Annotated in this window: 51 protein-coding genes and 4 pseudogenes (1 of these 55 only partly in view); 23 read left to right on the top strand and 32 right to left on the bottom strand. The window is 67.5% G+C overall.

The window, feature by feature from the left end:
* A protein-coding gene (locus ABEA43_RS60455; protein ID WP_345577398.1) for an oxidoreductase crosses the window boundary here: on the bottom strand, positions 1-179 show its beginning. 595 nt of this gene lie to the left of the window's left edge; only the first 179 of its 774 coding nucleotides appear in the window; the start codon lies at positions 177-179; its stop codon lies off the left edge, out of view.
* A 416-nt stretch (positions 180-595) separates the two neighbouring features.
* Positions 596-1669 (bottom strand): tyrosine-type recombinase/integrase, encoded by a 1074-nt coding sequence (locus ABEA43_RS60450; RefSeq protein WP_345577395.1) that lies wholly within the window; start codon positions 1667-1669, stop codon positions 596-598.
* A gap of 973 nt (positions 1670-2642) precedes the next feature.
* Between ABEA43_RS60450 and ABEA43_RS60445 the strand changes: the two genes are divergently transcribed.
* Both ABEA43_RS60445 and ABEA43_RS60440 read left to right on the top strand, forming a co-directional pair.
* Positions 2643-3416: a hypothetical protein gene (locus tag ABEA43_RS60445; RefSeq protein WP_345577392.1), complete on the top strand. Its 774-nt coding sequence runs from the start codon at positions 2643-2645 to the stop codon at positions 3414-3416.
* Positions 3417-3459: 43 nt separating this feature from the next.
* Positions 3460-3831, top strand: a complete 372-nt coding sequence (locus ABEA43_RS60440) for a hypothetical protein (RefSeq protein ID WP_345577389.1) — start codon at positions 3460-3462, stop codon at positions 3829-3831.
* A 146-nt stretch (positions 3832-3977) separates the two neighbouring features.
* Here the strand turns inward: ABEA43_RS60440 and ABEA43_RS60435 are convergent, their stop codons facing one another.
* Positions 3978-5186 carry a plasmid pRiA4b ORF-3 family protein gene (locus ABEA43_RS60435; protein ID WP_345577386.1) on the bottom strand — a complete coding sequence of 403 codons (1209 nt, stop codon included), beginning with the start codon at positions 5184-5186 and terminating at the stop codon, positions 3978-3980.
* An 83-nt stretch (positions 5187-5269) separates the two neighbouring features.
* Between ABEA43_RS60435 and ABEA43_RS60430 the strand changes: the two genes are divergently transcribed.
* Positions 5270-6568 (top strand): hypothetical protein, encoded by a 1299-nt coding sequence (locus tag ABEA43_RS60430; protein WP_345577383.1) that lies wholly within the window; start codon positions 5270-5272, stop codon positions 6566-6568.
* A gap of 177 nt (positions 6569-6745) precedes the next feature.
* Here ABEA43_RS60430 and ABEA43_RS60425 read toward each other — a convergent pair whose 3' ends face one another.
* Positions 6746-7480 carry an NUDIX hydrolase gene (locus ABEA43_RS60425; protein ID WP_345577380.1) on the bottom strand — a complete coding sequence of 245 codons (735 nt, stop codon included), beginning with the start codon at positions 7478-7480 and terminating at the stop codon, positions 6746-6748.
* 86 nt (positions 7481-7566) lie between these two features.
* On the opposite strand from ABEA43_RS60425, the gene ABEA43_RS60420 reads away from it, so the two are divergent.
* The 4 genes from ABEA43_RS60420 (at position 7567) to ABEA43_RS60405 (ending at position 12945) form a co-directional block, all read left to right on the top strand.
* On the top strand, positions 7567-9330 hold the full coding sequence (locus tag ABEA43_RS60420; protein WP_345577377.1) for a hypothetical protein: 1764 nt from the start codon (positions 7567-7569) through the stop codon (positions 9328-9330).
* On the top strand, positions 9327-10208 hold the full coding sequence (locus tag ABEA43_RS60415) for a 5'-methylthioadenosine/S-adenosylhomocysteine nucleosidase (RefSeq protein ID WP_345577374.1): 882 nt from the start codon (positions 9327-9329) through the stop codon (positions 10206-10208). Before ABEA43_RS60420 ends, ABEA43_RS60415 begins: the two co-directional genes overlap by 4 nt.
* Positions 10205-10882 (top strand): hypothetical protein, encoded by a 678-nt coding sequence (locus ABEA43_RS60410; RefSeq protein ID WP_345577371.1) that lies wholly within the window; start codon positions 10205-10207, stop codon positions 10880-10882. Before ABEA43_RS60415 ends, ABEA43_RS60410 begins: the two co-directional genes overlap by 4 nt.
* A gap of 104 nt (positions 10883-10986) precedes the next feature.
* Positions 10987-12945, top strand: coding sequence for a 5'-methylthioadenosine/S-adenosylhomocysteine nucleosidase family protein (locus tag ABEA43_RS60405; protein WP_345577368.1), 1959 nt, complete (start codon positions 10987-10989; stop codon positions 12943-12945).
* A 366-nt stretch (positions 12946-13311) separates the two neighbouring features.
* Here ABEA43_RS60405 and ABEA43_RS60400 read toward each other — a convergent pair whose 3' ends face one another.
* Positions 13312-14253: an integrase core domain-containing protein gene (locus ABEA43_RS60400; RefSeq protein WP_345577365.1), complete on the bottom strand. Its 942-nt coding sequence runs from the start codon at positions 14251-14253 to the stop codon at positions 13312-13314.
* Between the two features lie 261 nt (positions 14254-14514).
* Here ABEA43_RS60400 and ABEA43_RS60395 point away from each other — a divergent pair, with 261 nt between their 5' ends.
* Positions 14515-14781 carry an integrase core domain-containing protein gene (locus tag ABEA43_RS60395; RefSeq protein WP_345577362.1) on the top strand — a complete coding sequence of 89 codons (267 nt, stop codon included), beginning with the start codon at positions 14515-14517 and terminating at the stop codon, positions 14779-14781.
* Positions 14782-14791: 10 nt separating this feature from the next.
* Here ABEA43_RS60395 and ABEA43_RS60390 read toward each other — a convergent pair whose 3' ends face one another.
* Both ABEA43_RS60390 and ABEA43_RS60385 read right to left on the bottom strand, forming a co-directional pair.
* On the bottom strand, positions 14792-14944 hold the full coding sequence (locus tag ABEA43_RS60390; RefSeq protein WP_345577359.1) for a hypothetical protein: 153 nt from the start codon (positions 14942-14944) through the stop codon (positions 14792-14794).
* The gene (locus ABEA43_RS60385) at positions 14941-15798 is read right to left on the bottom strand and encodes a hypothetical protein (RefSeq protein ID WP_345577356.1); all 858 of its coding nucleotides are present in this window, start codon (positions 15796-15798) and stop codon (positions 14941-14943) included. Before ABEA43_RS60385 ends, ABEA43_RS60390 begins: the two co-directional genes overlap by 4 nt.
* 181 nt (positions 15799-15979) lie before the next feature.
* Between ABEA43_RS60385 and ABEA43_RS60380 the strand changes: the two genes are divergently transcribed.
* Positions 15980-18868 carry an AfsR/SARP family transcriptional regulator gene (locus tag ABEA43_RS60380; protein WP_345577353.1) on the top strand — a complete coding sequence of 963 codons (2889 nt, stop codon included), beginning with the start codon at positions 15980-15982 and terminating at the stop codon, positions 18866-18868.
* On the opposite strand, the gene ABEA43_RS60375 is transcribed toward ABEA43_RS60380, so the two are convergent.
* From ABEA43_RS60375 to ABEA43_RS60365, 3 genes are all read right to left on the bottom strand, one after another.
* A complete protein-coding gene (locus tag ABEA43_RS60375) occupies positions 18785-20017 on the bottom strand; it encodes a glycosyltransferase (RefSeq protein WP_345577350.1) in 1233 nt (410 codons plus the stop codon). The genes ABEA43_RS60380 and ABEA43_RS60375 overlap by 84 nt on opposite strands.
* Positions 20018-20314: 297 nt before the next feature.
* On the bottom strand, positions 20315-20698 hold the full coding sequence (locus ABEA43_RS60370; protein WP_345577347.1) for a hypothetical protein: 384 nt from the start codon (positions 20696-20698) through the stop codon (positions 20315-20317).
* A 93-nt stretch (positions 20699-20791) separates the two neighbouring features.
* Entirely contained in the window at positions 20792-21172 is a 381-nt protein-coding gene (locus tag ABEA43_RS60365; RefSeq protein ID WP_345577345.1) for a hypothetical protein, read from the bottom strand.
* Between the two features lie 664 nt (positions 21173-21836).
* Here ABEA43_RS60365 and ABEA43_RS60360 point away from each other — a divergent pair.
* A complete protein-coding gene (locus ABEA43_RS60360) occupies positions 21837-22553 on the top strand; it encodes an isochorismatase family protein (RefSeq protein WP_345577342.1) in 717 nt (238 codons plus the stop codon).
* A 484-nt stretch (positions 22554-23037) separates the two neighbouring features.
* Complete coding sequence (locus ABEA43_RS60355; protein WP_345577339.1) at positions 23038-23391, top strand: hypothetical protein; 354 nt, start codon at positions 23038-23040, stop codon at positions 23389-23391.
* A 279-nt stretch (positions 23392-23670) separates the two neighbouring features.
* Here ABEA43_RS60355 and ABEA43_RS60350 read toward each other — a convergent pair whose 3' ends face one another.
* The 5 genes from ABEA43_RS60350 to ABEA43_RS60330 form a co-directional block, all read right to left on the bottom strand.
* The gene (locus ABEA43_RS60350) at positions 23671-23955 is read right to left on the bottom strand and encodes a hypothetical protein (RefSeq protein ID WP_345577336.1); all 285 of its coding nucleotides are present in this window, start codon (positions 23953-23955) and stop codon (positions 23671-23673) included.
* 21 nt (positions 23956-23976) lie between these two features.
* A complete protein-coding gene (locus ABEA43_RS60345) occupies positions 23977-25425 on the bottom strand; it encodes an MFS transporter (RefSeq protein ID WP_345577333.1) in 1449 nt (482 codons plus the stop codon).
* 418 nt (positions 25426-25843) lie between these two features.
* Complete coding sequence (locus tag ABEA43_RS60340; protein ID WP_425570655.1) at positions 25844-26161, bottom strand: hypothetical protein; 318 nt, start codon at positions 26159-26161, stop codon at positions 25844-25846.
* Between the two features lie 464 nt (positions 26162-26625).
* Positions 26626-29460: an AfsR/SARP family transcriptional regulator gene (locus ABEA43_RS60335; protein WP_345577330.1), complete on the bottom strand. Its 2835-nt coding sequence runs from the start codon at positions 29458-29460 to the stop codon at positions 26626-26628.
* Between the two features lie 279 nt (positions 29461-29739).
* Positions 29740-30000 (bottom strand): GlsB/YeaQ/YmgE family stress response membrane protein, encoded by a 261-nt coding sequence (locus tag ABEA43_RS60330; RefSeq protein WP_345577327.1) that lies wholly within the window; start codon positions 29998-30000, stop codon positions 29740-29742.
* Between the two features lie 362 nt (positions 30001-30362).
* Between ABEA43_RS60330 and ABEA43_RS60325 the strand changes: the two genes are divergently transcribed.
* The gene (locus tag ABEA43_RS60325) at positions 30363-32237 is read left to right on the top strand and encodes an AfsR/SARP family transcriptional regulator (RefSeq protein WP_345577324.1); all 1875 of its coding nucleotides are present in this window, start codon (positions 30363-30365) and stop codon (positions 32235-32237) included.
* A 244-nt stretch (positions 32238-32481) separates the two neighbouring features.
* Positions 32482-32673, top strand: a complete 192-nt coding sequence (locus ABEA43_RS60320) for a hypothetical protein (RefSeq protein WP_345577321.1) — start codon at positions 32482-32484, stop codon at positions 32671-32673.
* Between the two features lie 21 nt (positions 32674-32694).
* Here ABEA43_RS60320 and ABEA43_RS60315 read toward each other — a convergent pair whose 3' ends face one another.
* The 6 genes and pseudogenes from ABEA43_RS60315 to ABEA43_RS68490 form a co-directional block, all read right to left on the bottom strand.
* Positions 32695-32955, bottom strand: coding sequence for an integrase core domain-containing protein (locus ABEA43_RS60315; RefSeq protein WP_345577318.1), 261 nt, complete (start codon positions 32953-32955; stop codon positions 32695-32697).
* Positions 32952-33812, bottom strand: coding sequence for a hypothetical protein (locus ABEA43_RS60310; RefSeq protein ID WP_425570654.1), 861 nt, complete (start codon positions 33810-33812; stop codon positions 32952-32954). Before ABEA43_RS60310 ends, ABEA43_RS60315 begins: the two co-directional genes overlap by 4 nt.
* A 41-nt stretch (positions 33813-33853) precedes the next feature.
* A pseudogene (locus ABEA43_RS68500) lies at positions 33854-34039 on the bottom strand (IS701 family transposase); the annotation flags it as partial.
* A 191-nt stretch (positions 34040-34230) separates the two neighbouring features.
* Positions 34231-34629: a DUF2750 domain-containing protein gene (locus tag ABEA43_RS68495; protein ID WP_425570658.1), complete on the bottom strand. Its 399-nt coding sequence runs from the start codon at positions 34627-34629 to the stop codon at positions 34231-34233.
* A 66-nt stretch (positions 34630-34695) separates the two neighbouring features.
* Complete coding sequence (locus ABEA43_RS60300; RefSeq protein WP_345577310.1) at positions 34696-35748, bottom strand: integrase core domain-containing protein; 1053 nt, start codon at positions 35746-35748, stop codon at positions 34696-34698.
* Between the two features lie 181 nt (positions 35749-35929).
* Positions 35930-36283, bottom strand: coding sequence for an integrase core domain-containing protein (locus ABEA43_RS68490; RefSeq protein ID WP_425570653.1), 354 nt, complete (start codon positions 36281-36283; stop codon positions 35930-35932).
* Between ABEA43_RS68490 and ABEA43_RS68485 the strand changes: the two genes are divergently transcribed.
* Complete coding sequence (locus ABEA43_RS68485; protein WP_425570657.1) at positions 36168-36767, top strand: SRPBCC family protein; 600 nt, start codon at positions 36168-36170, stop codon at positions 36765-36767. The two genes, ABEA43_RS68490 and ABEA43_RS68485, sit on opposite strands and share 116 nt — an antisense overlap.
* Here ABEA43_RS68485 and ABEA43_RS68480 read toward each other — a convergent pair.
* Positions 36729-36863, bottom strand: a pseudogene (locus ABEA43_RS68480) (helix-turn-helix domain-containing protein); the annotation flags it as partial. The gene ABEA43_RS68485 and the pseudogene ABEA43_RS68480 overlap by 39 nt on opposite strands.
* 393 nt (positions 36864-37256) lie before the next feature.
* Here ABEA43_RS68480 and ABEA43_RS60290 point away from each other — a divergent pair.
* A pseudogene (locus tag ABEA43_RS60290) lies at positions 37257-37457 on the top strand (IS630 family transposase); the annotation flags it as partial.
* 205 nt (positions 37458-37662) lie between these two features.
* On the opposite strand, the gene ABEA43_RS60285 reads toward ABEA43_RS60290, so the two are convergent.
* From ABEA43_RS60285 to ABEA43_RS60275, 3 genes are all read right to left on the bottom strand, one after another.
* On the bottom strand, positions 37663-38697 hold the full coding sequence (locus ABEA43_RS60285; RefSeq protein ID WP_345577304.1) for a hypothetical protein: 1035 nt from the start codon (positions 38695-38697) through the stop codon (positions 37663-37665).
* A 75-nt stretch (positions 38698-38772) separates the two neighbouring features.
* Entirely contained in the window at positions 38773-39384 is a 612-nt protein-coding gene (locus ABEA43_RS60280; protein WP_345577301.1) for a NucA/NucB deoxyribonuclease domain-containing protein, read from the bottom strand.
* A 440-nt stretch (positions 39385-39824) separates the two neighbouring features.
* The gene (locus ABEA43_RS60275; RefSeq protein WP_345577298.1) at positions 39825-40004 is read right to left on the bottom strand and encodes a hypothetical protein; all 180 of its coding nucleotides are present in this window, start codon (positions 40002-40004) and stop codon (positions 39825-39827) included.
* 55 nt (positions 40005-40059) lie between these two features.
* Between ABEA43_RS60275 and ABEA43_RS60270 the strand changes: the two genes are divergently transcribed.
* The 3 genes from ABEA43_RS60270 to ABEA43_RS60260 all read left to right on the top strand — a co-directional run bounded on the left by ABEA43_RS60270 (position 40060) and on the right by ABEA43_RS60260 (position 42767).
* Positions 40060-40254: a hypothetical protein gene (locus ABEA43_RS60270; RefSeq protein ID WP_345577296.1), complete on the top strand. Its 195-nt coding sequence runs from the start codon at positions 40060-40062 to the stop codon at positions 40252-40254.
* Between the two features lie 114 nt (positions 40255-40368).
* On the top strand, positions 40369-41346 hold the full coding sequence (locus ABEA43_RS60265) for a DUF418 domain-containing protein (RefSeq protein WP_345577293.1): 978 nt from the start codon (positions 40369-40371) through the stop codon (positions 41344-41346).
* Between the two features lie 497 nt (positions 41347-41843).
* Entirely contained in the window at positions 41844-42767 is a 924-nt protein-coding gene (locus ABEA43_RS60260; protein WP_345577290.1) for a tyrosine-type recombinase/integrase, read from the top strand.
* 147 nt (positions 42768-42914) lie between these two features.
* Here the strand turns inward: ABEA43_RS60260 and ABEA43_RS60255 are convergent, their stop codons facing one another.
* The 4 genes and pseudogenes from ABEA43_RS60255 to ABEA43_RS60240 all read right to left on the bottom strand — a co-directional run bounded on the left by ABEA43_RS60255 (position 42915) and on the right by ABEA43_RS60240 (position 48682).
* On the bottom strand, positions 42915-45347 hold the full coding sequence (locus ABEA43_RS60255) for an ABC transporter permease (protein ID WP_345577287.1): 2433 nt from the start codon (positions 45345-45347) through the stop codon (positions 42915-42917).
* Positions 45348-45364: 17 nt separating this feature from the next.
* Positions 45365-46108, bottom strand: coding sequence for an ABC transporter ATP-binding protein (locus ABEA43_RS60250; RefSeq protein ID WP_345577284.1), 744 nt, complete (start codon positions 46106-46108; stop codon positions 45365-45367).
* Between the two features lie 184 nt (positions 46109-46292).
* Positions 46293-47526 (bottom strand): annotated as a pseudogene (locus tag ABEA43_RS60245) (transposase).
* 199 nt (positions 47527-47725) lie between these two features.
* Positions 47726-48682 (bottom strand): hypothetical protein, encoded by a 957-nt coding sequence (locus ABEA43_RS60240; protein WP_345577281.1) that lies wholly within the window; start codon positions 48680-48682, stop codon positions 47726-47728.
* 181 nt (positions 48683-48863) lie between these two features.
* On the opposite strand from ABEA43_RS60240, the gene ABEA43_RS60235 reads away from it, so the two are divergent.
* Both ABEA43_RS60235 and ABEA43_RS60230 read left to right on the top strand, forming a co-directional pair.
* Positions 48864-49415 carry an RNA polymerase sigma factor gene (locus ABEA43_RS60235; RefSeq protein ID WP_345577278.1) on the top strand — a complete coding sequence of 184 codons (552 nt, stop codon included), beginning with the start codon at positions 48864-48866 and terminating at the stop codon, positions 49413-49415.
* A complete protein-coding gene (locus ABEA43_RS60230; RefSeq protein WP_345577275.1) occupies positions 49412-50224 on the top strand; it encodes a hypothetical protein in 813 nt (270 codons plus the stop codon). Before ABEA43_RS60235 ends, ABEA43_RS60230 begins: the two co-directional genes overlap by 4 nt.
* 148 nt (positions 50225-50372) lie before the next feature.
* On the opposite strand, the gene ABEA43_RS60225 is transcribed toward ABEA43_RS60230, so the two are convergent.
* Complete coding sequence (locus ABEA43_RS60225; RefSeq protein WP_345577272.1) at positions 50373-51014, bottom strand: tyrosine-type recombinase/integrase; 642 nt, start codon at positions 51012-51014, stop codon at positions 50373-50375.
* 165 nt (positions 51015-51179) lie between these two features.
* Between ABEA43_RS60225 and ABEA43_RS60220 the strand changes: the two genes are divergently transcribed.
* On the top strand, positions 51180-52025 hold the full coding sequence (locus tag ABEA43_RS60220; RefSeq protein WP_345577269.1) for a hypothetical protein: 846 nt from the start codon (positions 51180-51182) through the stop codon (positions 52023-52025).
* Positions 52026-52502: 477 nt separating this feature from the next.
* Here ABEA43_RS60220 and ABEA43_RS60215 read toward each other — a convergent pair whose 3' ends face one another.
* The gene (locus tag ABEA43_RS60215) at positions 52503-53609 is read right to left on the bottom strand and encodes a helix-turn-helix domain-containing protein (RefSeq protein ID WP_345577265.1); all 1107 of its coding nucleotides are present in this window, start codon (positions 53607-53609) and stop codon (positions 52503-52505) included.
* A 195-nt stretch (positions 53610-53804) separates the two neighbouring features.
* On the opposite strand from ABEA43_RS60215, the gene ABEA43_RS60210 reads away from it, so the two are divergent.
* Complete coding sequence (locus tag ABEA43_RS60210) at positions 53805-54350, top strand: hypothetical protein (protein WP_345577262.1); 546 nt, start codon at positions 53805-53807, stop codon at positions 54348-54350.
* Positions 54351-54481: 131 nt separating this feature from the next.
* Here ABEA43_RS60210 and ABEA43_RS60205 read toward each other — a convergent pair whose 3' ends face one another.
* Positions 54482-55030, bottom strand: coding sequence for a hypothetical protein (locus tag ABEA43_RS60205; RefSeq protein ID WP_345577259.1), 549 nt, complete (start codon positions 55028-55030; stop codon positions 54482-54484).
* 135 nt (positions 55031-55165) lie between these two features.
* Here ABEA43_RS60205 and ABEA43_RS60200 point away from each other — a divergent pair, with 135 nt between their 5' ends.
* Positions 55166-56083: a hypothetical protein gene (locus ABEA43_RS60200; protein WP_345577256.1), complete on the top strand. Its 918-nt coding sequence runs from the start codon at positions 55166-55168 to the stop codon at positions 56081-56083.
* The last annotated feature ends 1079 nt before the right edge of the window (positions 56084-57162 follow it).

Genomic DNA, 57162 nt, shown 5'->3' with positions numbered 1-57162 from the left:
ACGAAGGCGGCTCCCTCCGGCGCCGTGTACGTGGTCGACCTGGCGGTGGCCAAGACCTCGGCGCCCGCGTCCAGGAGTTGGCGCACGACAGCCGCTCCGATTCCGCGGGAACCACCTGTGACCAGGGCTCGCTTTCCTTTGAGCTCTCGCGGCTCAGCTCCGTTCTCGACCGTGGTCATGCTGCCATTCCTTTCGATTGTTTGCTCATTCGCTCGGCGCGGGCACAGCAGCGAATCTTTCGAGCAATCGCGGTGTGCACCTCGTCGACCCGATTCACGGTACGTCGGGAAAAGAACGAGAGGCAAAGATGAAATATCAGCAGCTGCTATAGGGAATTCCTATGGGCGTCGCGACTGCCGATGCCGAGAGGCCTGCTGTCGTCACGGTGTTCGTCCCGCCTGGGCCGGGCTGCCCGGGTGGTGACGTCGGCGGCTTGGCCGCATGCTGCACGCTCTGACGCGATGCGTGGTATTCGGGCAAATTCTAATCCGACGGTCGCAGTTCGAATCCTGCAGGGCGCGCTTCTCCACCTGCGGAAACTCCAGCCGCGGTCGTGACCCGTGGCGGCATGGGGCAAATATGAGGCAAAGCTGAGTCAGTCGCCGAGCGGCCGCCCCAGCGCGGACGCGGCGTTCAGCACAAGCCGGGCCGTTTCCCGGGCGGCTTGGTGGGCGACCTCCGGCAGTACCGAGACGTAGGTGTCGTCGGTCAGCACGATGCTGGCGTGCCCCAGCATGGCCTGCACCACCTTCAGATCGGTGTGCGCGGCCGGCGCCAGGGTGGCGGCGCCGTGCCGCAGGTCGTGCAGCCGGATCGGCGGCAGCCCGGAGGCCGCTACCAGCCGGCGGAACCGGCCGGTGAGGTAGTCTGGCCGCAGCGGCGCACCCGTCGCGGTGGTGAACATGTATCCCGAGTCCTGCCAGCGGGTGCCCGCCGTCACACTCAGCTCCTCTTGGCGCTCGCGGTGCCGGGTCAGCACCCGTATGGTCTCCGCGTCCAGAACCACCACTCGGCAGCTGGCGGTGCTCTTCGGCGGCCCGGCCACGACCTGACCGTCGGCGTGCACCCGCTGCTGCGTCACCGTTAGCTCCGCGGCCTGCAGGTCGACGTCCGTCCAGCGCAGCCCGGCCAGCTCACCGCGGCGCAGGCCGCGCAGCGCGGCCAGCCACCAGGCGGCGTACAGGTCGTCCTGCACGACGCCGACCAGGAAAGCCGCGAGCTGTTGTTCGGTCCAGACCGCCACCGCCGGACGTTCTCCTGCTTGCTGCCACCGGGTCGTCCGCCCGGCGGTCCAGACGACCGGATGCGGCCGCCGGGGATGTGGGAGTTCGGCGCCGTTGGCCGGGTTGACCGGGATCAGTCGGGCACGGACCGCTGCGTTCAGCGCGGTCCGCAAGGTGGCGTGGATCCGCACCACGGTAGCGGGCGACAACCGGCGACCGGTCGGCGAGGGACGGGACGCGAGTGCCGCGAGGAGTCCGTTGACGTCGCGCGAGGTGAGCTGGTGGAGCAGGATTCGTCCCAGCTGCGGGATGAGGTAGAGGCGGATGTGCGTGGCGTAGCCCTGCCGGGTCGACGGACGCAGAGCGTCCTTGGTAGCCAGCCAGAGTGCCAGCCACTCACCGACGGTGCATCCGGCTCCTGCGCAGTCGCGGTCGGCAGTGGCCAAAGCCCGGCCTGCCGCCTGCGCTTCCTCGGGATCGGCGTAACCACCTTGGCGGACAGGCCGCGTACCTGCACCGCGAAGTACCAGCTGCCGTGATCGTCATCTACTGGCAGCCGCGGACACGCCACTCCTCGCTGACGTCCCGTCGCCGTGTCCACGCATCCGCATCGCCTGCTGACCTGCACACGAGTCTTTGCCATCGGTCCCACCTCCACCCCCACGGTGTGCGACGACAGCCGCGTCAGCTAGGGCTCGCACTCGATCGGGGATGGCCTCGAGACAAGTGTCCGGAGTGCCGGGGGGAAAGCTCAGGTTGAGTCGGGTCAGCTCGCCGTACAGGTCGACGGCCTGCTAGACAGCTTTAAAGCGTTCTGGCGCTGGTCGGCGTTGCGTGGGCAGCTCGCCTGAGCAAGATGAAGCGCGGCTCGTCGCGCCGGGTGTTGAGCGGCGGCCAGGCGGTGGGAGACCAGCCGAGTGGGCAGGGCGATGCCCCGAAGCGAGGGCGATGCGCCGATCGGACGGCAGGCTTCGATTGATGTACTCGAGTCCTTGAGCCTCACATCCGTTCCAGGCCAACCGAATGGCTCTCACTGGGAATCGGTCGGCAACCTCATATCCGGTGCCGGAGGCGATCCGGGCGTGCCAGAGTGCTCCACATGATCCCCGCACCCGTCCCCGACGAGCCACCGCTTACCTACGCCGACAGCTTCGACGTACCGGTCCTTTTTCGTGACCGGCCTGCGAGGAAGCCCAGGAGGCAGTGGCGGACGGCCAAGCTCAAGCCGTGGGCGGGGTCGGGCGGGTTCCCGGCGACTGACGGCTGGTACGTCTCGACCACCACCTGGCGGGAGATCATCAAGGCCGCCGTTGAGGTGGGCCGCGACGTCACCCCGCACTTGCAGAATCAGCCGCGGTATGCACACGGGGAGCTTGTCGCCGGGTTTCCCCGCTGTACGCCTATCTTGGCACGCATTCCGTGCAGGGCACCAAGGGTCGGCGCCTGACCCTGAACCCGGTGTACGCATACAACACCGAGCGCAGCGCGAAGAACGCAGCCTCCTACCGGCTGGGTATGACGATGGCCGAGTGGGCCTGCCGCTCACTGCTGGGCCTCGGTCAGACGGAGCACCTCGAACTTGGTGGCCCGATCAACGCTCTGCGCGACACGTTCAAGAATCCGAAGCTGACGCTGCCCGACCTATGGGGGCAGAATCAGGCAGAGAGCCTGTACTGGCTGATCGAGGCCAAGGGCGGCGACGTGGGCCTCAGCACGCTCCGCAAGGGATGGGCGCAACTGGCCGCCGGCAGCAAGATCCTCGGCTTGTACGCCCACCGTACCGTCCTGGTTGGAGCGTCCGTGCGGCCCGGAGACGACCTCTTCCTCACCATCGACCATGACCTGCACCCCGGGCGGCCGCCGTTCACCCCGGCCGGATTTGACATCGGCGACGAGTCAGGGGTCGGCCCGGGTAATCTCGAAGACCGGCTCGGCGACAGCGACGACGCGCTCATCGGCGCGGCCCGCGCCCAAATGCTCGCCTATCTGGCGCTGCGCTCCGCTCCCGCCGCCCGGCTACGCACCGTACTCGTTCCCGCCGACCGCGCGTCCCGTCGTCGGCGCTCCGGGCTAACCACGCCCTTGGAAGGCGACGACCTCACCCGCGACATGCGGGCCGCAGCCCGCGGAGTAGCGCCTTACACCGAGCGGCACACCCTGCGCACCAGAATCCGTTCCATGGGGCCTCGATGACTTCCTCACCTGCCGCATCCCAGGTACCGAAGTTCACCTCGGCATGTCCCGGAAGCTGTACGCCGCCTGCGAGCGCCTCCACGAGGAAGACCTCGCCATCGCCCAGAGCACTCCGGGGCTGCGCGCCGAGGACCAGTCGGCCGATGACCAGGAACTCAGCGACGACGCTCAGGAACAACAGCGACTCACCCAGCGGCGAATCTTGCGCGAGCAACAGGAGGAAGCCCGCCCTCGGCTCCGCCCCCGGCTCCGCGACGCTTACGAGCGAGGAGCGACAAGAGACTGGAGTAATCTGCTGCGCCGTCCCCAGGAGCCAGAGCTCGAACTGGAAAGCGACGATGGGCTCCTCGAAGCGGCGACGCCGGAGACGTATCTGGCCGTCAGCCGCTACGTTCTGCCCCCAGCACGCGCCTAGCTTCTAGGGCGCGCATTCGAACGGGGACGACCTCGAGGCATGTGTTCGGAGTACAGGGATGCTCCGGGATGAGGCGGTCGGCCCTGCCGTGATGAGTGACGACTGGAGGAATGAGCAGGGGCCGTTGACGTGCAAGGCGCATCTGATCATCTACCCGAGGCCAGCGCTCGGCGTGCGGCTGCAACGGCAAACCGGGCCGGGTCGAACTCCTGCGCGCTCTCCAGACCGGCCCAGCGGACATAGTCGTCGTGCTCGTCGTGCTCGGGATTGGCCAACACGAGACGGAAGTATGCGTAGCCTCCAACGCCGCCGACGTCCTCTGGCGGGCAAGCGCCCATTCCGTCCACCAGCACCGGATAACGGACTCCTTCCTCCGCGGTGAGAATCTCCTCCAGCACTATGTCGTGCCGCCAGCTGTCGCCCAGGTCGTATTCGTATTCGATGGCTGCCCCGGCCTGCGGCAGCACCTCCGTTAGCGAGGTCCTTCTCTCGTCCACAACGTTCAGATCCCACTCGGCTGACGGTTTGCCGTACAGGACACCGCCCGCTGTGAACAGGTGGAGATGACAGTCTTCCCAGCCCATGGCCGCTGCCAGGATGTGGTGCAGCCTGTCGATCGTGATCCCGGGTGAGATGAGCAGGCGCCGCCAGATCACCGGATCCGCACTTTCCTGGAGCGTCACCCGGATCTGGTAGATGGGCTCTCCTGGTGCGGCCTCACCCCGGCTGCGCCGTACGGCGTTCACCGCCACCGGCGTCAGAATCGCCGTCTCCTCCGTGAGTTCCACCGCGCCGAGTCGGACCAGGACGGTCAGCAGTCGGTCGATGTCGTGGTCGGTCATCCGCCGTTGCGCTTGCGGGTCGTGCATCTCGTAGTACGGCGACGCGATCTCCCACGCCAGCTCCCGCAGATCCGAGACGGGCACCGGCCCGCCGTACAACCTGCGCAGCAGCGCCGGCCAGATGAGCGCGAACTCCTCGCCGACCAGCGACGCGTACCAGTAGTTCCTGGGGAAGAGCGCCTCGCCCATCTTCTCCAGCGCCGTGAACGCCGCCTCCCACAGCCGCTCCGGATCCTTCAGCAGCGGCGCCGCCTTCTTCACCGGCAGCAGTCGCCCCTTGACCACCCGGACCAGCCCGGCCGCCTTGGCCCATTCCACGATCAGGTTCAGTTCGGGCAGTTCGGTGCTGCTCTTCGTCCGGAACCCCCGGTCGCCGATCTTCGGGTCTATCTCGTCGCCGGTTTGCAGCAGCGCCACCAGCGCCCGCGCGTCCGACAGCGTCAGGTTCCCCGTCTGGGTCAGCTTCCTGCCCGCGCCCACCCACTCGGTGAACGCCCGCAACTCCTCCCGCATAGCGTTCAGAGTACGGGCCTCAGCCGCACGTGCCGCGCGAACGAGCCCTTCCCGGCGTATGTGACGCCGTAGGATCGGGTGCCGTGGCGAACAAGCGTAAGGCGAAGGTCAATCCCACGCGGGGAGTCAGCGGCCATCCTGCCCGGCGGGCGCTGCAGCTCGCCGCCCGTCAGCCTTCGCCGGATGCTGGTTCTGTGCTGTTCGAGTCGCTGCTGGGGACTGCTGGGGATGAGTGGTGGCCGGATTCCCAGAGTGCGATCGTCGAGCGCCTCGCCGACCTGCCCGCCCACTCGCCGCTGCGGCTGGAGAACGCCGTCGTCGACCTGGTGGGTGAGGAGATGTGGACGCGCACCCAGAGCGAGACCATGGGTTTCCACTGGGACCAGTACCTGGCCTCGCTGGCCGACCTCGTCCGCGACGAGATCCAGAGCGCCGCACGCACCAGCGGGCAGATGGATGACCTGTGGCGGCTGCTGCACGGGCTCGCCGCGATGACCCCGCCGTCCAGTGGGGAGATGCTGCGCCGCGACCCCGGCCTCGCCGTTCGCGAAACCATCGAGGACACCACGACGGTCCTGGCCGAGGCCGGCATCGCCGCCGGGTGGCCGAGTGAGATTCTCCGGGCCGCTCCGGCTGGACAGCCCTTGCTGCTGGCCGACGAGTACGGTTCGCGGTACGCGCTCCTGGCCCCCTTTGCCTGGGGCGAGGAGGATCCGCACTGGTACTGCTGGGACATCGACCGCTGCACCGGAGACCGGGTCGTACACGCAGGCGTTTTCGCCTGCCCGGAGGAGGCGTTCGCCGAGTGGCGAGCCGCCGTGGGGGCGCGCGTGGCGCCCACCTCCACCGAACCGGCTCCGTGCGACCAGGCCACCGCCCGCGAACTGCTGGATCCGCTGTGCCATTCCGACCTCCTGGGCGCCCTGCTGATCGGCAGCGAGTCGCGGCAGCTCATCGCCGAACACTTCCGGCTGCGCCAGCGAGCCAGAGCCCTCTGCGAGTCGTTCACCGTCGCTCGCGAGCCCAAGCCCGAGCAGGACCTCAACCGGATCATCGACGGCTTCGCCGCCTGGCTACGCGATCGAGACGGCCACACGCCTGAACGAGACGACATCGCCACACTCGCCGACACCTGGTCCCGCCTCTCCGGGCCCGCCTACTACGCCTGCTCCCCGCATCGGATCGAGCACACCGTGATCCTTGTCGCAGACGGATACATCGAGAAGTACGCCGAGGCCGTACTCGATCTGCTACCTCAGTGGGTCGAATGGTGCATCGAACGCACCGGGCTGACCGGCGAGCCGGCTGAGCGAGCTCGCCAAGCGGCCGCGAACAACCGGTGGGACGGATCCGACGGCGTGGACCTTCGCCGCATCGAATAGTTGAACCGCTCCCGAATGGCCGGGCTACGTGCCCCCGGGCCGTCCAAGGCGACGACCGATGTCTGCGCCTGCCGATCTGCTGAAACGGCGGCACGCCCATGCATCGTGCCTGGGGCTGTGCAGGTGGATCGGCGGCAGGGAGGAGGCGGTGGGGGAGATGGTCGGCGGGTCACGTCCTTAGCGGAGGGCAGGTGTGGTCGTGTGGAGGCGGGCAAGGTGCCCCTCGCGTAGCAGTGGCGGGTGCAGAAGGTGGGCGGGGCCGCGGCGGTAGAGGGGAGCGGGACGGCCCGGCTCCGTGAGCCGCCGTTCCCCTGTGGCTTCCAGAAACCGGTCGGCGCGGGTGACCTTGCGACGGAAGTTGCTTGGATCGAGCTTGAGTCTCCACACGGTCTCGTAAACCTTGCGCAGGTCGGAGATGGTGAACGGTTCGGGGCAGAACGCGGTGGCCACCGTTGTGTACTCCAGTTGCGACCGGGCGCGCTCCAGCGCGTCACGCAGGATGGTCAGGTGGTCGAAGGCCAGCAGACCAGGCTCGGCCAAAATCGACGGTACCGGCACCCACGCGGCGTCGGAGGCGTCTGTGCCGGCCGTGGGGATGGGCAGATCGGGGCCGAGAGCGAGAAAGGCCACAGTGATCACGCGCCCGCGGGGGTCGCGGTTCGGCTCGCTATAGGCGCGGAGCTGTTCGAGGTGCAGCCGTGCCGCGTCCAGGCCCGTCTCTTCCTTCAGTTCGCGCCGGGCGGCGTGTTCCAGGGTTTCGCCTGGTCGTAGAAAGCCACCGGGGAGCGCCTGCCGGCCCCTGTACGGTTCGTTGCCGCGCTCTACAAGGAGAGCGTGGAGCTCGCTGTCCCGGATGGTGAGGATCACGAGGTCGACGGTGACGTCGATCCCCTGTTGGTGCTCGCGTGACAAGACTGTCTCCCTTTAGGTCATCTTGACCTTATCTCTAAAGAGCTTAAGGTCATAGCTACCTAAATTCGTTCTGTGGTGGAGGTGGCATGAGCGACGATGCGCATTCACCTGGCCGACAACCCGCTCATCCGCGAGGCAAGGCAGCCCGACAGTTGTGCGCGGGTGTCTACTTCGATCGTGACTTCCGAGACTCGGTGATCTGGCGGGTCCTGCTTGATCCCGCGCACCGGGTCGCCCCTTCGTACGGTTTCGATCTGGTGCCTGTGGTCGGACATGCCAAGCGCGCGCTGATGCTGGAGGTTCTCGAGCGGTTAGGGTTTCTGTCCGTATTCGTCGGGGCGTGGCTGGCTCTTCCCGCCCTGGCTATCACGGTGGTGTGCATCCTGCTGCTCTGGCTGGCGCTGCGGCGCCTGGCTCGTACGCTTCCCGCGGTTGGGCGGCGGCGGGCGCTGGAGGCCATCGACGATTTCCTGCACCGCACCCGATATCGCCGGCACAAGCGTGGGCTGGAGGAGCTGCAACGTGAAGTGAAGTTGCTCACCATGGCCTGCCTCGCGCTCTTTGTCGTACCCATTCTGGCAGCGGCGCTGCAGCATCGGCCTGCAGAGAACGTGCTTGCCATGGCGGCCTTGCTCGTTGCTGCGCTGGCCTTGTTCGCCTTCACCGGGGCCGCAAGCCGGCGGTTGAGCGCCAACCGCATGTGGGTGTCCGATTCGCTGGGAATCGGGCGGCCGAGCCGACGCATGCAGCGTATTCGCGAGCAGCAGGCGTCCGAGTACGCGATCTACCGTCGGCCCGTGCCGGAGAGCGAGGAAGACGACGAGGGCAAGGACGAGGACGACATTTCACTCCGTCTGACGAGCTACTTCGAAGATCGGCAGGACATCTTCGTCGGAGCCGGAGAACTCGTTCACAAGTGGTTGCCCCCGCTGACCGTGCCCCTGCTTCCGAAGCAGGGCACGCCGGAGAACACGGACAACGTGCGTGACTTCGAGCCGGACGAGCTGATTGACGTCTTGCACAAGGCCGTTGAGGAGGTCGGAGGCGGAGGCGAGCCGACCTCGCTGCCAGGACTCAGCATCGGGGACCGCATTTACGTTGAGGAGATGGTCCTGTCCAACGACCGGGACCGCCTGCGCCGTACGCTCGACCCGGAGGAGCGCAGGAAGATCATCAACACTCCTTACGGCCCCTTCCACCACTTCCTGGAGATCTCCACCTCTCCGACCGGAGAGGTGGTCGTCACGGTGTTTGTCCGCGTCACCATCAAGGCCAGGACGCTCTGCCTCGACTTCGCGGCCTGCGCCCTGACCCGGCTCCCACGAAACTACGAGATCCTCGATCACTACGGGGAGCGAGGATGGGTGTCCGTCGTTCGGGAGGGCCTCAAAGCGGTCCTGCGCCTGCCGGACGAGATCCTCGCCATGAGGCGAATCGCCGGTGTACCACGGCTGTTCCTGGGCTGGCTGTTGGCGCGCATCGACTGGACGGTCCTGCCGCACAGGGGGTCGGCCGTCGGGACGGCCCACCGCGTGCGTGAGGATCGCGCGACGCCATGGCAGGACGCCGAGCACGATCGCGCCGAGATCCTCGGCCTGATGAAGATCATTGAGCAGCGGCTCTTATGGGCGACGGAGAAGTTCCTGGAGGCGCATGGTGTGGACACCTCCGACTTCAAGAAGCGAGCACAAACGATCATCAGCGCGACTGTACTCAATATGGGGCGAATGGAAATCCGTGACTCGGCCATCGGTCAGAACGCCTCCCGGACCAACCAGTACCGGACCAACCAGTACCGGTCCAATCAGCAACATGAGCCCAATGACCAAGGGGACGGTGAACGATCGTGAGCCAGCAGCACGTCGACGGCATTCTGAACTACGGCGGCACCATGACCGTGCGCGACTCGGCGGTGGGCAGCAACGCCAGGGTGGTACAGGCTGCCGCGGTGCAGCGTGACGGAGCTGCGGAGCGCGCCCAGGTGGGAGTGATCACCATCCTTCCGCTCGAGACCCAGGCCGTACGGCTCGCTCTTGGCCTACGTAGTGAACGCGTCGGAGATCTGACCTTCTACCGGGCGATGGTGAACGGGGTGTCGGTGGCCGCCACCATGGCCCTCGAGCAGGGACAACGCTCCGCCATGGCCGCCTACTCCAATCTCGTCGGAGCCTTCGATCCCGAGATCACCGTGCTGGCAGGGATCGGCGGAGGCATCCACGAGTCAGTAGCTATCGGTGACGTGATCCTGGCCACTGAGATGGTCTACTACGACCTGCGTAAGATCACGCCCACTGGTACACCTCGCCGTGGTCAGAGCCGACCGGTGCCTGCGGCCATCGGACATGCGGTCAACGCCTTCATCGCCGATCTCGATCCGCCCAGCCGCCTGACGATCGTGGACCCCGAGGGAACCTCGCGATCGCCGGTTGTGCATGCAGGCCCCATCGGGTCAGGGGAAGCGGTCATCGCAGATGAGGACGCTGACGAGATCGCTTTCCTGGCCTCGTTCAACGACAAGATCCTCGCCGTGGACATGGAAGCGGGCGGGCTTGGGCAAGCCTGCCACGAACGCTCCGCCGCCTCCGGCCGGCAGCACCGGTGGATGGTCGTACGCGGCATCTCCGATCGCGCCGACCGGAACAAGTCCGACACACCTCAGCGGGTCGCGGCCTGGCACGCTGCTCAGGTTCTGCGTCTCCTTCTTCCCTATCTTGAGAACAAGCGATGAACGACTTCACGCTGGGCGTGGTCAGCTCGATGGCGGCAACAGGACTCTCCATCGCTGTGGGATGGGCACTCTCCGCCCGTGCTCGCGACTGGGCCGTCGCTGTGCTCTCCCGATACTCCGGACTGGGGGTGCGTAAGCTGCACCGCCAGCAGCGGCGGGCGGCGGACGATCTGGCCGCTGACCTGGTGAAGGCGCGGTGGGTCGGAGTGCTAGCCGGGCGTGGCAACGAGCTCACCCGAGACACCTTCGGGCCCATTTGGTCGGGCTCGGTACGGCCCCTCGATGCGGTACGGGTTCTACTACCAGACCCCCGGCCGGGCTCCTGGCTGGTCAGGCGAGAGGAGTCAATGCGACGCTTCGACCGAGGACTGCGGCCGGGCATGCTGCAGGAGCAGGTGCGCAACAATGCCGCCTACGTTCGCGAGGCCGCGCAGCACCTGGACGTCGTCGAACTGCGCTTCTACGATCTGCCGAACCTGTATCGCATCATCCTGACCGACGAGGTCGCCTACATCACCCTGTACGGAGAGACTGAACACGGCCGCAACTCGCCGTGTGTGGTCGCGCGGCCACCGGGGCTGCTCTACGGACTCGCGCTCCGCGTATTCACCAGCACCTGGGAGACCAGCGGCCCCGCTTGCACCAGCGTGTGGAATGTGGATCATGACGGCTGACCGGCTGGAGTCACGACTTGGCATCTGTCCCCCAGAGACCTTCTTCATGACACGACGGCTCAGATGTGGCCGTGACGCGTGTCCGGATGCGCCAGGGTGGGAGTGTGCCCTCTGAACTTCCGCCGGAGACCCATCCGCGGGGAACGGCGGGCTCGGATCGGCTCTTCATCTCGTTCCAGGTCGCGCGCGAGGCGGCCAGGGCCGTGCGCCGCGCCGAGCGCCGCCGGGACGTGGCCGACGTGGTCCGGCCGAAGGGAATCTTTGGTGTGCTCAGATCGCGTGCGCCCGTGGCGATCACCCTGTACGTGGCGGCGCGCGATGGCCGGCTCGTCTGGCGAAGCCCAGAGGTCTTCGCGGTACTGGAGTCTCCGCACGGCTCTCGGCTTACAGGCAGGCCTGGCATGTCGCTGCTGCGCCTGCTCGACAAGCACTGGGATGTGGTGCTGTTCCTGTTTCCTCCGGCAGTGCTGTTGATGTTGTCGGCGGTGTCGGCTCTCCTGGGAGGCGCGTCCCATTGGATTCCGGCGCTGTGGGTCGCGTCGGTACTGGCTATGGCCGTGTTGATGCATGTCTGCGTGCTGGGGACCGCGGCAGTCTGCACCATGATTGCCAGATGGATCTTGGGACTACCAGTGCGCGACCGCCGGGAACGGTCGGTGGCCGAGGAGTTGAGATTTCAGCACTGGTCGATACCGTTGTGTCATTGCGCGGACCCCGTTATGGCGCCCGGCTTGCTCGGCGAGGTTACCGAGCGGCTGCGAGGACTTGTCCGCGCCCAGATGATGGGTGCCATCGAAGACCTAAGGGTGCGCCCGCGGACGGTCGAGGTCAACGAACCACTGCTCTTTCTGCTGGACGGGGCGACGACGTACGCGATGCGAGACGTCATGCGGAAGTCGATTGGCGAGGACTCCGACGGGGTCACGTTCTTGGCGACGGGGTCACGAACGGATGCCCGGGGGCGCAAGGTCGCCATGTCCGGTTTCGATGGGCTTCTCGTTCCGATGGGGGCCGGGTTCGTGTTTTTGATCGAGGCTTATGTACTGGCTGGCTGGGAGCGGAGCGAGTGTCTGCGCGACTGCGCCGGTCGTCCGGCGACCTTCGAGGCGGCGCTGCGCTGGTTGTCCTGGCGCACGATCTTTGTCGCTCCGCCCGACCTCGCTCCACTGACCTCAAAGGCATGGGTATTGGGATGGCTCAACGCGGTCATGGCGATCGTGGTCGTGCTACTCGTGCTGGTTGTGGGCTGGCGGACGACAACGGGACGAAAGGAGCGGGTCGACAACTTCCGGAGGAGGATGGAACCGGTGCTGGGAACATCGTCGGTTGTGATCATGGTTGCCACTAACGAGGAACGCGACGCCGTCATCCGGTCTGTCACCGATGTCACGGGAGTAGAGCCGCTGCGCCGCTATCTGGAGCATCACACGGTTTTCGAGCTCGGCGTGGTAAGCCGTTCCCGGGTCCTGCTGGCGCAGACGCGGCCGGCGGCCGTGGATTCGGGAGGCTCCCAGTTGACCGCCAAGTCGCTGATCGATCAGTTGGATCCTGACTATCTCCTGCTCACCGGAATCTGCTACGGCTTACGCGAAGGCGAGCAACGGCTCGGAGACATTCTGGTGTGCACTCAACTGCGAGGCATCGATCACCAAAAAATCATCGAGCCCACACCGGGGACAGAGATCGAGATCTGCAGGGGTGAGCGTGTGGCCCCGTCGGTAACGCTGCTCGACCGGTTCCAGAGCGCCAGGTTGGGGAAGGATGGCCCGCCAGTCCATTATGGCGCGATGCTCTCCGGGAGCCTGTTGCTCAACTCGCCGACAGCACGTCAAAAGCTCATCGACGCGCATCCGGATGCGATCGGTGGCGAGATGGAGGGAATCGGCGTCTACGCTGCCGCAGCCAAGGAGAAGACGGACTGGATCGTGGTGAAATCCATCCGCGATTGGGGGATGAACAAGAACGACGATTGGCACGAGATCGCTGCCCGTAACGCGGCTGAGTTCGTCCGGGATGTGCTGCTCTCTGGCGGGCTGGACCAGCCACCATTGAGGTCAGCTTGATCTTCGAAGGCCTCGCATTGTGGTTTGAGCACGAGTCTAACGGCGAAGCCGTCGCTCCTGTGGGGGAGCTGTGATCCAATGGTTAGTCAGCGTGCCGGCCGTGCCGGGCGTGCTCGCGCGCCCTGACACGCCCCGTCATGAATCGGCACTGTTGGACCCGCAAAGTGCGCACAGGCGGTATTAACTACCACTAAACGGCACTGCAAGACATTAAAAGATCTTGCTTCTAATCCGACGGTCGCAGGTTCGAATCCTGCAGGGCACACTGCAGGGCGCGCTTGGATCATGGTCTGACCTGCGGCGATGCTGTGGGGCTCAATAATTGGATTCAGTGTCTGACCTGCCGGTTCTCGGTGGTATCAGTGGTCAGCTGGCGATTCGGTACTCGTGGATGAGGCCGCCGAGGATGGCCCTCCTGCGGACTCGGTGGTTGGCCAGGTCGATGGGGGTTGGCGGTCCGGTTTCGGCTTGCGTTGGGGACGACTGTGCGATGCCGCGGTGGGGTCGGGCCGTGTTGTAGTGCGCCAGGTAGCGGGTGAGGGTTCGGCGTAGATGGTGTTCGTTGAGGATGAGCGTGCTGTCCAGGAGTTCGCGGCGTAGGGTGCCGATGATCCTTTCGCAGTGCGCGTTCGCCTTCGGGGCCTGTGGTGGGCTCTTGATGACGCGCAGGCCGGCGTCGGCGAAGACCGCGTCGAAGGCGTCGGTGAATTGGCCGCCACGGTCGCGGATCAGGAACTTCAGCTTCGTCATGTCGGTGTCGGTGTTCATCAGGAAGTTACGAGCGGTCTGGGCGGTCCACGGGCCAGTGGGGTTGGCGGTGACGCCGAGCAGGTGGGCGCGGCGACTGCCGTGTTCGAGCATGATCAGGGCGTACAGGCGCTTGAGGTTGACTGTGTCCACATGCAGGAAGTCAATGGCGACGATGTGCTCGGCCTGAGCAGTCAGGAACTGCTTCCACGTCGGCCCGCCACGGCGCGGCGCGGGGTCGATCCCGGCCTGGTTCAAGATGTTCCACACGGTAGAAGTCGAGATCTTGTGGCCGAGGCGGGTCAGTTCGCCATGGATGCGCCGGTGGCCCCACCTCGGGTTCTCCGCGGCCATACGCAGGATGAGGGCCTTGACAACAGCTGCGGTGGGCGGCCGGCCGGGACTACAACGTTTGCTGTAGCCCCACTTGTTCGCCATGAGCTTGCGGTGCCAGGCCAGCAGGGTGGCCGGGGTAATCGGGAAGACTTTCCCCCATTGGCGGCGGGGTATCAGGTGCGAGAGCGCCGCCATCCACAGGCGATCGGCCGGTTCGTAGCGCACCCGCGGGACCTGACGGCGTAGGACGCGTTCTGATGCCGAAGCACCAGCAGTTCCGCCTCCTTGGAGACGCTCCTCCGTAGCAGCAGCCTGGGCAAAGACAACAGGCGCCGGGCGACGGCGTACACCGTAGACAAGATCACGAAACATGATCCCAGGCGACCCGGATCAGCCACTCGGCACCCCTCAACCTTTGCACCCACCGGACGAAGGGCTCTGGGCTGGAAGCGATTCGAGTTCTTGAGCCCCACACGCAATCTGCTGATGGAACTGGGCGAGCGAGCCGACAGGTTCCGGTTCCTGATCCGGGACAGGGACGGCAAGTTCGGCAGAGCATTTGACGAGGCGCTCGTCGGCGCGGGCGTGCACGTCCTGAAGATTCCGCCACGCTCTCCACGGGCGAATGCGTTCGCCGAGCGGTTCGTCGACATGCTCCGGCGGGAATGCCTCGATCACCTTCTGGTCTACGGTGAGCGGCACCTGCGGCAGATTCTGGCTGAGTGGAGCACCACTACACCGTCTGTAACCTGATCCGTGAGTATCACAGAGCCGCTTGACGACGGGCGAAACGGCAGGCCAGCGCCACGACCGCGTTTCGGGCACCGGACAAGGTCGCATGAGGCGACACAATATTCGGCACCCACAGGCAACGCGCCACCGCGAACGAGCCCGGGTGCCGGATCTCTGTCTTCATGATTTCCCCTTGGCTAGTTCGCCGCAGGTGAAGTCCTGCTCCCGCTCGGGGTCGAGTTCGATGGTCGCGAGATTGGTGGTCTCCATCGGGCGGCGGAAGGTTTCGAGCTTGTCGCAGTCGTAGAAGATGTAGGTGCCGTCGCTCTCGCCGAGCAGCATCATCCAGCGGCCGTCGTAGAGCGGCTTGTCGTTGTCGGCGCTCTTCACGACCGCCCACTGGTCTTGGAAGCCGACGTAGCTGAGCAGGTCGTTGGCCTGCCCGGTCTCCTGTACCTCAACGGCGCCCTCGATCATCGCCAGGATCAGCAGGAACCCCAGGCCCACACCGGTGAGGCCACCGGCGAGAATCTTGGTCCCGGCACGGCCGACCGGTTTGCGGCGCAGTAAGCGGAATGGGACCAGGAACGACAGCACGCCCAACCCGACAGCGATGACGACCATGACGGCGATGTCGAGGTCCCCGACGAGGTTGAACACCCCCCAGTAGGTCGCGCCGCACCACAGGGCGGCGATCAGGGCGGTTATCCAGGGCCGCTGCCGGATGCCCCCGACCAGCCTGGCGAGCGTGCCGAGCGTCAGCTTGTCGATCAGCCAGACGAACCCGAGCAGGAAGCCGAGCGTTGGAATGGCGACCAGCAGGAGGAAGACGAGGGTGCCCATCAGGCGGCCCAGCAGAACCGACTGATCGATGCCCGCCTGCTGTGGATTGATGCCGAAGACTCCGTACATCTGTTCGATGCCGGTGTACAGGACGGCGTAGAGCGCCACTCCGACCGGGACGATGACGGAGCCAATGCGCTCAAGAAGCCCGAGAATCTGGCCCTCGTTCTCGGGCTCTACGGGAGTGTCGCTCATGGCGTACTAAAGTACGGCGCGCGCATATACAGGTGATTTACAGAACGTATACACGCCCGAGAGCCGTCCGTTGATCCTGGTCGGGACTCTTTCAGCTCGATGCAATCGGATTGCATGACCCTGCCGAAACACTTCGCCATGTCTGGGAGTCAGGGCATGGTGCCGGAGAAGGGAAGCGATAGTGCCAACGGAGCAGCGGATGCGGTTCGCGGTGCTGGGGCCGGTGCGGCTCTGGCGAGGAGACACCGAGCTGAATCCCGGGCCTCCGCAGCAGCGGGCCATCCTGGCGCTGCTGCTGGTGAACGTGGGGCGGCCGGTGAGCCTCGGCGACATGGTCGATCTGCTGTGGGGCCAGGATCCGCCGGCCAGCGCGGTCAATGTGGTCCACCGGTATGTCGGAGTTCTGCGGCGGCTGCTGGAGCCGGGGCTGCCGCTCCGGACGGAGGGTGACTGGTTGGTCCGTGGCGCCGGTGGGTACCGGCTTGCGGTGGCCGACGTGGACGCGGTCGATCTGCTGCGATTCCGTCGGCTGGTCGAGCTGGCCGGACAAGCGGCGCCAGAGCACGCGGTAGAGCTGTACGCGGAGGCGCTCGCGCTGTGGCAGGCGGAGGCGGCGGCGGGGATACCGGCCGAAGCGCGAGCTCGTCCGGTGTTCGCCGCGCTGGACCAGGAGCAGATCACCGTGCTGCAGGAGGCGGCCGATGTGGCCTTGCGATGCGGCGCGGCGGCACTACTGCTGCCGACGCTTCGCGCCTGCGCCGCGCGGCATCCGCTGGATGAGCGGCTACAGGCCCGGCTGATGCTCGCGCTGGCCGCGACCGGCCGGCAGGCGGAGGCGTTGAGCGCCTGGCAGACGATCCGCTCCGTACTCGGGGAGGAACTGGGCATCGACCCTGGGCAGGAGTTGCGCGCCGCCCATCAGAGCGTGCTCAGCGGGGGAAGCGACGTTTCCGGCCCGATCGTGGAGCCCGTCGGATCGGCGGTGCGGCCGGCACAGCTTCCCGCGGATCTCGCGGTCTTCGCCGGTCGGCGGGCCGACCTGACTCGGGCGCTCTCCCTGCTCGATGGAACGGCTCTGGAAACGGTGGTCATCAGCGCCATCGGTGGCATGGCCGGCGTCGGCAAGACGACACTGGCGGTGCACTGGGCTCACCAGGTGGCGCACCGCTTCCCGGACGGGCAGCTCTACGTGAATCTGCGCGGCTTCGACCGTCTCGGCTCCGTCATGGGCCCCGGCGAGGCCCTCCGAGGCTTCCTTGAGGCCCTTGGTGTGCCACCGCATCGGATCCCCCCTGCCCTGGACGGACAGGTCGGCCTCTATCGCAGCCTGCTGGCCGGCCGCCGGATGCTGGTCCTGCTGGACAACGCCCGCGACGCCGACCAGGTACGCCCGCTGCTGCCCGGCAGCGCGGGCTGCCTGGTGCTGATCACCAGCCGGGATCGGCTCCCCGGCCTCGTAGCCACCGAGGGGGCCCACCCACTGACCGTGGGCCTGTTCTCGGCCGCGGAGGCCCGCGAGTCGCTGGTACGCCGCCTGGGCGAGGACCGGGTCGCCGGTGCGCCCGAAGCGGTCGACGAGATCATCGGCCTCTGCGGCGGGCTGCCGCTGGCGCTGGCCGTCGTGGGCGCCCGTGCCGCCGCTCGCCCCGCCTTCCAGCTCTCGGCGATCGCCGCCGAGCTGCGCGACACGCCCGGCACACTGGATCCCTTCACGGATCCCGACCCGGCCATCGATGTACGTGCGGTGTTCTCCTGGTCTTACCGGCTGCTCAGCCCAGGCGCGGCCCGCCTGTTCCGGTTGCTGGGACTGCACCCGGGCCCGGACATCGGTGCCGCGGCGGCCGTATACCTCGCCGGCGGACCTGTCCGGCAAACCCGCACGCTGCTGGCCGAACTGACGAGGGCAAGCCTCCTCACCGAGCACACCCCCGGACGCTACGTCGCGCACGACCTCCTTCGCGCGTACGCCACCGAGCTCGTGCACGCGCACGACTCCGAGGCCGACCGGCACGCCGCCGTGCACCGTGTTCTCGACCACTACATGGATCGCGCGCACGCCGCCTGCCGGAAGTTCGCGCCGTTCTGGGTCCGGCCCGACCTGGCCCCAACCGGGCCGGAGGCGGTTACCGACGTGTTCGATGACGACCGGCAGGCGCTGGCCTGGTTCACCGCAGAGCACTCTGTCCTGTTGAACGTCGTGGAGCTGGCCGCTCACGGCGGGTTCGACACCCACAGCTGGTCACTCGCCTGGGCGCTGGAACGGTACCTCGACCAGCAGGGCCACTGGCACGACTGCGCGACCGTCCAGCGCGCCGGGCTGGCCGCCGCCATCCGGCTGGGGCACCGAACCGCCCAGGCTCACCTCCACCGGGCTCTGGCCCGCGCCTCCGGACGCCTGGGAAACTATGACGACGCGTGGCCTCACATCCGGCGTTCGCTCGAGCTGTTCGGCGAGCTCGACGACCTGACCGGCCTGGCCACCGCACACCGTAGCCACGCGTGGCTACTCGACCGGACCGGCCGTTACGAGGAGTCCATCCAACAGGCCCGGCAAGCCCTTGAGCTGTACCGGGTCACCGGGAACCCCGCCGGTGAGGCCAGCATCCTCCACGCGCTCGCCTGGACCCATATCCGGCTGAGCCGGCACAGCCGCGCCGCTTCCTACTTCGAACAGGCGCTCACAAGACTGGACGGGCTGGACAATCGCTACGGAGATGCCGGCGTCCTGGACGGCCTCGGCCATGCCCTGCACCAGCTCGGCAAATACGGGTCGGCCATCGGGTGCCACCAGCAGGCTCTCGATCTCTATCGGGCGGTCGGCGATCGGTACAACGAGGTCGGCACCCTGCGTCACCTGGGCGACAGCTGTCAGGCGGCCGGTGCTCCGGCCTCAGCCAGGGCCGCTTGGCAGCGAGCCCTGGACCTGGTCGGCGAAGTCGATCCCCCGGCCGCGGACGAGATCCGTACCAGACTTCGTGATCTCGGGTCAGCGGGCAGTGGGCGCGTCCCGTCCTTCGGCGAGTCCGGCGATCGTGGCGAGCGGGTCGAAGCCGGAGATCTCCTCGCCTAGCTCGCGCGCCCGGGTGCGGAAGCCCGGCTCGGCGAGCACGGTCCCCGCGGCGGTGCGGATGGCGTCTTCGCCGGGCCGGTCGGTACGCAGGTCGATTCCGGTTCCGCTCCACGCCACACGGGCTGCCACCAGGGGTTTGTCCTCGGTGGCACCCGCGACCACCATGGGCACACCGTGCCGCAGGGCCATGTGCACGCCGCCGTAACCGCCGTTGGTGACCAGGACGTCGGCGTGGGGCAGCAGCCGGTCAAAGGGAACGTAGCCCGCCAAGCGTACGTTCTCGGGGACGGTCTCCATCAGCTCCCGTACCTCTGCAGCACCGTTCTCGCGCGCGGTGGTCGCCACCACCAGGACAGGTGAGTCGGCGAGGGCGCGCAGTGTCGGCACGACGAGTTGTTCCAGGTCAGAGTTAGCGAACGTCCCCTGAGTCACGACGACGACCGGCCGGCCGGCCGACAGCTCCGACCACCAGTCCGGGAGCGGGCGCGCCTGATCCTGCGTCTGCGGCAGCGGTCCGGCGAACTGGAAGGAGACCGGGGCACCATCCCAGGGGTACTCAAAGCCGGGAACCGTCAGCTGTACGTAGTGATCCGGCACGGTGATCAGGTTGTCGAGGATGAAGCCGGGAAGTGGCGTGCCCACCGAAGCGAAGATCTTCTCCAGATGCTCCTGCGTCCCGGCCAGCGCATCGCGATTCCAGTCATCGGGCACCGTCGGCGGCGCGATGCCCAGGGCGATCGTCGTGGGGCGGCTGTCCCGTTCCGCTTCAAGCGTCAGCGAAAGCGCGCCCAGGAAGAGGTTGTCGCTGATGACGCTGGTGGCGGGGATCTCGGCGAGCAGCCGCCGCAACGCGCCGTACTGGGCGGGAACCGGGTCGCCGAAGATGTGCTTCAGGTCGAAGTCGATCTGCTCCGGTCCGGGGGGAAGAGTGCCACGCTCCGGGAATGCCAGATCCAGCCGCTGATCGTCGTAGTCCGCCTCCTCCGGGAGAGCCGCGAACCGCGCGCCGGCGCCCCGCACCCGGGCCTCGAAGCGGGCCCCGGTGAGGAAGGTCACCTCGTGGCCGCGCCGGACCAGATCCGCGGCGGCGGTGAGAAGAGGCGACACATGCCCGTTCACGGGCGTCGAAGCGACAATGATGTCGGTCACAGATATCTCCGTCGGGACGTGGCGGCACGGGGAAACCGCCCCGCCGCCAACCTGTTTCGTGGATGGGAACGGATCGTAGCCGGTCCCTGTGCTCAAAAACTGATGAAAGTGTGTGAATGCTCGTCAACGGACCGGCTGCTGATCCAGGGGTGTCGCAAGCGTCGGTGACCAGGTGCGCGGTGGCGACGTTCGTGCCGGATGTGAAGTCCACGGGTGCAGGTCGTGGACATCCCGTACACCGTCGATGGCGGGAGCTTCATCGATATCGCCCCCGCCATCGAGACTATTGAATGAATCTCAGTAGAATACGCACGGCACTTCGCCGCCGTTTTGTGCGGGCAAATCACACTCGCGAGATCCTAGGAACTTCAGGTCCACTGTATAGAAGTAGACCTGGACTTTCCCCTTCCACCACCAGTTGCGGAGCATGTTGCAGCGCAGCTGGTCGGACGAACCGTTCAGGGGCATCTTTTCGTGGTTGACCCAGTTGCCGTCCTGGTTGTAACCGTGGACCGCGTACCAGAAGATGTCATTGTGGCCGGGTCCGACGCAGACCCTGACCTGGACCTCGTTGGCCAGCATCGCCGCCGAGGCCGGGCCGGCGGTGAAGCCGATGGTCGTAGCAACGGCGATGGCCATAACGAGGATGGCTTGTGCCCGGTTCCGCAGGTGACGCAGCATTCAGACTCACTTTCCGTGGGTTGGGTGAGGGCAGCGGAAGTGCGATCGGCTGTGGCGATCGACCTGTCACGGTCGACCCCTGCCCAGACGATCTCAGTCGAACTTGCACTCCGTTGTCGACGCGAAGTCGTAGCCGATAAAACACGTCCGGGTGCCCGTGCGCTCGTTGCCGCTGGTGTAGAAGTTGATGCTGACCCAGCCGACCCACCACCAGTCGGGGACGATGCCGCAGCGACGGCCCTCGCTCTGCTTGTCGAAGATGTCCCTTGGCGAGGACACGTAGTCGCCATTTTGGTTGTATCCGTACACATCATATTTCTGAATGTCGTCGTGACCGGAGCCGACGCAGACCTGTACTTGCTGTGCGGTGCCGGCCGAGGCCGCGTCGACCGCGACGCCGCCGGTAATGGCAGTGGCGAGGGCCATGACGAGAGCCGCTCGTACGCCGATCCGCCCCTTGATTTGACGCAACATTCAAAGACGCCTTTCGTTGAGTGAGGTGGAGGCGGGTATAGGTCACCGTCTCCCTATTTCAGGGTGGCACCCAGGCATAAACAAATCATTGACGCTGTGTGGACGCGGCGTGGCCCGCGCCGTCTTGGTGATCGGATGATCGCCGCGGATTTCGGCGTATCTCGTTGACCTTGACCATGATGCAGGCCGGAGGTTGACAGTTCGATGACGAATTGAATATGCCGGTATTTGATCCGGGTAGCACGCCAGCCCTGCGGTGCGTCCAGCACCTCGACCTGCTCCGGCGGCACCGCCACCTGCATTCCAGGCCGCCGTCGGCGACGGCAAGGGGAGGCGAGGAACGCGCAGGAGTACGCGGAGAACGGGGATGTCCGTGTGCCGCGTTCGTGGTCGAGTGGCCGAAGAAGATGCAGCCGCTGGGTCCTTGGGAGGGGGCGGGCTCGCCCGGACGCCGGTCCTGGCATGAGTTCTTGCAGTGGATCAGCCGTGGACGGCACGGCTGGTCGGTCGTCACCCGGCTGGGCACGCCGTGGCCGTAAGTTCCGGCGACGCCAGGTCATCCTGCCTCCACAGAATGTGGATATACGTTCCGTCTGCGCCGCGTCGACACCCAGCACGCATAATTGGTTCAAATATCAATTTTCCTCGCGTGAAGGAATGTGGCATGGACAGTCCAACTCGCAGGCAGGCACTCACTGCAGCCGCTGCCGGCGTCGTCGGGGCCGCTGCGGCGATCGCCCCCGCCCTGGCCGGCACCGCCGCCGCCGACAGCGGCAACAGCGAGCCCAACCCGCTGTTCACTCCGGAGAACTCCATGCTGGTACTGATCGACTACCAGCCCGAGATGGTCGCCGGCGTCACCTCGATGAACAAGGACCTGCTCCAGCTCAACATCAAGGCCCTGGCCCGGATCGCCCGGCTGCTCAAAGTGCCCACCGTGCTCACCACCGTGGGCGTGAAAGCGGGCGTCAACCAGCCCACTATCCCCTCCCTGCGCGAGGAGGTGCCCACCCTCACCGAACACGACCGCATGAACATGAACGCCTGGGAGGACGAAGCCGTACGCCGCACCATCAAGGCAACCGGACGCCGCAACATCGTCTTCGCCGCGCTGTGGACTGAGATCTGCCTCGCCTTCCCCGTCGTGCACGCCCAGCGCGAGGGCTACCGGACCATGTTCATCGCGGACGCGGTCGGCGGCACCAGCTCGGCCGCGCACGAAGCCGGCATCCAGCGCGTCATCCAGGCGGGCAGCATCCCCAACTCCTTCATCGGCATTCTCGGCGAATGGGTCCGTGACTGGTCCGAAACCCGCTCCGACGCAGGGCGCAAGGTCGTGCCCTGGTACTGGGCGGAAGTGGCCAAACTCGACCTGAACTGAACCGGCCACGCATTCACCGGCAACGCACCCCGCAACATGGCCGCCCTGCGCACCTTCGCCATCGGTGCTCTTCGCCTGACCGGCGCCGACAATATCGCCCAGGCGATTCGACGCCTCTCCTGCGACGCCACGCAGTGTCTATTCCCGTGACGGTTTCCTGACGCGCGGACCACGCCCGATCCACCACCATCCGCCCGGTCCGCCAACCTCAGCTTGACCGTGCCGACAGTGGTGGGCGGGCCTCGCGGGGCTATCTCGCCGCGAGACGAGCACAGGAAGCCCATGAATCACATCATGGAGTTGAGCTTTAGTGCGCGAATAATGGCGTCAATGATTTGTCAATGTTCCACGAACCTCATGCCAATAGGCTCGTCAGGAAGAAGCGCCGAGATTCTCGGCGTCCCGTTCACTCACTACTACGGAGACCTCAATGCAGTGTCCCTCGAGGAAAAAGGCCGTCAGGCGGTCCCTATCCGCTCTGGCGATGGTCGCTGGACTGTCCAGCGGTCTCCTGGCCGGACCGGCCATGGCGGCCGCACCGCTGTCCGTTCAAGGGCTGAGCGGGCAGCAGGTTGAAGTGTGCGTCGTCGCAGGGAACGTTAACCTCAGGGGATATTCAATCCGCGGCAAGAACCAGAGCAACGACGATGGCGCTTCGCCAGAGGTTGTACTCGGCGGCGACCGGAGCCGGCAGCGCTGCGCCACGTTGTGGAACTGGTGGTGGAAGGGCGAAATTAATGTGGATTTCTGGGCCGACTCCGGGGCTAAGTTGGTCACCCACCAGTGCAACGTTCCCGTCGAGAGGTGGGACACCAACCGCGTGACTTGCACGTTTTGATTGACCACCGTCCCGTCCGGTAGGTTGATTTCAAGGTGAAAGTGCCGAGCCACCCGAACAAGTGACTCGGCGCTTTCACATTGGTCGTCGCGGTCGGCTCCGGTCAAAGGCGCCGCCAGATCCGCATCCAGGATCCACCCACGCCGCGCGACCTTGCCACGCGGCGTGGAGAAAATCGTACCGATTGCGTCATGGCAGCCCCGTCCCGGCCGAAACCCACAGGATCTTCGGCTCGACTTGGGTTCCAACGCGTTATCCGTCATCGCTTGAAGCGCCCTGTCAGCAATAGCCGATGCGGGCCCACACGGAGCGCGCCTGCACCAGGCACCGCCAGTGGTCCGAACGGGGCAGGTCGGCGACGTCGAGGCCGATCCAGGCTGCGGCCAGCGTCACGCGGTGCTCATCGAGCGCGTCCGCAATGGCTTGCATCCGCCGGCCTTGGGCGGCGCGCAGTTCGTCGCGCCGCTGCCGTTCGGCGGGAGTGAGGTGCACGGCGCGGTGTGCTGAGCCGAGACGGGTGACGATGGTCTTGACGCGGCCGGCGCCGGGGCCGAAGATCCACATCGACCCGAGACGGCGACGAGGTCAGTGCTTGCCCGCCAGAGCGGATGATCCGGCGGGTGCCGCCGCGTCGCTGGCGCGGCGGCCCGGCACGGCGAGGGTGATCGCGGCGGCGAGGAGGGCGGTGCCGCAGCCGATGAGCATGCCGGTGCGGAACCCGGCCTCGGACGGCAGGACGCGCCCGGCGAACTCGATGGTCATCTGGGACAGGATCAGGCCGACCACCGCGGCCGACACGGTGGTGCCGATGGAGCGCATCAGGGTGTTGAAGCTGTTGGCCGCGGCGGTCTGGGTCGGCGGGGCGACGCTCCCGATCAGAGTGGGTACGGAGCCGTAGGTGAATCCGATGCCGATGCCGCACAAGCAGGTGACGATGAGCAGGCCCCCGGTGGAGCCGAGCAGGAACACCGAGGAGCCGTACCCCGCGGCCATGATGAGGCTGCCGATGGTCAGGGTGACCTTGGGGCCGCGGGCGGCCGACAGGCGCGCGCCGATTGGCGAGGCGATCATCATCACCAGGGCGGCGGGGGCCAGCCACAGGCCGGCGGCGAGCAGCGACTGGCCGAGCCCGTAGCCGGTGGCCGCGGGGAGCAACAAGATCTGGATCACGATCAGCGCTTGGGCGTACATGGAGAAGCCGACCATGATGGAGGCGATGTTGGTCATGAGCACCTGCGGGCGCGCGACGACGCGCAGGTCCACCAGCGGGTCGCCGTTGCGCAACTCCCACCGGCCCCAGGCGAGGAGCACGACCACCGCGGCGGCCAGCAGCCCGAGCGTGGTGCCGCTCGCCCAGCCCCAGTCGCCGCCCTTGGACACGCCCAGTAGCAGGCACACCAGGCCGGCGGACAGGCCGAGCGCGCCAACGATGTCCACGCGCCCCCGGGCGGCGGCGGGGGTGGCGGACACCAGGGCCCGGATGGGCACGGCTACCAGGAGGCCGAGCGCGGCTGCGGCCCAGAACAGCACCCTCCAGCTCGCGTACTCGGCGACCGCGGCGGCGACCGGCAGGCCGAGCGCGCCGCCGATGCCTATGGACGAGCTCATCAGCGCGATGGAGGGGCCAAGCCGTTCAGGCGGCAGCACGTCGCGCAGGGCGCTGATGCCCAGCGGGATCATGCCCATCCCCATGCCCTGGAGGCCCCGCCCGACGACCATGGTGGCCAGGTCGGAGGCGAGCGCGCACACGACGCAGCCCAGGACGAGCGGCACCGAGCAGATGACCATCATCCGGCGTTTGCCGTACATGTCGCCGAGCTGGCCCATGACAGGGGTCGTCACGGCGCCGGCCAGCAGCGTGGCCGTGACCACCCAGGAGGCGTTGGACGCGGTGGTGCCGAGCTGGGGCGGCAGCTTGCTGATCATGGGCACGACCAGGGTCGAGGTGAGCGAGGCGACGATGCCGGCCACAACCATGACGGTGACGATGCCGTTGGGCCTAGCGCCCGATCTGGACCGGACCGCGTAGATCATGTTCGCATCTCCTTACACTTCTGGAAAACGAAGTGAACCTCTTGGCATTCTCGACATTCGGTCCGCGCATACATTAATTTTCTGCTATCGGCCCCGAATGGACGACTTCAACCCAGGGACGTGCGCTCGCCTATTTGCATTCGCCCATGAGAATATCGGTTATGCGTTGACAAAACGTTGATGCCGATATGTGAAAGGTTGCGTGTGCGTGCACGGAGGGGGCCTGGCCCGGCCTGGGTTCCACCACAGGCGGCTTCCACCGCTCATCGGGCTGATCGCTGCGATATGACAGACGCTCGCCCATGAATGTCAGTCGGGCGCACCCACTCTGACCCTTTTTCATCCTCAGGCGGCCTGAGCGACGCGGTGGTTCTGAAGGACGGCAATGGCCTTGCAGAGATGGCCGGCCCTGCTCGGGCTACAGCGTAGCTTGCGAAGGATTTTTCAGCTCTTCAGCTGGGCGTTCGCGCGGTCCGCGGAGCCTGGCGTGGGCACGGTTGGCCTGCTTCTGGGACTCGGGCTTGTTCTTGCCCTTGACCCTGCTGGTTAACTCGGGTTCAGGAAGCGAGCCTCCTGCTCCAGCGCGCAGGATGCCCCAGATGCGGGCGGCGCTCAGATCGTGGGCTTTGCCGGGCTCGGTCGACGTCACCGTGACGTTCAGCCCCTGCCCGTTGTGCTGTGCCGACCCGCGCGTGCTGACCAGTTCCTGCTGATCCTCACCGAGAAATCCGACCAAGAAAGGATCATGAGAAATCAAGCCGCGAATCCAGGCTCAGTTGAATGTGCACGTCTCATCGTTTTCTATGGCCAACGTACAGTTGCGAGCTCCAAGGCGCTTTAAGTCCACTGTATAGAAGTAAACAGTGATGGTCTTGTTCCACCCCCAGTGGCGGCGCATGTTGCAGCGCAGTTGGTCGGACGAACCGGGCTGACCGCGACGCCGCCGGTAACGGCAGTGGCGAGGGCCAGAACGAGGGCCGCGCATGTGTTGGCGCGGTCACTCGCTCAACTGGGGGAGGAACCGCGGGAGGCCGCCTCCCGCGCCCGCACCTCCATGCCAGGCTCGGCGCGAAGGAGAAGCGGATGCCCTGGCCGGCCTCAGCAGGCCCCGGCATCGTGCTCGGAGATGTGAGGTGCGGCCGCGTGCGCTCGGGGCGGAGATCGCCCCGGACGACCCACTAGGTGCGATCGCCGACCTGGTCAGGGGCCGCCGCGGCAGGAGCGTCTGACCCGTCTCTCGGCGCCCACCAGGTCGGGCATGTCGAGGTGGTGGAGCTTGTCGCGGATCTCGCCCGCGGTCGCTGGATCGATGTCGTCGACCAGGTCCAGGGCTCGTTGCCAGGTGGCCCTGGCCGCGTCCTGGTCACCGGCCGCTCGGTGGCTGTCGCCAAGGTGGCGTAGAGTGCCGACCTCGTTGTACCGGTCGCCGACCTCCCGGTAGAGGGTCAGGGCGTGCCGGTAGTACACGATGGCCCGCTCGTACTCGCCCAGCCGCTGCAGGGCGTAGCCGAGGCCGTCCAGGACCCCCGCGTCGCCGTAGCGGTTGCTCAGGCCGTTCAGCTTGATCAGCGCCTCCTGGAAGTACGAGGCGGCCCGGCAGTCCTGGTCCAGCCTGATGTGGGTCCAGGCGAGCGCGTGCAGCATGCTGGCCTCGCCGGCGGGGTCTCCGGTGGCGGCGTACAGGTCAAGCGCCCTTTCGGCCTGTTGGATCGACTCCTCGTACCGTCCGACCTGGTCGAGCAGCCACGCGTGGGTCCGGTGGGCGGTGGCCAGCCCGCTCAGGTCGCCCAGTTCCTCGTATAGTTCCAGCGAGTGCCGGATACCGGGCCAGGCCACGTGGTAGTCCCCCAGTCGCGCGGAGGCGCGGGCCAGCGCCCGATGGAGGTGCGCCTGCGCGGTTCTGTGTCCCAGCCGCTGGGCGGCGGCGAGCCCGTGGTGCTGTACGGTCGCGCAGTCGCGCCAGTGTCCCTGCTGGTCGAGGAAGCGTTCCAGCGCCCAGGCCAGTTGCCAGCTGTGCGTGTCGAACCCGCCCTGGGCGGCCAGCTCCACCACGGGCATCAGGACGGAGTGCTCGGCGGTGAACCAGGCCAGCGCCTGCCGGTCGTCATCGAACTCCGGCACGGACTCGGACAGCTCCGGTTGTCTCCAGAACGGGGCAAACTTCCTGCAGGCCCCATGCGCCTGCTGCGTGTAGTGGTCGAGCAGCCGTCGTACGGCCGCGTGCCGATCGTCCTCGGAGTCCTCCACGAGTTCGGTGGCGTACGCGCGCAGCAGATCGTGCGCGACGTACCGGCCGGGAGTGTGCTCGGTGAGCAGGCTGGCTCTGGTCAGCTCGTTCAGCGGACGCCGTACGGGCTCATCCGCGAGAGCGGCCGCCGCCCCGGCGCTGACATCGGGCCCCGGATGCAGCGCCAGCAGCCGGAACAGGCGGGCCGCCCCCGCGCTGAGCGACCGGTACGACCACGAGAACACCGCCCGCACGTCAACGGCCGGGTCGCCGTCCGCGAAGGCGTCCAGCGTTTCGGGTGTCTCGCGCAGTTCGGCGGCGATCGCGGAGAGCGGGAAGGCCGGGTTGGCGGCGGCGCGGGCGGCCACCACGGCCAAGGCCAGCGGCAGGCCGCCGCACCGTTCGACGATCTCGTCCACCGCCCGTGGTTCCCGCACGACCCGCTCCTCGCCGAGCCGCCGGGTCAGCGATTCCCGGGCGTCCTCGACCGGGAACAGGTCCAGCGTCATCGGAAGCGCCCCCTCCGTCGCCACCAGGCCCGGCAACCGGTCCCTGCTGGTGATCAGCACCAGGCAGCCGGGGCAGCCGGGCAGCAGTGGGCGTACCTGGTCGGCGTCGCGGGCGTTGTCCAGCAGGATCAGCACCCGGCGCTTGGCCAGCAGGCTCCGGTACAGCCCGACCTGCGCGTCCATCGTGACCGGGATCCGGTGCGGCGGCACGCCGAGTGCTTCCAGGAAGCCCCGTAGGGCCTTGGCGGGGTTCATGGCGGAGCCGATGCGGTCGAAGCCGCGCAGGTTCACGTACAGCTGGCCGTCCGGGAAACGGTGGGTCACCTGGTGCGCCCAGTGAACCGCCAGCGTCGTCTTGCCGACGCCCGCCATGCCGCCGATGGCGCTGATCACGACCGTCCCCAGCGCGTCACCGTCGAGCAGTGCCAGGGCCCTTGCAAGGTCAGCCCGCCTGCCCGCGAAGACGGAGAGATCGGCGGGCAACTGCGCGGGCCGCACCACGGCGGCCGCCTCGCCGGCCGGCGCGACCGCGAGTCCGGTCGCCTCGCCCACGGGTCCGGCCGTCTCGCGCAGTACGCGCTGTTGAGCGGCGCGTAATTCGGGACCCGGTTCGATGCCCAGCTCCTCGGCGAGCTCGTCGCGGACCGCCTGCCAGGTGTCCAGCGCCTCGACCTGGCGGCCGGTGGCGGCCAGGGCGAGCACCAACCTGGCCTGAAGCCGCTCGTCCAGCGGATGCCGGGTGGCCGCCGCCCTCAGCGCGGGCAGCAATCCGACCATCCCACCGTGTACCAGCGCCACGTCGGCCGCCGCCAGCGCGACCGTGATCCGCTCCTGCTCCAGAGCGGCGAACACCGGCTTGGACCGTGCCTCGGCCGGAATGCCCGCCGCCGCCTCCCCCTGCCATAAGTCCAGCGCGTCCGCGTACAGCTCTACCGCCTCCGCGGGGGCAGCCGAGCGGGCCTGTTCGGCCAGGTGGCGAAAGCGCAGCAGGTCGAGCGTTCCGACGTCGGCCTCCAGGCGGTAGCCGCCCGCGCCCCGAAGCAGCCAGCCGCCCTCGGCTCTGGACGGCAGCCCCGGCTCCAGCAACCGGCGCAGGTTGCCCACATATCTCTGGACGACGTTGACCGAGCTGGGCGGCGGGTCCTGCCCCCAGAGGACGTCGATCACCTCGTCCAGGCTCACCGGCCGTCCCGCGTACGCCAGCAGGAGGCCGAGCAGGGCCCGTTGCTGCGGAGGACCGGAGTTCAGCTCGACGTCTCCTCGCCAGAGGCGCACAGGCCCCAGCACCGCGAACCGCATCCGCCGCAACTCCCTCCATCGGCACTGACATTCGGGAGTATTTTGGATCGGCTATGCAATCGGCTTGCAGCGGGCTGAATATCGGGAAACCCAAGCTCGGTGATCCGCCCTGCCGCAGTCATCGTGACAGTCCGTGGGGGCTGAGGGGTCCTTAATGCCCTCTTCGGGGGAGAAACCGGCGAGATCGTCGGCCCGCCTGCCGTCCGGACTCGAACGCAATACGAAAGGGCGGTCGTCGCCGGAGCCCGGTGCCCGGCGACGGCCGCCTTTGTCGTAGCGTCAGGAGCTGCTCTTCTTGCCCATGCTGCTCGCGACAGTGGCCACGCAGACCACGGCGAGGGCGAGTTGCAGGAGGAGCACCAGCCACGCCTTGTCGGCGAAGCCGACCAGGTAGGCGATTCCGGTGCCGACGGCGGCGGCCACGGTACCCGCGGCGATGGTGGCGAACACGCTGATGTTCTGCCGCCCGGGCAGGATCAGCCGGCCGAGGCCACCGGCGATGGCACCGGAGATCACGCAGCCGATCAGGAAATAGAGCATGGTCATTCTCCTTGGTTGAGTGGGGCGAAAGTGGGTCGCGGCTATCCGCCGTCGCTTTGTTAAGGGTTGGCCTGTTCTGCCAGGTCGCCACAGGCGAAGTCGGCCTCGCCCTCGGGATCGAGCTGGATCCGGCCGAGGTTGGTGGTCTCCGCTTGACCGTACGGACTCACCCGCATGCGGAACATTGACGGCCCGTATATGTGGCTGTGCGGGAGGGCGGTCACATTCCAGTCAGTTCTTGTGCACAGACGCCGCCCTACGATGGCCCGTGGCCTGGAGGTTTCGTCAGACGCGCGGGCGCCAAGGGGAGGCTGCCCGCGGACACGAGGACCGCGCGACGGGCATGGGGAGGACGATCGATCATGAGTACGGGGTTGCGATTCGCTTTGCTGGGACCGGTCCGGGGGTGGCGCGGTGAAACGGAGCTGGACCTCGGCGCGCCCCAGCAGCGGGCGGTGCTCGCTCTCCTGTTGTTACGCGAGGGTGAGACCGTGTCGATCGATGAGCTCGTGGACACGCTGTGGGGGGATCGGGCGCCTGGATCCGCGCGGGCCATCGTACGCACCTATCTGTCCCGGTTGCGCCGCGTCTTGTGCTCCGGCGAGGACGAGGACCGGGTGATCAGGTCGTCGGGCGGCGGTTACGCCATATCGCTTGGTGCGGCGGGCGTGGACTGGGTCTCCTTCTGCGGGCTCGTACGCGAGGCACAGGCGATGCGCGCGGGAGGGAACCCGGCCGAGGCGGCCGACCTGTTGCGCAACGCCCTGCGGCTGTGGAGAGGCACCCCCCTGGGCGGAGCCCGCGGCGACTACATCGACCAGGAACGCACGCGCTTGGCCCAGCACAGGGTGGCGGCGCTGGAGGAACGACTGGCGCTTGAGCTGGAGCTCGGCCAACATGCCGAGGTCAATGAGGAGCTGGCCGCGGCTGTCTCCGCCGAGCCCATGCGGGAGCGGCTGCGAGAGCTGCAAATGATCGCCCTGTTCCGGTCAGGCCGGCAGGCGGAGGCGCTGTCGGCCTACGACGAGGTACGGCGAATGCTCGCCACGGAACTCGGCATCGACCCCGGTGCCGGCCTGCGCGAGCTGCATCAGCGCATCCTGCGCGCCGACCCCGGGCTCGCCGCGACGACGCGGTGCCCGGTTGCGGCCTTGCCGGCTGGGCGGCCGCCCGCCCAACTGCCGGCGGCGCCGCTCGGTTTCGTGGGCAGAGCGGCGGAGCTGGAGGCCATCGAGAACACGCTGCGTCTCACCGGAGGGACGCCGGTTGTGGCGATCACCGGGCTCGGCGGCATGGGAAAGTCCGCGCTGGCCGTCCAGACCGCGCACGCGATGCGGCACCGGTTTCCCGACGGCCAGGTCTACGCCGACCTCGGGACCTCCAGCGGCCGTCCGGCGGCTCCTGCCGCGGTGCTGGGCTCGTTCCTCCGCTCGTTCGGCGTGCCGGAGGAGCGGCTGCCCACCTCTCTTGAGGAGCGGGTGGCGTTGTGGCGAACCGTGCTGGCCGATCGGAGTGTACTGATCGTGCTGGACGACGCGAGCGACGCGAATCAGGTACGTCCTCTGCTGCCGGCGGCGCCAGGCTGTGCCGCGATCGTCACCACCTGGAGGCACCTGATCGACCTGTCCGGCGTCCGCTGGTTCCGGCTCGACGCCCTGCCGCGGGGCGACGCGCTGGAGATGCTGGCCAGGCTGGCCGGCCACCGGCGAGTCCTGGAGGAGCGGCCGGCCGCCGTCGAACTGGTCGACCTGTGCTCGCACCAGCCGCTGGCCGTACGCGTGGCCGCCGACCTGCTGCAGGCCAGACCGCACTGGACGGTACGGCAGGTCGGTCGGCGGCTGGAGGACGACCTGTACCGGCCCGCGGGCGCGAACGACGACTACGCCTTGATCGAGGCGCCCTTGCTGCTGGCGCAGAGCCGGCTCGGCCCGCAGCAGGCCACAGCGTTCCGGCTCTCCGCGCTGCCCGACTACGGAGAGCTGGCGGCGGACTCGGCCGCAGCGCTGCTCGACCTGCCGAGATCTCAGGCGCACCGGCTGCTGGAGTCGCTGGTCGAGGCACATCTGCTGCTGGCCGGCCCGTACGGGACCTATCGCTACCACAGCCTGGTGCGGGCGTTCGCCAGGCGACAGGCCTGGACACGCGAGGGCGTCGAACGATGCGAGGCCGCGTTGAGCAGGCTGCTGCGCTTCCACTCACAACGCCCCACGGCCGCAGCGGCCCTGCCCATGGCCTGATTCGGGTGATGATGACAAGCCCATCACCGCCGCTCGCCGAGTTTGGCGGTGATGACCGCCCTGGCCTCGGTGCGGGAGTCGTAGAGGCGTCCTAGGGCCGGCCGCCAGCTCGACCGGGCCGCATCGAGCTCGCCGACGGCATTGCACCCGCCGATAATGTCATCCGGTCAGGTCATGGCCCTGCTGGGGGAGCGCCTGACGCGCAGGATCTCCAGCCGCTCGGAGTGCGGCATGATGATCGTTCGTGCTCTTTCGTCTGGCCTATCTCGCCGTCACGAATTCCTTCGCCGCGCTGCGGTTGCTGCCGGTGGGCGATCGAGAGAAGGACGTCGAGATCCTCGCCCTCCGCCATCAGATCACCGTTCTCGAACGCCAACTCGGTGCCAATACCAGGGTGAGATTCGCTCCTGCGGACCGTGTGCCGCTCGAATATTGAGTTACGTGGTTTGAGCTGCGGTTATGCGGCGTTGTGGTATTCGTTGATCATTCCTGTGACGATGGGTTTTCGGTGGATGGATCGTAGGTTGTCTAGGTCGGAGGCAGGCTGCGTTGCGATGTCCGGGGGACGTTGGTTCCGGGACTGGTGTGGACGGTGCCCGTTGTAGTGGATCAGATACTCGCGGAGCACGAAGGTCAGGTGGCGTTCGTTGAGGATCAGGATCCGGTCCAGGAGTTCACGGCGCAGGGTACCGATGACGCGCTCGCAGATCGCGTTCATCCTCGGCGTCCGCGGCAGCGCAGTGATGCTCCGTAGCCCTTCAGCTGTGTAGACCTCACGAAAGGTCGAGTGACGAGCGGGTCCCGATCGTGGATCAAGAACCGCAGCCCGGAGATGCGGTCACCCAGGTCCATGACCAGGTTGCGGGCCTGCTGCATCGTCCATGCTCCGGTTGGGCGCGCGGTTACTCCGGCCAGGTGCAGTTTCCGGGTGCCGTGCTCAATGAAGATCAGCACATACAGTCGCTTGAGCAGCACCGTCTCGACCACCAGGAAGTCGCAGGCGAGGATCGCGTGGGCTTGGACGGTCAGGAACTGCCGCCAGGTCGGCCCGCTTCGGCGGGGCGCGGGATTAATGCCGGCGGCGTGCAGGATCTCCCACACCGTGGAGGCCGCTATCGAATAGCCCAGGCGCGCCAGCTCACCCTGGGTTCTTCGGTGCCCCCAGGTTGGGTTCTCCCGCGCCATCTGCACGATTAGTGCCTTGACCGGCCGGCGAGTGCACGGGCGTCCCGGGTGCCGCCGGTCGGTGAAGGTCCACTTACGCCTCACGAGAGTGCGATGCCAGCGTAAGATCGTCGCCGGAGTGACCGGGAACAGCTCCGCCCATCGGCAGCTGCTGATCAACCGCGACAACGCCGCGAGCCAGAGCCGGTCGCTGTGACCCCACCGCGGACGGCCATTGAGCTGCCGACGGAGCACCTCGTTCTCCTGACGGAGCACCAGCAGCTCAACGTCCTTGGACAGATCAGAGCGGATCGGCACGGTCACCAGGCCGAACAAGCCCCTCAGCAACCGGCAAATCAGCGACAACAACACCTCGAGATGGTCGCAGCCGCCGCCCTGATCACGCAGCAAAACCCCAGTTCACAGCACGAAACCGTATTTTCGAGCGGGACACGGTTCAGCAGCCGCTGCGTGGCGGCCGGACGTCGATCGCCGATCCACTCGGCGATCGTCCAGCCGTTACGTCTGGGCAACTCGGACAGGACGGCTCGGATGTACTTGGCGGCCTGCAGTCGGGGCTCGATCCGGCTGAACATCGGCGCCAGCGCGGTCATGAGGTCGTCGAGGTTCCGTTGCACACACCTGGCCTCTACGATGAGGGCGGCAGCCGCTTTAGATCTTGTTCTCGTCACACAGACATGATCACGAGCGGCTGCTCTCGTTGTCCTGGGAACCCATCAGAAGATCGCAGCGCCCAGCGCGCGTCATCCCAGCTCACACAGCAGATGGCGGCTGCCGTACTAGGGATGGATACGTCCTTGGGCCGAATCTACCGATCGTATGGTGGCTCGCCGAGCGCGTGGATGAGACGATTGACTACTTCCCCGACAGTGAAGTCCCATCCAGTTAGGCGCTGTCCGCTCCAGTTGATCCCTACCCGTAAGTCATCCTTAGCTAGATCTGGCAAAGCCACGCTTCGCCAATGATCCAGTGGCATTGGAACAGCTCGAAATTGAGGACCCCATAGTTGGGCGGCGCGCTGCGCACGGGCCTTCGACGACCAATAAGGGAAAGCTGGTTGCCCAGAACTTGCGGCCGGGGTCGGACTGCCATCGTCGTCTCGAACCCACCAAACGGTACGAGTCCGAGCAATCTCACGGAAGAAGGCCGCTGCCTGAGCCCCGCTTGTGCTCACGTGAATCCTCCTAGATCGCTCCGACTGCAGCATCACGCTTGAGCGCGACACCGGAGGGCCGTGCCGCTCGAATATTGAGTTACGTGGTCTGAGCTGCGGTTACGCGGCGTGGCGGTATTCGTTGATCGTGCCTGCAACGACGGGTTTTCGGCGGATGGATCGCAGGTCGTTGAGGTCGGTCACGTCGTGGGCGGGCTGCGTGGCGATGTCCGGGGGACGTTGCTGCCGGGACTGGTGCGCTCGGTGCCGGTTGTAGTGGATCAGGTACTCCTGGAGCACGAGGGCCAGGTGGTGTTCATTGAGGATCAGAATCCGGTCCAGGAGTTCACGGCGCAGCGTGCCGATGACGCGCTCGCAGATGGCGTTCATCCTCGGCGTCCGCGACAGCGTGGTGATGATGCGCAGCACTTCGGCTTCGAAGACCTCCCTGAAGGCGGAAGTGAAAAGCGGATCCCGGTCGTGGATCACGAATTGCAGCCCGGAGATGCGGTCACCCAGGTCCATGACCAGGTTGCGGGACTGCTGCGCCGTCCATGTTCCGGTCGGGTGTGGGGTCACTCCGGCCAGGTGTAGTCGCCGGGTGCCGCGTTCGATGAAGATCAGCACATACAGTCGTTTGAGCAGTATGGTCTCGACCACGAGGAAGTCGCATGCGATGATCGCGTGGGCTTGCGCGGTCAGGAACTGCCGCCAGGTCGGCCCGGCTGGGCGGGGCGCCGGATCGATACCCGCGGCGTGCAGAATCTCCCACACTGTGGAGGCCGCGATTGGGTAACCCAGGCGTGCCAACTCGCCTTGGATTCTTCGGTGCCCCCATGTCGGGTTCTCCCGGGCCATCCGAATGATCAGTGCCTTAATCGGCTGGCGGGTGCAGGGCCGTCTCGGGCGCCTCCGGTCGGTGAAGGTCCACTTACGCGAGACAAGATTGCGGTGCCAGCGCAAAATGGTTGCCGGGGTGACCGGGAACACCTCCGCCCACCGGCGACGGCGAACCAGCCGAGACAACGCCGCAAGCCAGAGCCGGTCGGCTTGACCCCACCGTAGTCGACCACCGAGTTGACGGCGCAGCACCTGATTCTCGTGACGGAGCACCAGCAGCTCAACGTCCTTCGACAGATCAGCGCGGACCAGCACCGCCAGCAAGCCGAACAAGCACCTCACCAACCGATAGACCAGCGACAACAACACCCCGCGATGGTCGCAGCCGCCGCCCTGATCATGCAGCAAAACCCCAGTTCGGAGTACGAAATCGTGTTTCCGAGCGGGACACGGGAACTTCGGCCCTGCGACGCTTCGACGAAGTTGCCTCTTGCTGCTTCGATGTCGGCCAAGATCACTTCCCACACCTGCAGGGATACCCCCCGCGCTGGTATTCGTTGATCAGCCCGCCGAGGACGTGGCGGCGCTTGATTCGGTCCGTCGGCAGCGGGATCACGTCGGAGTCGTGATCGGTGGGAACTCGGAGGCCGAGGGAGCGGTGTGGCCGGTGGCGATTGTAGTGATCGGTGTATTCGTTCAGCACTGTACGAAGGTGCCGCTCACCGAAGATCAGCAGCCGGTCGGTGCATTCCGTGCGTGCCGTGCGGACCCATCGCTCGGCGAACGCGTTCTGTGATGATGAGGCGGGCGCCGTGGCCGGTGCCTTCGGTGAGCTCCCCCACCCACCGGCCAAAGTCTGGCGCGCCATCACCCAGCCAGAACACCTCGCCCACTGGTTCCCCGCCGACGTCACCATCGACGGCGACCACATCGCGAGGCGCTCGTGGCGGGATCTTCAGCACCTGAATGTTGTCGCCTGTGAACACCTCATCGAAGCTGCTGGTGAACTTCGTGTCCCGATCGCGTATCAGAAACCGGAACGAGCCGGCCCGGTCCTTCAGGTCGGCGAGGAGATTGCGGGCTTGCTGGGTAACCCATGCGCCGTCAGGGTAGGCGGTCACGCCGAGCACGTGCACGAACCGGGTGCCGACCTCCACCACGAAGAAGATGTACGCCCGGCGCAGCGTGACGGTGTCCACCGTGAAGAAGTTACACGCCAGCGTGCTCGCGGCGTGGGCGCGGAGGAAATCGCGCCAGCGGTCGTTGGCGCGTCTCGGTGCAGGGCCCAGGCGCGTTCGTTTCAGGATGCGGCGGATCGTCGCAGCGCTGACTTGGTGGCCCAGGTGCCGTAGTTCGCCTCGGATACGCTCGTAACCCCAGCGAGGATTCTCCCGCGCCAGTCTCTGGATCAACGCCACGATCGCCGGATCGGTCGCAGGTCGTCCCATCCTCCGGTGCGGGTAGGTCCAGTGGCGTGCGATCAGGCGCCGGTGCGAGCGCAGCAGCGTCCCTGGTGTCACCAGTCGGTGGGCGCGCAGCGCCGCCGGCAGTTCTCGGGCCAGCGCGGACAGCACCGCTCGATCCGCCCACGACAGCCTCGGACGGCGAACTTGACGATGCAGCACGCCGATCTCGTGCCGCAGCACGAGGATCTCCATGTTCTTGGTCGCGTCGCCACGAGCCAGCAGGGTCAGCCAGTCCAGAATGCGGCAGAAGATCATATAGAAGAGACAGAGTGTCACGAGCCTCGAGCATGTCCGACCCGGGCCACCGCTCCGACCAGGAAGCCAAGACAACCCGCAGCTCACGACCGTGAACGGGAGTATTGACACCTTCAGGCGCTGAACCGGCCCGCCGTGAGCCGTCGCACCCTGTATCGGCGGGTGCGGCAAGTGGCCATCTGGCGGCGGCCGAAGCTGATCGCCAAAGGTGACCTGGATCGCTGGCGGTCCTGCTCGACCTCACCGCCCGGCCGCGCGCGCTGCCGGGTGGGGCGGTGGTGTGGGCCGCCGATGAGACCCACGTGCACTGGCTCCAGAAGCTACGCTGCAACCCCAGCAAGTCCAGCCACCTCTGCAAGGCCATCGCCGTCTTTCAGAACCACCGCGTCGTGCAAGCCGAATAAGGATGAAAGGTTCATTTGATGTTGTAGAAGTATCAGGTTTGTAGCGGTCAGAGTCGAGCCCTTGGGCGTCGATCAGAATACGGTCGATGGTGACATCTTCCTTTTACCGCGAAAGCCCGAGGTTAGAGGCTGTCCCCGACCATCCGCACGAGGGCCAACCGAAACCTGGCCCATTCGTCATGCAGTGCGGACTTCACGTTCGACAGTGCATCGAAGTCGTGGCATCCCCTGTGGGCTGCGTGAAGAGCCGAGCGAATGGCAATGGCGGCATCCATTGGGGCACGTTGTGAGCCGCCTGCTGCCTCCCATGCCTGACACTCGGCCTTCTGTAGTGCTCGCAGTCCTTTCAGTTCTTCTGAGGAGAGGGTCTGGCCGCTGCTCAGCCTGGCACAGGAGGTGCCGACGACATCGTGTCCGAGCCCGAATCGGTCAGACATTTCCCGCGCGATGTGGAGGAGCGCCCTCCGACGGACTGGTTTGGCAGCAGAGCGCAGGAGCGCGTTGAGTTCCGCATCGACGAAGGCCAGGAGCGGTGGGAGGATCTCGTCCGGTGGGATTGGGTGGTCCACAACGAAGGCTTGCCGCTCTCGATCTACCCAATCGCCGCTCATGCGCGCGCCGGTGGAAACTTCGATAAGCGACATCGCCGCGGCTCTTGCCGGCATCGGGCCACCCGAGAGTGGATCGGTGTGTGTGGCGAGGAGTTCCCGCACGGCGGTCGGGACTTCGCCATGGGCGACGTCGTTGTAGATGTAGTCGGGCCAGTCGAAGACGGTGTGCCCGCCGGTGGCGTGACTGAGGCGGTCGTGGCCGTTGAAATTCCAGGACACGCTCCACACCTCAGCCGATTCGCTGAGGGCTTCCCGAACGGCGGTCTTGTTTCCGTACTCGTCGTTCGACTCGAGCAGCAGGACGCTCCCGTCTCCCTCACCGACGAAAAGAACCTTAGCGGGGCGGAACGGCGGTGCTCCTTCGCGCACGGACATGGCCACCAGTTCGGGGCTTCCTCCGGTGCAGAGCCGGGCTCCCAGGTCGTCGAGATCGAGGGAGCCGCTCAGAGAGCGGACCACGGTCCAGCACATTCCGCTCCAGGATAGCCATGGGTAATCTTCCAGGAACTTCAGGTAACGCGGAGCCCATTCTTCGGGAACAGGCACATCGGCACCTCGACGGGGAGGAAATGCTGGCCGGTGACGAACGGGAATGCGTCACCGGCCAGCATGTTACTCAGTTCACCGGCTCACCGCAAAGCTCCTCTCGGCTTGGCGGAGGTGAGCCGCCGCTGATCGGGCCGAAGGTGTTGGAGAACGTGTCTCCCACGAGAATGCGATCCTTTGATAGAAGTGCGTCTCCAGCGCGCCGCCTGCATCCCGATTGTGTGAGGTCGGGATGGGGCAGAGGGCGTATGCGTTACTTTGGAGCATGCGGACCTTGGAGCGCTCATATGTCGACGCGAAGGGGAACTCGTCGCACTGGTAGCTGTTCGGCCCGTCTTTGCTGGAGTATCCGGGCCACATTTTGTTACAAGTTGTGTTGGTGTTGGCCTGGTTGGAGTTTCTGTTTACTTGGGTGGTCCTGTGGAGAATCCGGTACTCGCGGGTGGGATCTTGTTTGCAGCCGGGAATGTAGTACTTGTTTGCGTAAGCGGGATAGGTCTCGCCGTCTGGATCGGTGCAGGCGTTCCAGTAGTTCCAGAAAGCCTTGTCGTATGTCCGCCCCAGGTTCCATTGGATGTAGGGAGTCACCTTGTGGAATATGCATCCGCCTTGGTTCTGGATATACCAGGCGGTGTCGCAGCGAACATTGGTGCTGACCTGTGCCTGCGCCTGGCTGAGGTTGCTCACGTACTTAGTTTCAGATGCCCGCAGGAAAAGGTAGCCCCGGAACGCGAGATCCGCTACGGGCCAAACACTTCGTCAGCTTCACAAGCATCCGAGCATGGGCCAATTTCCCCAACTGGCCAGTGACCACCGCGTACAACTCACCACCCTGGTTCGCGTCATTATTCACGACCTTGAACGGATCAAGAATGGGATGGCATCCACTGCCCGGCCGTCCCGTATACGACCGTTTCCGGGACGACTGTTCGCCCAGGTCAGCCGAACTCGTCCGACTCAGACGGACCACTGTCGTGGTACGGGTCGGACCAGTCGTCGTCCTCGTGGTGCCAGTAATAGCGCTGCCCGCCTCTGGGCTCCCCCGCGATCGCCACAGCCGACGGCTTCCAGGCGCTGCCAGCCTGCCCTCTCCAGCATGGCCAGACTGTCCAGGACTGCGAGAATTCTCAGCCGGGGGAGCCCTTCCTGACGGGGCCAGGATCAGGCCGGCCAGGATGCGCTGCTCGCCCGCTCGCCCGCTCGCCCGCTCGCCCGCTCGCCCGCTCGCCCGCTCGCCCGCTCGCCCGCTCGCCCGCTCGCCCGCTCGCCCGCTCGCCCGCCACCGCGCTGTCGCGGACAGCGGTCATGGCTTAGGTGTGGTGCTGGAGGGCCTGCTGCAGGTCGGCCAGGCCGCTGCTGAGCGTGGTGGTCGCGGCCGGCACCGGACCCCGCCGCGGCGTCGAACAGGTCCAGGGCGCCGTCGACACCGGCGGCGTGCGCGAAAAGCACGCCGACATCTCAGCGGCCAACATCTGCGCTGAATCGGCCGAAAGTACGGTCGCAGACCGTGAGACCCGACTTGTGGTCGATGTCCGCGCTAAGCCCGCAGCCGCATGATGAGGCCCCATGCCCTATGAAGATCACGCTCCGGGACTGAACGCCGGAGATCTGACCCGCGCTCCCAGCGTCCCCTCCACCCGCGCCGGGGCAATGGCAGGGGAGACCCCGCACATGGCTTCCCCCGGCCGGCCGCGTATCGCCGCGCTCGACGTTCTGCGCGGGTTCGCACTGTGTGAGATCCTGCTCGCCAACATCCAGCTGATAGCCGACGGCGGCACTGCAGTCGCGGTGCAGCCCATGGGGGACTGGGACCCTTGGCTCGGGCTCCCGATCTTCTCCCTGCTGTTCGGCATCGGGTTCTCCCTGCTGCACGACTCCGCCGCGCACCGTGTCCCCCGCCCCTGGCTGGTCCTGCTGCGCCGGCTCCTGACGCTGCTCGCGATCGGCCTGGTGCACATGCTGCTGTGGCCGGGCGAAGTCCTGACCAAGTACGCCATCGCCGGCTTGCTGGTTCTGCTGCCCTCGACCTGGCTGCCGCGGTGGGCCGTGGCCGGCCTCGCCGCCGCGCTCATGACGGTGGCGGTGATCAGCGGGGGCGGCCCCCTGCTCATCGCAGGGCTGTTCCTGCTGGGCTCGGCATTGGTCCGATACGGGGTGATCGAGAAGATCGAGCGGTCCACCCGAGGCCCGCTCCTGCTGGGCCTGGCCTTCGCGGCGGGACTGGCCTCTGCCCTATGGGTACAGGCCGGCATGCGGGCCGTCGGGGCCACGACGTACCTGCCTGCCACGACCACCCTGGCCGATCTGCTGCTCGCCGGCATATACGTGTGCGTCCTGCTGGTCCTGCTCAGAACGCCGCTAAGACCGGTGCTGCAGTTCGTCTTCGCGCCGCTGGGCCGGATGGCACTGACCAATTATGTGACCGCCACACTCCTCGTTCTGGCGGCCAGTCACATCCTCGGCCTGCCGATCGGCCAGTCGTCGTCGGCGGCGTTCCAAGCCGCGGGAGTGATCCTTGCGGCCCAGTGGCTGTTCTCCACCCTCTGGCTGCGCCCCTATCGCCAGGGCCCCATGGAGTGGCTGTGGCGCTGGGTCACCTGGGCCCGCCGTCCCACCCTGCGCATCCCACGAGCTGAGCCCATCACGTGACAACCTTCGCTGCTCGACAGGCACGGGCCGGGATCTGATCCCCGGGATCGGGCTGCCTGCAGCGAACCCCGAGTATGCACTCTTTGCAGTTGAATGACTACTCTTAGTTATTGCATGTGCTTCGGCATCGCCAGCTCTAGCCACTTCGTGGCGAGGCTGCGACGGGTCCGCGCGGAAGGAGATGTCGCAGGGGCCGCTGAAGGGGGGCGGGGGCGATGTACTCGGCGAGGGCCCGGCGGCACCAGGCGGTCACGTCGGGGCCCGCTCCGCCTCGGAGCCCTGCTGCAGCTGTCCTCCCAAGGAGGCGACGCTCCCACATCGGCAAGCCCCGTCCGCGCAGGTCATCGCTGTGCGGTTTCGGGTCGAGCCTCGTCGAGCGCGATTGACCGCAGATACTTGGCGATTATCCCCGATAGCGTCGATGTCGTCCTGGAGGAATGTCCTCGCCCGCGAGGGCCAGACTCCATGGTTATCTGCGATAGAGCGCGGAGGCGGTCGTGGGGGTCGTCCAAAGGATCGGAGCCGAACGGCAGGCGCCGGTGTTCAAGGACGCGGTCGAGCGGTTCCTCGCCAGGGTGCCCAACCTCAACACTGCCCGGTCCTACGCCACTGCGCTGCGCGCCCTGGTCGCGAGGTTCGGCCCTTTTACGCCGGTGATCGCTCTGGAAGGGGAGGTGGCGGCAGACCGGGTCGCCGCCTGGTTCATCGAGCAGTGGGGATCGCGCTCAGCGGCCACCGTCAACGCCCGGCTGAACGCGCTGGCTTCGGCGAGTGGCTGGTGGCGGGACCAGGGCTGGATCGCCGAGGACCCGTTGCGTCGGCTCAAGCGCCGCCCGGTCGAGGCCGACCGCACCCGGTCGCTGGATCGTGCCGAGGTCGCCGACTTGCTCGGCCGGGAGGGAATCGCGTTACGCGAGCGGACCTTGTGGCGGCTGCTGTATGAGTCGGCGGCGCGGGCCTCCGAAGTCTTGGGACTGGATGTGGAGGAGCTGGACCTGCGCAACCGGCGAGCCCGGGTACGGCGCAAGGGTGGCGCGGTCGACGTGATCGTGTGGCGTACCGGCACCGCTCGGCTGCTGCCTCGCCTGCTGGAGGGCCGCCGGGCGGGGCCGGTGTTTACCACCGACCGGCGGGCCCGGGTGGAACTGCCGCCGGCCGACATCGATGCGGGCAGCGGGAAGGCGCGGCTGTCGTATCGGCGGGCGGCCGAGCTGTTCGAGGCCGCCACCGGCGGCTGGACGCTGCATCAGCTGCGGCACTCGGCGCTGACCCACGCGGCCGAGGACGGCGCGAACACCTCCACCCTGTTGGCCTACTCCGGGCACACCTCGGTCGCCTCGCTGGCCCGCTACGCCCGGGTCTCGTGTGAAGCGCTCGCACGCTGGCAGGCTGGGCGCGACCCCGCCGCACGCAAGCGGTGAAGCCCGGGGGTAGAGACAACGGCCAGGAGTCGTGTCCAGGCCGTACACCGTCAACCAACACAAGATCATCAAAGCGGTGCCGCTCTGTACTCTCAACCTTTGTGATCTCTGACGGCCAGGCCATGCGTGACCCGAGCTGCCATGTCGCTACGGGCGGGGTGGCTGTAGCGCGGTTCTGGCTGGGATGACCGAGGCGGCGACGGCGAGCAGGAGGCAGATGCCGATGACCGCGCCGATGATGGGCCAGGGAAGGATCATGCTGACGGTCATGCCGATCATGTTGGTCAGTCCTGTGGTGATGCCGACCAGCGCCGTCACGGCCACCGCGATGCCGAGCAGCGCGCCGATCGCGACCACCAGGGTCGACTCCAGGGCGACGGTCCGCAGCACCTGGCCGGTGGTCGCGCAGGAAAGGCGCAGCACGCGCAGATCGGTGGTCCGGTTGGCGGTGGCCATCAGCAGCGTGTTGGCGATGGAGATGGCGCTGTAGCCCACCGACAGCCCGACCAGGATGAGCACGAAGACCCAGACCAGTTCGTCTTCATGTTCCTTGATGCCGGCTATTCGGTCGGTGACCTTCTCGATGACGGCTCCGGTGTCCGCTGGGACAGCAGTGGGGGTGGGGAGGTAGACGGGCTCGGTCAGTGCGGATGGATCGTGATCGCGGACAGTCTGGCGGGTCAGCAGGATGTCGGCGGGGGCCTTGTTGAGCACCGCGACCACGGTGAGCCGCAGGCTCTGCCCGTCCTCGAACGCCACCGGCGCGGCGGTGCCGACGCGCCAGCCGCGCTCGCGAGCGGCCCACTCGGCCACGGCCATCGTCTGGCCGCCTCGTAGGTCCTGCAGGTCGCCGGCGATCACGTCCGCCTTGGTCCGGCCTGCCACGCCGATCGCGCTGAAGGGTCTGGCGCCTGTGTAGACGGTGGTCGGCAGCGTGGAGGAGCCTCCCGCGGCCGAGACGGCGGCGTCGGTGAGGCCCGGTGTGTCCTGCGGTGCGAGCACCCACTGCGCCTGGACGGCGGCGGCCCGGCGCAGCCCGTTGGCCCCGACGTTGGTTTCCACCATCCCGGTGACCAGCACCGCGAAACCGACCGTGACCAGTACCGGCGCCGCTGTCGATGCGGTGCGCCGGACAGCGGTCAGCGCGCCCTGGCGCACCAGCATGCCGATCGCTCCGCTGCGGACCGGCCACGACACGGCGCGCACGAGCGGCGGGATGACCGCGGGCGCGAGCAGCGAAAGCCCGACGATCAGCGTTCCCGCCGCGTAGAAGGAGTACTGGATCACGCTGTCGGACTCTCCGGCGATGAAGACACCGAGCACCACTCCCACGAGGGTGAACAGCGCTCCGAACACCCACCGGCCGGCGGTCATCGGGCGTTCGTCCACCACGGCCTCACGCAACGCCTCCAGCGGCGCCACCTTCGCGGCCCGGCGCGAAGCCGCCCATACCCCGAGCTGGGCCACCGCCAGCCCGGCGGCGAAGCATGCCAGCATCGGCCACAGCCGGATCTCCACGGCAAAGCTCCGCGGTTGGAATCCCAGATCGACGAGGGTCTGGCCGAAGCCGGGAGCGCACGCCGTACCGACAGCGACCCCGACCGCGGCGGCTGCCACGCCGATCACCAGCGCCTCGCCGTGCATCAGGGCGCGCATCTGGCGCGGGGTCGCGCCCACCGTCCGCAGCAGCCCCAGTTCCCTGCGCCGCTGCGCCACGCCGAACGCGAAGGTGGAGGCCACGATGAACACAGCCGTGAACGCCACCAGGATCGCCATGCCGCTGAGGATCTGGTAGCCGAACCACCGTGTCTGAACGTCCGCCACAGGTTCGGTCGCCGATCTGGCCTCACCGCTCAGGACCAGCCCCTTGGCGCCGACGACGGCTCGGGCCGCACGCTTGATCGCCGCGACGTCTGCACCGGCTTCGGCCGCCAGGCCGATGACTCGCACCCCGCTGGCCCGCGCCTGGGCGAAGTAGTAGCCGGGGCCCGCGACCGTGCCGGACACCGAGTAGGACGCCGGTCCGTCGGCGGTGAGCACCGTCACCTGCCGGCCGGGTGCCAGCCCGAGCGCGCGGCTCACGACGACCTCATCGGGGCCGGCCGGGGGCTTGCCGGCGGCCAGCCGGTACGGTGCGAGCGCGGCGCTGGGCCACAGGTATCCCTGGGTGGCACCCGTGACGGGTTTGCCGCCGATGACCGCCTGGGCGTAGAAGGTCCGGTCGGACACGGCCGCGGCCACCCCCGGGATCCGGCCGAGCCGCTCGGTCAGGGACCGCACCTGCTCGGGCGACCAGGGCTTGTCCGGGTAGAACAAGCCGTTGACCTCTCCGCCGGTGGAGGGTGTCTTGACCAGGACGGCCGCCCCTGCGTACCGGGCGGGAACCTGAGGTTGGGCGGAGGCGAAGACCAGTCCCGTCATGGACAGGATGCCGACCGCCAGGCCGAGCGCCAGGAAGGTGCCGGCCAGGCTGCCCCAGCGGCCGCGCGCCAGATCCCAGGCCAGGGCGAGTGAACCGCCACCGCGCCCCCCGCGGCCTGTCGCGCCCTGGACCTGCCGCGCTGCGCGCGGCGCTGACACATGTTCTTGGGCCCGCTTCAGCATGCCGCCGCCTCCAGGCTCGCCATCCGGGCCGCGATCGTCTCTGGCCCGGGGGCTCCGGTGAGTTCGTCCACCACCCGGCCGTCGGCCAGGAACAGCACCCGGTGGGCGTACGCGGCCGCGACCGGGTCGTGCGTCACCATGATCACGGTCTGATTCTGGTGATCTACGATCCCGCGCAGCAGCTTCAGCACGGATCGGGAGGTCGTGGTGTCCAGAGCGCCGGTCGGCTCGTCGGCGAAGATCACCGCAGGTTTGGTGACGAGCGCGCGGGCGATCGCCACGCGCTGCTGCTGGCCGCCGGACAGCTCACTGGGCCGGTGCCTGGCCCGCTCGGCCAGCCCGACCTCGGCCAGCGCCGCACGCACCTGCTCCACGCCGGGCCGGCGCCCCGCCAGGCGGAGGGGGAGGGCGACGTTCTGCTCTGCGGTCAGGGCGGAGACCAGGTTGAAGGACTGGAAGACGAACCCGACCCGCGCGCGGCGCAGCAGCGTCAGCTCGTTCTCCGTCAGCGTGCCGAGGTCAGTGCCGTCGATGACGACTTTGCCGTCGTTGGGCCTGTCCAGCCCTGCGGCGCAGTGCAGCAGCGTGGACTTTCCCGAGCCGGACGGGCCCATCACCGCGGTGAAGGTGCCCGGCGCGAATCCGGTGGTCACGGCGTCCAGCGCTGCCACCGCCTGGTCGCCGGAGCCGTACACCCTGCTCACCGACCACAACTGGACCATATCTGTCGATGTCATGCCTCGATCCAACCGGCGCGGGGATCTTGGCACACGGGCGCTGAGGCGAGAAACGCCGGTAGACCCAGCACTACCTCCGGTCCAGGACGCTCCCATTGACCAGGCCCGGGAGACACGCTGTATGCGACGTCACCGTCGAGTCCGCGCAGCCGATCCGTGGCTGAATTGCGAGGTGGCAGGCCTGTCAGCCGTTGATCTCATCGCCATGAACATCGCCGGGGTCTCCCAAGGGCCGCAGGCCTCCGGGCAGCTCAGGCAGGGCGAAGGAGTAGCGGCCCAGCATGTTCACGTGCGCGTGGATGAAGGGCGAAAGACGGACGATGTCTTCATCGCGCACGTCGAAGCCCTGTGCTCGCAGCTGGGCCACGGCGGCGTCCATGTAGCGGGTGTTGAACAGCACCACGGCGTTGAGGACCAGGCCGAGTGCGCCGAGCTGGTCTTCCATGCCTTCGTGGTAGCGCTGGTACAGGTGGCCGCGTTTGCCGGGGAAGATCCGCCGGGCCAAGGCGTGGCGGCCTTCTTGCAGGTTGGACTGGGCCTTGATCTCGCGCCGGTAGGCGGGCTCGTCGGCCATCCGCAAGATGTGCAGAGTCTTGGGATACGCCCGTAGTGGGCGATCGCATCGCCGCGCGGGGTGGGCCCGCCATCGCGTGACAGCATCCGGATGACGTCGTGGGCGCGTACCGCCCCGGTGTGGATGGAGGCGATGGCCCGGCAGATGTCATCCCAGTGGCGCTCGACCTTGTCCAAGGCGATGCGCCCGCGCGCTGTCTGCTGCAAGGGCCCGTAGTCGGCGCGGGGGTCGATGCGCCACAGCTTCTGGTCGGGCAGGTCGGCCAGCTGCGGGTCGTAGGAGAACCCGGCCAAGGTGAGCAGCCCATAGACGATGTCGCTGTAGCTGGAGGTGCCGGTGACGATCGTCTCGGGGCGTTTGCCGCCGTCGCGGTCATACAGCACGTCCACGACGTACAACGAGTCGCGCGGGGTGCCGGCCACGACCATGCCGCCAGGCCGGACGCCTGGTCGTTCAGCATGTTCAGCCAGGTTGCGCCGCGGCCCCGGCCGAAGTACTTGGGGTTGGGCCGAGCGTGGATGGTGGCCGTGGGGACGACGAAGCGCATCCCATCGACCGAGGCGACCAGCCCACCACCCCACGCCCGCGCCAGACCGATGCCGGCCTGGGCGTCGATGAGGGTGGCGTTGGCGGCCTTGTAGGTGGCCAACCGCAGGTAGGTCTGATCGACATGGGACAGCCGGTCGCGCCTCAGCGCCTTCGCGCCGCCGATGACGGGGGGCATCCCGACGTTGCAGCCGTGCGCCACCAGCAGCGCGGCGATCGAGATCGGAAGGTCGGCCAGCCGGGCCGCCTCTCCGGTGATGGAGGTGAACGCGGCATCGGCGCCGGTCCAGGAGAACACCTCCAGCAGCACCTCGGGCAGATCCGGGGCATCATCGCCTCCACCGCCGCCCGCAACGCCACCAGGCTGTCGGGTTCGGGGACCAGTTCCAGCGCCGCCAGGTGCAGCCGCCCGTCGGTGCCCATGCTCGCGCTGGTGTTAGCCGGCAATCGCCCGGCGACCTCCCGGTACGCCGTATCCAGCGCCTCGGCCTGCAGGGTCAGGTACGCGCCCGGCTGCTCGGGCAGGCGCAGGCTGGCCAGCACTGTGGGCCGCAGCGCCTCCCACGCCGGACCCTGCAGGAGTTTGGCGCCCGGGTCACCCCACTTGGAGGAGTTGATCGCGAAGATCTCCCGGCGGCGCAGCAGCCGGTGGAACTGCTCCAGCACGCAAACGCGTACGCCTTCCAATCCACCAGCCCTTCTTGCAGGTGAGGCGCACGCAGCACCAGGCGCCGCCATGACCCTGCCAGCAGCGAGACGTCGATCTCATCAGGGGTGACGCGCTTGCGTTCCATCAAGGCGGGCAGCGCCCGCAAAGCGGCCAGCATCGGCCGGCCCTCGGCGGTGGCTCCGAACTCGATCACCTCACACAACCTCGACAGGAAGGGCCGGACCATGGCGAAGCGGCCTACGAGCATCGCCCGCCACGCCTCGTCGGCATCTGAATCGGTCGGCGGGGTCAGCTCGATGATCGCCTCAAGGGCCGCGGTCAGCTGCTGGCGCGGCACGACCGCCTCAATCGCCGCCCACACCTCATCGACCGATGCCGGCCCCGGCGCGAGTACCTCGCCGGTGGCGACATCGACCCGGTCATCGGTGGCCTCGATCAGCACCCGCACCGCCTCGGCCAGCGTGGCCGAGGCCCGCTCCACCCGCGGCAGTGTGCGCAGCTTCTCCTTCGACGACTCCCGCTCTGCACGCGCCAGCAGCCGGGTGGCGATCAGCAGATCCAGCAGGTCAAGAGCATCATCGACCGACCGGATGGTCAGGTGCACCATCGTGGCCAGCAGCGTGGCGAGCTTGCGCTCGACACCGTGCCGATCGATCAGCGTGGCCTTGCCGTCCATGCCGTAACGCCATAGCTCAGCCAACCGCCGCGGCGGGATCACCGATACATCCACCTCACCGACGCCGAGCGCGGCGATCTCCGCCACCCGCTCCAGCGCCTTGTCCATCTGCGGTCCTGAGGCCTTCACCACCGGACGATCCCCCGGTCGTGGTGCTCGATCGAGGCGGATCTGGATCAGGGCGCAGGGGCCCGGCAACCTGATTCCGGCGGCACTGAAATCATCCAGTCTCTGCAGGACATGTGTGGGGTGTCGGATGCCCCTGGTCTTGTAGAGAGGAAGTGAGTTCGTGCGACCACCTGACAACAGGCGTCGCCGCTTCGAGGAGTTGTACCAGGCCAATCATGATCCGGTGCTCGGGTACGTGGTACGGAGGACGGCGAACGGCCATGATGCGGCGGACATCTTAGCCGAGACCTTTATGACCGCATGGCGGCGGCTGGACGACGTGCCTGCAGGCGAGAAGGCCCGCCCCTGGCTGTTCGGAGTGGCGCGCCGGGCGCTCGCGAATCATCACCGCGGTGAACGGCGGCACACGGCACTGACCGCCCGGCTGGCATCCGAGCTGAGCGCCATCCAGCGGCAGCCGAGGGAGGAGTCGGCCGACATGGATGCCCTGGCGAAGGCATTCGAGGACCTGTCCGATGGCTACCGAGAAGTGCTGTCGCTTGCGGATTGGGAGGGCATGTCTATCGCCGAGATCGCAGTTGTGCTGGGCTGTTCGGCCAACGCCGTACGGATTCGCCTGCATCGGGCCCGTCGCCGCCTGGCCCGCGCTCTCTCGGTGGACCCTCCAGGACGTGCAGCGCGCGCCCGGGTACCGGAAGGAGACTCCGCATGACCAAGATTTCGATCAGCCGCCTCAACCCCTTCACCGACAACGAGCTTGCCGTGCTGGTGAGCACAGGGGCCCGGGACGAACTGGCAGAGCACATCACAGCGGCCACCCCGGAACCCGCACCCCGGTCTTGGTGGCGTCGGCGCCTGATCGTCGGCATTCCGCTCATGGGGGCGGCGACGGCCGCCGCAGTCGTCGCCTTCTCGTCCGGCTGGGTCGGGCCGCAGCGCGCCGAGGCGGCGGCCCTCTCTTTCCAGCGAGAGGGCGGATACCTCGTCGTCCGGGTGCAGGACCCGAACGCCGATCCCGAGCGTTACCGGGAGGAGTTCCAGCAGCGAGGAATGGACATCGACCTCAAGCTGGCGCCCACCAGCCCGGACAAGGCCGGCAAGGTCCTGTTCATCGAGGACGGCGACGATCCCGCCGGCCGACTCGAGGCGGTTGAGGGCTCGTGCGGGGAGCGCACATGCTCGGTGGCCGTCAAGGTGCCGATCAGCTACCGGTCCCACGCCAGCATTGTCTTCGGCCGTGCGGCGGAGCAAGGGGAGATGTACGACACGGGCCCGGGCGACGAGCCAGGCGCAGGCATCGGCCTACCCGGCATCGACAAGTACACCGTGGCGGAGGCGGCCGCCATCCTCCGCGCGCGTAACGTGCCCATCGAGTACCGCTACCGATACAGAGGTTCCGACCGGCCGTACCCCAACGGCATCCCCGCCGAAAAAGTCGATCCCAACTGGTACCTCTACGACGGTCTGCCAGGCTCGGAGAACCAGGCCATTCTGTTCGTAGGCCCGGAACCCAAGGGTTGAGGCCGCCGCCGAGATCGACTTGCCGCTGCCGAGGTCTCCGCTGATCGCGATGGATCGCTGCGTGTACATGAACGCCTTTCATCGCCGCCGGGCTCATCGCCCGGCAGGGTGCACTGCTTCACGCGGCCAGTCAGGGCCACATCGACGATCACCCCAAGCCGGGTGCACGAGACGAGCCACTCGCCCTGGAGTGCCTAGTCGAAGACGCGATTGACGACGGCGGCTTGCTCGGCTGTGCCAGCGCGGAAATACCGAGCCGAGGTGCCGAGGAGGCGTGGCCGAGGAGGGCCTGGACCTGAGCGACGTCGGCACCGCCTTCGCGCAGCCGGGTGGCGTAGGTGTGGCGGAGCCGATGGGGGCGCAGGCCGGGAAGCTTGGCATCGTCGCCGACGGCCAGCACAACCTGGACGATCCCGGAGATGGTCAGGGCTCCGCGCTGGCCGATCCACAAGAGGCCGGGTTGGCGGCCGCGGATGTCGAGCCATGCAGTAATGCGGGCCCGGGCGGTCGGTGGGATCGGGACTGTGCGGACTTGGTCGCCCTTGCCGTGCAGGCGGACCGTGCCGGTGCGGGCGGTGATCGCGATGTCGTCGGCCTCCAGCCGTACGCACTCCTCCTCGCGAGCTCCGGCATACAGCAGGACTGCGATGATCGCCGCGTCGCGGGCGCCGCGGCGGGTGGCGGCGCGTTCGACGGCGCCCTGCTCGGTGGTGGTGAGGGCGTCGGGCTCGCCCGGTTTGGGGACGGTGGCGCGTTTGACGTCGATGCGCAGCCCCATTTGGGCGTACATGAGGGTGAGCGCGGCGATCCCCTGGTTGATGGTGTTGGGCGCGGCCCGGTCGTCGATCAGGTGCCGCCGCCAGGCGGTGACCGCGGCCTCGGCGCCGACGATCGACGTGGACGCTGAAGCTCAAGGCTTGACGTCCATGCCCCGATCATGGTCCATGATCGGGGCATGAACGCCTTAATCCGGGCGGCCCTGGTGGGGGCCGTGATCGGGATCGGGGAAGCCGCCCTGGCGCAAGTAGTGGATGACAACATCCTCGTGTTCCTGGCGATGCTGGCCATGCCCTTGCCCGCGGGCACGCTGCTGACCCTCTGGGGCAGGCTGCCCTTGTGGTGGCTGATCTCGATCCTGGGACCGGTCTTCGTCGTCATGGGCTTCATCGCGGCTCCGGTCCCGCCCGCCGGGATCGCGGAGATGGGCGGGTGGGGCAGCCTTCTGGCCTTCATGGGGATAGGAGCGGTCGGCTACCTGCTCGCCGGGGCCACGGCGCTGCCGCTGCGCATGGTGACGCGCCTGGTTACCATCGGGACGGTCCTCGTCCTCGTCATCGCCGCCGTCCTGGGAGAGAGACCCCTCTCGGCGCTGGTCGCCGCACAGACGATGGCGCGTGAACAAGTGCCCGTCATCGCCACCGACCAGCCGGAATACCGTCTCGACTCCGTCGACGAGGCGGAAGGGATCCTCTTCCTCCACTACGAGCGCCGGCGCGATGGTCTGGAGGTGGCCGTCACCGTCCAGGCACCTTATGGGCTGACGGCCGAGCAGGCTTGCGGCTCCGAGGTGCGGGGCGCGTGCGAGGAAGTAGCCCCGGGAATCTGGGGCGATCATGTGGACCTGGGCTCGACGCTGGTCACCGTGCGGGGGAACGCGCTCGCGGAGGTGACGGGCGAGCTGGCGACGAAGGACGACCTGCTCGCGGTGCTGCGGGACGTGCGCCCGATGGACGCGTGGGAGCTGGCCTGGCTGGCGCTGAAGGACAGCTCCTACGACCAGGGGATGATCGTCGCGGAGTGAGGCGTCCGGGGGCGTCCCGCGCGGCGGTGTCGTAGGACGGCAGGACGGCCCGGGCGGCGGGTTCGACGACCGCCGTGCCGAGGTCGTCCCCGGCGAAGGCCCTGATCGAGTCGAAGGACTCCCAGAGCGTGATGACCTGCAGCTCGACGTGTTCGTCCGTGTCCCGCCGGAGCACGTACGCGCCCCGGTGCCAGCCGGTCCCGCGCAGCTCGGGCGTGCCACCGTGACGTCGAGGCGGTCACCAACGCCATCGGCGCCAAGCCGCGCGGGTAGCGAGCCCAAGACCCGCCTCGGCCCACGGCGACAGCGGGGCGCCGGTATGGCCGGGGCCTGCATCTGCCTGATCCGCTGGCCGCGGCTCTACGTCGTGATCGAGGGCGTCCGGTACGAGGTCGAACCTGCCGACGGCGATACTCCGAGCAGCGCACTGTTCCACGCCTGGTGCGCCGTCGAGTACACCTGCCCGTTTCAAGGTGGTCACCGCCCAAAGTCAGGCCGTGTGACGACATCCCCCGATCGGCAGTTGTCGGCCGTCGCACTCCGCCTCGATTTCGATGAGCTCGCGCGGGAAAGATGGGGGTCTTCACCACGCTGCGCCAGCTGCTCGGCACCGACCGACCCGCAGGTCAGATAGTTGTTGCGGTAGTCGCGGGGTGGGGTGCCGGTGTGGCGCTGGAAGGCGCGGCTGAAGTCGGCGGGGCGGGAGAAGCCCCAGCGGCGGGCGATGGTGGCGATGGTGAGGTGGACGAGGCGGTGGTCGGCCAGGTCGCGGCGGGCCCGGTCCAGGCGGCGGGCGCGGATGTGGGCGGCGACGCTGACGGGATGGTGCTGCTGGAAGATGCGATGCAGGTAGCGCGGGGAGATCCGGTGGGCGGTGGCGATCGTGGTGGGACGCAACTGCGGGTGGTGCAGGTTTTCCTCGATGAAGGCGATGATGCGCAGGTAGAGGGTGTGCGTGGGAGAGTAGAGCGGCGGGTTCTCCCGCTCCAGGTGGTGAGCGAGCACGGCCGTCGTCAGGTCCACCACGATGGTCTCGAGGCGCAGCGCGTCGCATTCGGTGTAGCCGGTGTAGCCGGTGTGGCCGTCGGCCAGGGAGGCGAGGAAGGCCGCGAGGAGGCGGCCGATGCCTTCGGTTCCGGGTAGCGAAAGCGCGCAGAGGCCATTCACCTGATTCACGGGCAGCGGAAGCATCCTCTTGGGGAACTGCAGGTGCACCGTCTCCGCCAGGGACGTCCCGCTGACGATCGCCTCGAATGGCCGGGAGCTGTCGTAGATCACGAGGTCGCCGCGGCGGAGTATGACACTGGCATCGTTCTGCTCTATACCCTGCCGTCCGGCCCGGATGAGACCGACCTGGTAGCACTCCGGGTCGGACCTGCGGATCTCCTTCGATGACCTCCGCGACGTTAACGACGTGTAGGCCAAGGAGGTGACCTGCGCAGCTCCGAGCGGCATGGCACGCAGGCGGGCGATGAACGCCTCAGGGGCAGGGCTATCGATGGCCGTCGGTGCCATCGAGGCGGCGGTGACATCCCGCCAGGCATCCAGGCGGTCTCGTGCGGCGATCGTGGCGCTGTCGAACACAGTGAGCATGGCTCCCCGCCTCCCCCTGATGCGCTTCCAGCGTAGCGAGGCCTGCCGATGTGCGCTGCGTGCGCACGACTGTGCGCCCGGTGCTAACGACAGGGCCGCCGTGCGGCCCGAAACTGGGGCACGAGGCAACCGACACCAACCATTTGGCCTGACTCGGCATCACCGACGGCATGGGGGTAGAAGGTTATGGTCACGCGCAGGACGACGGCACTCAGAAGATTCGGCACTCTCGGCGTCGCGGTGATCGTCGCGGTCGCCAGTCTCATGCTGGGCGCCACGCCGGCGTCAGCTGCCGGAGACACGCACTACGAGAACATGGGGAATCCGGGCTGGTGCCTGGACGGCGACGGGAGCGAGGCTTATCTCCACCGGTGCGGCCATGGAGAAATCGACTTCCAGATGTGGACCGTCGGGGACGCGGGCTACATGAAAGTGAAGCACACGGAGACCGGCGCATGCCTCAAGGCCTTGGCCTGGCCGACGGATCGTGTCGGCCTGGGTTACTGCACCGATGCGGGAACTTCCTGGTATGCGGCGGGCAAGAACGGCTGGGTGAAGTTCGTCAGTGACACCTGGGGCGCCGGCCGGTGCCTCATGCCCACCGGAACGTGGCAGGGGGGACTTTCGAAGTACGACCTCATCGTGGACTGGTGCGACCCCAACAACCACGTCGCCGATCCCCGCGACGTCAATGGCAATGTCCCGAACTGGCTCGCCTGGCGCCGGTTCTAGGTGACTGGTGTACACGTGGGTTGACACGATCCGACCGGCCCGGCGGCCACGACCAGGCGCCGGGCCGCGCCGCAGTGAGCAGGGGTGTCGCCGACCGGCGCCACCGTGGCGGCCGGGCGTGACGCCCGTGGTTACAGCGGTTCGAGCTCGTCGTCGGGGTCCTCGGTCTCGTCGCGGTGGTGCAGGGCCTCGCGCAGCCAGCCCAGTTCGTCGGGGTGGGTGACCACGGTGCTCCAGCGGCTGATCGCCGCGTTGTCGTCGATCTCGTCTTCGCCCTCGTAGGTGCCGGGCAGCCGGACCGCGATCCACGCGTCCTCACCGACGGCCGCTGCGGCGGTGCGCAGCCGCACCACGGATAGATCTTGGGTGAGGCTGTGGTCGTCGCCCAGGTCGTCGAGGTCGATGCCGGACTCGTTGTCGAGGTCGTGGGCGTCGAGCAGCCCGGCGGTACAGACCACGGCCAGGTCAGGGCGCTGCTGCGCCGGTGTGCGCAGGCCCTTCGGCGGCGCCGCGGTACTGCTCGTAGGCGGCCTGTGGGTGCAGGCCAGAGGTGCAGGCCCGAGGTGCTCGCCGAGTGCCCACCAGTCGAGGCCTGCGGCGAGGGCGTCGCGGACGACGGCGGTGACGGGATGTTCGGCGTACTGCCGCAGGTTGGCCGCTGCGGTGCTCGCGGCGGCCATCCTCACCCCCCGCGGCCGCGCACCGGGGCGACCGGAAACCGTCGGCCCCCACCGCTACCGTGTCCGCATGCCCGTACGGTCCAATGACTTCCAGGCGGTCGTCTACGTCATCCGTCACATGTCGATGCCGACGCCGTGGTCGCCGAGTCGGCGATGCTGCCTGACCGTACAGGGGCGGGCCTGCGTGAAGTCGACGTCCTCATCACCAGCCGTGCTCGTGATAGCAGGCAGGTGCGGATCGGGGTCGAGTGCCGTGACCACATCCAGAAGCCGGACATTACCTGGGTCGAGCAGGTGGTCACCAAGCAGGCGGCCTTGGAGCTGGATCAGATGGTGATGGTCTCCTCCAGCGGTTTCACCGCGGGCGCGGTCGCCAAAGCCCGTTACTACGGCATTGAGCTGGTGACGCCGGAAAGGCCGATCCCTGCCGACGGGCCTCTCGGTCAGCTGGGGCAGCCGCACCTGGAATTCCGCGACCTGATTCGAGAACGCCTGATCTCCGTCTCCGGCCAGGTCAGCCGGAATGGGGACAGTCAGGCCATTCCCCTGCCGGCGGGCGCCGCGGTCTTTGACGCCAAGGGCATGGTGCTGTGCAGCGTCGCCGACTTGGTGGGGATCTTTCTGGATGGCGCGGACCTGCGGGAGGTGGTGGCTCAGGCTCCCGGCCAGTCCGTGGAGTTGCGCGTACGGGTGTCCGATTTCGTGCTTCGCCGTGACGAGGGCGGCGATCCAATCGAGGTGTTCATCGGCACCCGGGACGGGCAACTACTGCGCTTGACCGACTTCGACGCCGTGCTCGGCGCACGGGTCGAGGCGCGGCCGGTGCTGCTGGCGGCGGCGGAGCTCCAAGGGACGGCCTACGCCGTCGGCGCGGGACACGTCGGCGATAACCGCGCGTTGGTGATCTTCTCCGATCCCCCTGCGGGAGAGCGCATGTCGGTCCGGGTCACTGACGCTGATGGTCAGGTCAGCGACTGGATTGCTGATCGCTCGACCCAGACCCTGCGCCCGCACACCTCTCCAGCCGGCCCAGAGGCGAACGAAAGGACCTGATTCGCCTGACTAGCGGCCCCTCGCTCAGCCCGGGGTCGGCCAGGGCGCGCATTGCTCCCCGAGGCCGGTCTCGACTCACCACTCGATCCCTATAGACGATCAGCAGCGTGGCGGCTCGCCGTAGCGACGGGAGTTCCAGGCCAAGACCATCCGCCGCGTCCTGGACGCCGCCGGCGCCCGCGACCTGCCCGACCAGCTCGACGCGCCGCCGACCGACACCGGCGAGCAGCATCGCCTGCCCGCACTGGGCCCGGACGCGACCCTCGATCTGCCGGGACTGCTCGCCGATCACCTGCGTACCACTGGTGATGAAACCGCCGCCAGGCCCTCGCCTCCGGGCAGACCATCCGCCGCGGCCACGGCTACTCGGTCCGCATCACGGCCCCGCTCGCACTCCACTGCGCCGCGCTGGAACAGAGCGCTGCCCTCGCCAATGCCAGCCCGACCGAGCGCAAGGCGCACCGCGTGTACGCCGCCCGTGTCACAGCCGTTCAGGCCACCCGACTGCATCCGTCATGACCTGCGAAAACCTTTCGGCGAGACGCATTTGAACGGAAAGTCTCGGCAAGCCGCTCAACGCTGCTCTGTTAACGGGACCTTTCGTTCGGATGCTCGTCATGCCCCTCCACGAACCGGGCCGTCATCTTCGTCCGACCGAAGAACCGGTCGGCGTCGTACGGGGCCAGGCCCAAATAGGGTGCGGCACGGTCATCCGCCACGAGCGCGAAGGACGAATCCGACAACTCGGCGACCACGCTGCGCCACCGCCGCTCCCACTCCCGGGGATCCCCGTCACACGCACGGACGAACGCCAACACCACCGCCAGACTCGGCAGCCGACGCCCAACGGCCGCGTTCGCCAATGCCGCGTGTGGCGGGCGGCGGCCAGGCGCAGCTGATCGCGGTCGGGGCGCTGCAGCCAGTGGATGGGGTGCCGGTAAGAATCGTGCCGGTGCGCCATGGAAAGCGCTGTTTGTCCGAACGGAGGTGAAAGACCACCGTCGCTCTGCCGTCGTAGCGGTGGGGTGAAGCTGGAGGCAGCCTGATCCGGGGATCACCGGGGAGGGTGGGAGCAGCCT

Source organism: Nonomuraea rosea, assembly GCF_039539705.1.
Classification (GTDB): Bacteria; Actinomycetota; Actinomycetes; order Streptosporangiales; family Streptosporangiaceae; genus Nonomuraea; species Nonomuraea rosea.
This window is presented reverse-complemented; position numbering and strand designations above follow the sequence as displayed.

Coding starts and splice junctions, on each gene's coding strand:
- ABEA43_RS60440 (WP_345577389.1), top strand. CDS start 3,460: ATGTCCCGGAAGCTGTACGCCGCCTGCGAGCGCCTCCACGAGGAAGAC.
- ABEA43_RS60435 (WP_345577386.1), bottom strand. CDS start 5,186: ATGCGGGAGGAGTTGCGGGCGTTCACCGAGTGGGTGGGCGCGGGCAGG.
- ABEA43_RS60420 (WP_345577377.1), top strand. CDS start 7,567: ATGAGCGACGATGCGCATTCACCTGGCCGACAACCCGCTCATCCGCGA.
- ABEA43_RS60410 (WP_345577371.1), top strand. CDS start 10,205: ATGAACGACTTCACGCTGGGCGTGGTCAGCTCGATGGCGGCAACAGGA.
- ABEA43_RS60395 (WP_345577362.1), top strand. CDS start 14,515: ATGGAACTGGGCGAGCGAGCCGACAGGTTCCGGTTCCTGATCCGGGAC.
- ABEA43_RS60390 (WP_345577359.1), bottom strand. CDS start 14,944: ATGAAGACAGAGATCCGGCACCCGGGCTCGTTCGCGGTGGCGCGTTGC.
- ABEA43_RS60385 (WP_345577356.1), bottom strand. CDS start 15,798: ATGAGCGACACTCCCGTAGAGCCCGAGAACGAGGGCCAGATTCTCGGG.
- ABEA43_RS60370 (WP_345577347.1), bottom strand. CDS start 20,698: ATGCTGCGTCACCTGCGGAACCGGGCACAAGCCATCCTCGTTATGGCC.
- ABEA43_RS60365 (WP_345577345.1), bottom strand. CDS start 21,172: ATGTTGCGTCAAATCAAGGGGCGGATCGGCGTACGAGCGGCTCTCGTC.
- ABEA43_RS60360 (WP_345577342.1), top strand. CDS start 21,837: ATGGACAGTCCAACTCGCAGGCAGGCACTCACTGCAGCCGCTGCCGGC.
- ABEA43_RS60355 (WP_345577339.1), top strand. CDS start 23,038: ATGGTCGCTGGACTGTCCAGCGGTCTCCTGGCCGGACCGGCCATGGCG.
- ABEA43_RS60350 (WP_345577336.1), bottom strand. CDS start 23,955: ATGTGGATCTTCGGCCCCGGCGCCGGCCGCGTCAAGACCATCGTCACC.
- ABEA43_RS60345 (WP_345577333.1), bottom strand. CDS start 25,425: ATGATCTACGCGGTCCGGTCCAGATCGGGCGCTAGGCCCAACGGCATC.
- ABEA43_RS60335 (WP_345577330.1), bottom strand. CDS start 29,460: ATGCGGTTCGCGGTGCTGGGGCCTGTGCGCCTCTGGCGAGGAGACGTC.
- ABEA43_RS60330 (WP_345577327.1), bottom strand. CDS start 30,000: ATGCTCTATTTCCTGATCGGCTGCGTGATCTCCGGTGCCATCGCCGGT.
- ABEA43_RS60325 (WP_345577324.1), top strand. CDS start 30,363: ATGAGTACGGGGTTGCGATTCGCTTTGCTGGGACCGGTCCGGGGGTGG.
- ABEA43_RS60315 (WP_345577318.1), bottom strand. CDS start 32,955: ATGAACGCGATCTGCGAGCGCGTCATCGGTACCCTGCGCCGTGAACTC.
- ABEA43_RS68495 (WP_425570658.1), bottom strand. CDS start 34,629: ATGCTGCAGTCGGAGCGATCTAGGAGGATTCACGTGAGCACAAGCGGG.
- ABEA43_RS68490 (WP_425570653.1), bottom strand. CDS start 36,283: ATGGCGCGCCAGACTTTGGCCGGTGGGTGGGGGAGCTCACCGAAGGCA.
- ABEA43_RS60275 (WP_345577298.1), bottom strand. CDS start 40,004: ATGACCGCTGTCCGCGACAGCGCGGTGGCGGGCGAGCGGGCGAGCGGG.
- ABEA43_RS60265 (WP_345577293.1), top strand. CDS start 40,369: ATGGCTTCCCCCGGCCGGCCGCGTATCGCCGCGCTCGACGTTCTGCGC.
- ABEA43_RS60250 (WP_345577284.1), bottom strand. CDS start 46,108: ATGACATCGACAGATATGGTCCAGTTGTGGTCGGTGAGCAGGGTGTAC.
- ABEA43_RS60240 (WP_345577281.1), bottom strand. CDS start 48,682: ATGGACAAGGCGCTGGAGCGGGTGGCGGAGATCGCCGCGCTCGGCGTC.
- ABEA43_RS60230 (WP_345577275.1), top strand. CDS start 49,412: ATGACCAAGATTTCGATCAGCCGCCTCAACCCCTTCACCGACAACGAG.
- ABEA43_RS60225 (WP_345577272.1), bottom strand. CDS start 51,014: ATGTACGCCCAAATGGGGCTGCGCATCGACGTCAAACGCGCCACCGTC.
- ABEA43_RS60220 (WP_345577269.1), top strand. CDS start 51,180: ATGAACGCCTTAATCCGGGCGGCCCTGGTGGGGGCCGTGATCGGGATC.
- ABEA43_RS60210 (WP_345577262.1), top strand. CDS start 53,805: ATGGTCACGCGCAGGACGACGGCACTCAGAAGATTCGGCACTCTCGGC.
- ABEA43_RS60205 (WP_345577259.1), bottom strand. CDS start 55,030: ATGGCCGCCGCGAGCACCGCAGCGGCCAACCTGCGGCAGTACGCCGAA.